This is a genomic window from Vibrio caribbeanicus ATCC BAA-2122 (genome assembly GCF_000165125.1).
Lineage (GTDB): Bacteria > Pseudomonadota > Gammaproteobacteria > Enterobacterales > Vibrionaceae > Vibrio > Vibrio caribbeanicus.
The window spans coordinates 1-56,484 of the sequence record NZ_AEIU01000054.1 but is presented as its reverse complement, the minus strand read 5'-3'; the positions used below and the strand labels follow the sequence as shown (position 1 = coordinate 56,484).

55 protein-coding genes are annotated in these 56,484 nt (G+C 44.4%); 15 read left to right on the top strand and 40 right to left on the bottom strand.

The window, feature by feature from the left end:
• Positions 1 to 160: 160 nt before the first annotated feature.
• The 3 genes from hemG to RH40_RS05275 are packed head-to-tail and all read right to left on the bottom strand — an operon-like array spanning position 161 to position 2,822.
• Complete coding sequence (gene hemG / locus RH40_RS05285; protein ID WP_009600354.1) at positions 161 to 691, bottom strand: menaquinone-dependent protoporphyrinogen IX dehydrogenase; 531 nt, start codon at positions 689 to 691, stop codon at positions 161 to 163.
• Between the two features lie 10 nt (positions 692 to 701).
• Positions 702 to 2,159, bottom strand: coding sequence for a TrkH family potassium uptake protein (locus tag RH40_RS05280; RefSeq protein ID WP_009600353.1), 1,458 nt, complete (start codon positions 2,157 to 2,159; stop codon positions 702 to 704).
• 42 nt (positions 2,160 to 2,201) lie between these two features.
• Positions 2,202 to 2,822 (bottom strand): YigZ family protein, encoded by a 621-nt coding sequence (locus RH40_RS05275; RefSeq protein ID WP_009600352.1) that lies wholly within the window; start codon positions 2,820 to 2,822, stop codon positions 2,202 to 2,204.
• 92 nt (positions 2,823 to 2,914) lie between these two features.
• Here RH40_RS05275 and RH40_RS20790 point away from each other — a divergent pair, with 92 nt between their 5' ends.
• From RH40_RS20790 to fadA, 3 genes are read left to right on the top strand one after another with little or no spacing between them, the layout of a single operon-like run.
• Positions 2,915 to 3,052, top strand: a complete 138-nt coding sequence (locus RH40_RS20790; RefSeq protein WP_158091819.1) for a hypothetical protein — start codon at positions 2,915 to 2,917, stop codon at positions 3,050 to 3,052.
• A gap of 37 nt (positions 3,053 to 3,089) precedes the next feature.
• Entirely contained in the window at positions 3,090 to 5,261 is a 2,172-nt protein-coding gene (gene fadB / locus RH40_RS05270) for a fatty acid oxidation complex subunit alpha FadB (RefSeq protein WP_009600351.1), read from the top strand.
• A 12-nt stretch (positions 5,262 to 5,273) separates the two neighbouring features.
• Positions 5,274 to 6,449, top strand: coding sequence for an acetyl-CoA C-acyltransferase FadA (gene fadA, locus RH40_RS05265; protein ID WP_009600350.1), 1,176 nt, complete (start codon positions 5,274 to 5,276; stop codon positions 6,447 to 6,449).
• Between the two features lie 41 nt (positions 6,450 to 6,490).
• Here fadA and punR read toward each other — a convergent pair whose 3' ends face one another.
• Positions 6,491 to 7,390 carry a DNA-binding transcriptional activator PunR gene (punR, locus tag RH40_RS05260; protein ID WP_009600349.1) on the bottom strand — a complete coding sequence of 300 codons (900 nt, stop codon included), beginning with the start codon at positions 7,388 to 7,390 and terminating at the stop codon, positions 6,491 to 6,493.
• A 153-nt stretch (positions 7,391 to 7,543) separates the two neighbouring features.
• Here punR and punC point away from each other — a divergent pair, with 153 nt between their 5' ends.
• Complete coding sequence (gene punC, locus RH40_RS05255; RefSeq protein WP_009600348.1) at positions 7,544 to 8,710, top strand: purine nucleoside transporter PunC; 1,167 nt, start codon at positions 7,544 to 7,546, stop codon at positions 8,708 to 8,710.
• A 19-nt stretch (positions 8,711 to 8,729) separates the two neighbouring features.
• Here punC and RH40_RS05250 read toward each other — a convergent pair whose 3' ends face one another.
• On the bottom strand, positions 8,730 to 9,506 hold the full coding sequence (locus RH40_RS05250) for a transporter substrate-binding domain-containing protein (protein ID WP_009600347.1): 777 nt from the start codon (positions 9,504 to 9,506) through the stop codon (positions 8,730 to 8,732).
• A gap of 118 nt (positions 9,507 to 9,624) precedes the next feature.
• Here RH40_RS05250 and RH40_RS05245 point away from each other — a divergent pair, with 118 nt between their 5' ends.
• Complete coding sequence (locus tag RH40_RS05245; RefSeq protein ID WP_009600346.1) at positions 9,625 to 10,365, top strand: amino acid ABC transporter permease; 741 nt, start codon at positions 9,625 to 9,627, stop codon at positions 10,363 to 10,365.
• Between the two features lie 43 nt (positions 10,366 to 10,408).
• Here the strand turns inward: RH40_RS05245 and glmU are convergent, their stop codons facing one another.
• The 17 genes from glmU to RH40_RS05160 form a co-directional block, all read right to left on the bottom strand.
• Positions 10,409 to 11,770, bottom strand: a complete 1,362-nt coding sequence (glmU, locus tag RH40_RS05240; RefSeq protein ID WP_009600345.1) for a bifunctional UDP-N-acetylglucosamine diphosphorylase/glucosamine-1-phosphate N-acetyltransferase GlmU — start codon at positions 11,768 to 11,770, stop codon at positions 10,409 to 10,411.
• Between the two features lie 141 nt (positions 11,771 to 11,911).
• Complete coding sequence (locus tag RH40_RS05235; RefSeq protein WP_009600344.1) at positions 11,912 to 12,334, bottom strand: F0F1 ATP synthase subunit epsilon; 423 nt, start codon at positions 12,332 to 12,334, stop codon at positions 11,912 to 11,914.
• An 18-nt stretch (positions 12,335 to 12,352) separates the two neighbouring features.
• The gene (gene atpD / locus RH40_RS05230; RefSeq protein WP_009600343.1) at positions 12,353 to 13,756 is read right to left on the bottom strand and encodes a F0F1 ATP synthase subunit beta; all 1,404 of its coding nucleotides are present in this window, start codon (positions 13,754 to 13,756) and stop codon (positions 12,353 to 12,355) included.
• A 35-nt stretch (positions 13,757 to 13,791) separates the two neighbouring features.
• The gene (atpG, locus tag RH40_RS05225) at positions 13,792 to 14,658 is read right to left on the bottom strand and encodes a F0F1 ATP synthase subunit gamma (protein WP_009600341.1); all 867 of its coding nucleotides are present in this window, start codon (positions 14,656 to 14,658) and stop codon (positions 13,792 to 13,794) included.
• 43 nt (positions 14,659 to 14,701) lie between these two features.
• On the bottom strand, positions 14,702 to 16,243 hold the full coding sequence (gene atpA, locus RH40_RS05220; protein WP_009600340.1) for a F0F1 ATP synthase subunit alpha: 1,542 nt from the start codon (positions 16,241 to 16,243) through the stop codon (positions 14,702 to 14,704).
• A gap of 13 nt (positions 16,244 to 16,256) precedes the next feature.
• Positions 16,257 to 16,790 carry a F0F1 ATP synthase subunit delta gene (gene atpH, locus RH40_RS05215; protein WP_009600338.1) on the bottom strand — a complete coding sequence of 178 codons (534 nt, stop codon included), beginning with the start codon at positions 16,788 to 16,790 and terminating at the stop codon, positions 16,257 to 16,259.
• Between the two features lie 14 nt (positions 16,791 to 16,804).
• On the bottom strand, positions 16,805 to 17,275 hold the full coding sequence (gene atpF, locus RH40_RS05210; RefSeq protein WP_009600337.1) for a F0F1 ATP synthase subunit B: 471 nt from the start codon (positions 17,273 to 17,275) through the stop codon (positions 16,805 to 16,807).
• Positions 17,276 to 17,348: 73 nt separating this feature from the next.
• Positions 17,349 to 17,603: a F0F1 ATP synthase subunit C gene (atpE, locus tag RH40_RS05205; RefSeq protein ID WP_006957448.1), complete on the bottom strand. Its 255-nt coding sequence runs from the start codon at positions 17,601 to 17,603 to the stop codon at positions 17,349 to 17,351.
• Positions 17,604 to 17,662: 59 nt separating this feature from the next.
• Positions 17,663 to 18,475: a F0F1 ATP synthase subunit A gene (gene atpB, locus RH40_RS05200; protein ID WP_009600332.1), complete on the bottom strand. Its 813-nt coding sequence runs from the start codon at positions 18,473 to 18,475 to the stop codon at positions 17,663 to 17,665.
• A gap of 8 nt (positions 18,476 to 18,483) precedes the next feature.
• Positions 18,484 to 18,873: a F0F1 ATP synthase subunit I gene (locus RH40_RS05195; protein WP_009600330.1), complete on the bottom strand. Its 390-nt coding sequence runs from the start codon at positions 18,871 to 18,873 to the stop codon at positions 18,484 to 18,486.
• A gap of 187 nt (positions 18,874 to 19,060) precedes the next feature.
• Positions 19,061 to 19,942: a ParB/RepB/Spo0J family partition protein gene (locus RH40_RS05190; RefSeq protein ID WP_009600328.1), complete on the bottom strand. Its 882-nt coding sequence runs from the start codon at positions 19,940 to 19,942 to the stop codon at positions 19,061 to 19,063.
• Between the two features lie 27 nt (positions 19,943 to 19,969).
• Positions 19,970 to 20,743, bottom strand: a complete 774-nt coding sequence (locus RH40_RS05185) for a ParA family protein (protein WP_009600326.1) — start codon at positions 20,741 to 20,743, stop codon at positions 19,970 to 19,972.
• Between the two features lie 14 nt (positions 20,744 to 20,757).
• On the bottom strand, positions 20,758 to 21,390 hold the full coding sequence (gene rsmG, locus RH40_RS05180; protein ID WP_009600324.1) for a 16S rRNA (guanine(527)-N(7))-methyltransferase RsmG: 633 nt from the start codon (positions 21,388 to 21,390) through the stop codon (positions 20,758 to 20,760).
• Entirely contained in the window at positions 21,387 to 23,285 is a 1,899-nt protein-coding gene (gene mnmG, locus RH40_RS05175; protein WP_009600323.1) for a tRNA uridine-5-carboxymethylaminomethyl(34) synthesis enzyme MnmG, read from the bottom strand. The genes rsmG and mnmG overlap by 4 nt, the downstream gene beginning before the upstream one ends.
• A gap of 477 nt (positions 23,286 to 23,762) precedes the next feature.
• Positions 23,763 to 24,197: an FMN-binding protein MioC gene (mioC, locus tag RH40_RS05170; protein ID WP_009600322.1), complete on the bottom strand. Its 435-nt coding sequence runs from the start codon at positions 24,195 to 24,197 to the stop codon at positions 23,763 to 23,765.
• Positions 24,198 to 24,588: 391 nt separating this feature from the next.
• Positions 24,589 to 24,816 (bottom strand): helix-turn-helix domain-containing protein, encoded by a 228-nt coding sequence (locus RH40_RS05165; RefSeq protein ID WP_009600320.1) that lies wholly within the window; start codon positions 24,814 to 24,816, stop codon positions 24,589 to 24,591.
• A 1-nt stretch (position 24,817) separates the two neighbouring features.
• Positions 24,818 to 25,351, bottom strand: a complete 534-nt coding sequence (locus RH40_RS05160; protein ID WP_009600319.1) for a DUF2975 domain-containing protein — start codon at positions 25,349 to 25,351, stop codon at positions 24,818 to 24,820.
• 184 nt (positions 25,352 to 25,535) lie between these two features.
• Between RH40_RS05160 and RH40_RS05155 the strand changes: the two genes are divergently transcribed.
• Complete coding sequence (locus RH40_RS05155) at positions 25,536 to 25,943, top strand: hypothetical protein (protein WP_009600318.1); 408 nt, start codon at positions 25,536 to 25,538, stop codon at positions 25,941 to 25,943.
• A 166-nt stretch (positions 25,944 to 26,109) separates the two neighbouring features.
• Positions 26,110 to 28,413 carry a galactose oxidase early set domain-containing protein gene (locus RH40_RS05150; protein WP_009600317.1) on the top strand — a complete coding sequence of 768 codons (2,304 nt, stop codon included), beginning with the start codon at positions 26,110 to 26,112 and terminating at the stop codon, positions 28,411 to 28,413.
• A gap of 169 nt (positions 28,414 to 28,582) precedes the next feature.
• Here the strand turns inward: RH40_RS05150 and mnmE are convergent, their stop codons facing one another.
• From mnmE to RH40_RS05115, 8 genes are all read right to left on the bottom strand, one after another.
• Positions 28,583 to 29,944 (bottom strand): tRNA uridine-5-carboxymethylaminomethyl(34) synthesis GTPase MnmE, encoded by a 1,362-nt coding sequence (mnmE, locus tag RH40_RS05145; protein WP_009600316.1) that lies wholly within the window; start codon positions 29,942 to 29,944, stop codon positions 28,583 to 28,585.
• 112 nt (positions 29,945 to 30,056) lie between these two features.
• Positions 30,057 to 31,712, bottom strand: coding sequence for a membrane protein insertase YidC (yidC, locus tag RH40_RS05140; protein WP_009600315.1), 1,656 nt, complete (start codon positions 31,710 to 31,712; stop codon positions 30,057 to 30,059).
• Between the two features lie 2 nt (positions 31,713 to 31,714).
• A complete protein-coding gene (gene yidD / locus RH40_RS20260; protein WP_009600314.1) occupies positions 31,715 to 31,972 on the bottom strand; it encodes a membrane protein insertion efficiency factor YidD in 258 nt (85 codons plus the stop codon).
• Positions 31,939 to 32,262, bottom strand: coding sequence for a ribonuclease P protein component (gene rnpA, locus RH40_RS05135; protein WP_050790428.1), 324 nt, complete (start codon positions 32,260 to 32,262; stop codon positions 31,939 to 31,941). The genes yidD and rnpA overlap by 34 nt, the downstream gene beginning before the upstream one ends.
• A 46-nt stretch (positions 32,263 to 32,308) precedes the next feature.
• Positions 32,309 to 32,443 carry a 50S ribosomal protein L34 gene (gene rpmH, locus RH40_RS05130; protein WP_009600312.1) on the bottom strand — a complete coding sequence of 45 codons (135 nt, stop codon included), beginning with the start codon at positions 32,441 to 32,443 and terminating at the stop codon, positions 32,309 to 32,311.
• 229 nt (positions 32,444 to 32,672) lie between these two features.
• Positions 32,673 to 33,410, bottom strand: a complete 738-nt coding sequence (locus RH40_RS05125; RefSeq protein WP_009600311.1) for an amino acid ABC transporter ATP-binding protein — start codon at positions 33,408 to 33,410, stop codon at positions 32,673 to 32,675.
• Positions 33,407 to 34,078 carry an amino acid ABC transporter permease gene (locus tag RH40_RS05120; RefSeq protein WP_009600310.1) on the bottom strand — a complete coding sequence of 224 codons (672 nt, stop codon included), beginning with the start codon at positions 34,076 to 34,078 and terminating at the stop codon, positions 33,407 to 33,409. The genes RH40_RS05125 and RH40_RS05120 overlap by 4 nt, the downstream gene beginning before the upstream one ends.
• Before the next feature lie 70 nt (positions 34,079 to 34,148).
• A complete protein-coding gene (locus RH40_RS05115; protein WP_009600309.1) occupies positions 34,149 to 34,895 on the bottom strand; it encodes an amino acid ABC transporter substrate-binding protein in 747 nt (248 codons plus the stop codon).
• A gap of 371 nt (positions 34,896 to 35,266) precedes the next feature.
• On the opposite strand from RH40_RS05115, the gene dnaA reads away from it, so the two are divergent.
• The 5 genes from dnaA (at position 35,267) to RH40_RS05090 (ending at position 42,127) form a co-directional block, all read left to right on the top strand.
• Entirely contained in the window at positions 35,267 to 36,673 is a 1,407-nt protein-coding gene (gene dnaA, locus RH40_RS05110; RefSeq protein WP_009600308.1) for a chromosomal replication initiator protein DnaA, read from the top strand.
• A 71-nt stretch (positions 36,674 to 36,744) separates the two neighbouring features.
• Positions 36,745 to 37,845, top strand: coding sequence for a DNA polymerase III subunit beta (gene dnaN, locus RH40_RS05105; RefSeq protein WP_009600307.1), 1,101 nt, complete (start codon positions 36,745 to 36,747; stop codon positions 37,843 to 37,845).
• Between the two features lies 1 nt (position 37,846).
• On the top strand, positions 37,847 to 38,929 hold the full coding sequence (gene recF, locus RH40_RS05100) for a DNA replication/repair protein RecF (RefSeq protein WP_009600306.1): 1,083 nt from the start codon (positions 37,847 to 37,849) through the stop codon (positions 38,927 to 38,929).
• A gap of 13 nt (positions 38,930 to 38,942) precedes the next feature.
• Positions 38,943 to 41,360 (top strand): DNA topoisomerase (ATP-hydrolyzing) subunit B, encoded by a 2,418-nt coding sequence (gene gyrB / locus RH40_RS05095; protein ID WP_009600305.1) that lies wholly within the window; start codon positions 38,943 to 38,945, stop codon positions 41,358 to 41,360.
• A gap of 332 nt (positions 41,361 to 41,692) precedes the next feature.
• Positions 41,693 to 42,127: an Hsp20 family protein gene (locus RH40_RS05090; RefSeq protein ID WP_009600304.1), complete on the top strand. Its 435-nt coding sequence runs from the start codon at positions 41,693 to 41,695 to the stop codon at positions 42,125 to 42,127.
• Between the two features lie 40 nt (positions 42,128 to 42,167).
• Here RH40_RS05090 and RH40_RS05085 read toward each other — a convergent pair whose 3' ends face one another.
• The 3 genes from RH40_RS05085 to glyQ form a co-directional block, all read right to left on the bottom strand.
• On the bottom strand, positions 42,168 to 43,415 hold the full coding sequence (locus tag RH40_RS05085) for a valine--pyruvate transaminase (RefSeq protein WP_009600303.1): 1,248 nt from the start codon (positions 43,413 to 43,415) through the stop codon (positions 42,168 to 42,170).
• Positions 43,416 to 43,605: 190 nt separating this feature from the next.
• Positions 43,606 to 45,666 (bottom strand): glycine--tRNA ligase subunit beta, encoded by a 2,061-nt coding sequence (gene glyS / locus RH40_RS05080; RefSeq protein ID WP_009600302.1) that lies wholly within the window; start codon positions 45,664 to 45,666, stop codon positions 43,606 to 43,608.
• 12 nt (positions 45,667 to 45,678) lie between these two features.
• On the bottom strand, positions 45,679 to 46,596 hold the full coding sequence (glyQ, locus tag RH40_RS05075) for a glycine--tRNA ligase subunit alpha (RefSeq protein ID WP_009600301.1): 918 nt from the start codon (positions 46,594 to 46,596) through the stop codon (positions 45,679 to 45,681).
• 302 nt (positions 46,597 to 46,898) lie between these two features.
• Between glyQ and RH40_RS05070 the strand changes: the two genes are divergently transcribed.
• Positions 46,899 to 47,180: a hypothetical protein gene (locus RH40_RS05070; RefSeq protein ID WP_009600300.1), complete on the top strand. Its 282-nt coding sequence runs from the start codon at positions 46,899 to 46,901 to the stop codon at positions 47,178 to 47,180.
• Here RH40_RS05070 and tusA read toward each other — a convergent pair whose 3' ends face one another.
• A complete protein-coding gene (gene tusA / locus RH40_RS05065; RefSeq protein ID WP_009600299.1) occupies positions 47,181 to 47,426 on the bottom strand; it encodes a sulfurtransferase TusA in 246 nt (81 codons plus the stop codon). It lies immediately after the preceding gene.
• Positions 47,427 to 47,559: 133 nt separating this feature from the next.
• Here tusA and RH40_RS05060 point away from each other — a divergent pair, with 133 nt between their 5' ends.
• Together RH40_RS05060 and RH40_RS05055 are read left to right on the top strand one after the other, a co-directional pair.
• A complete protein-coding gene (locus tag RH40_RS05060) occupies positions 47,560 to 47,742 on the top strand; it encodes a hypothetical protein (protein WP_009600298.1) in 183 nt (60 codons plus the stop codon).
• A gap of 145 nt (positions 47,743 to 47,887) precedes the next feature.
• Entirely contained in the window at positions 47,888 to 48,829 is a 942-nt protein-coding gene (locus tag RH40_RS05055) for a LysR family transcriptional regulator (RefSeq protein WP_039954273.1), read from the top strand.
• A gap of 29 nt (positions 48,830 to 48,858) precedes the next feature.
• On the opposite strand, the gene acuI is transcribed toward RH40_RS05055, so the two are convergent.
• The 6 genes from acuI to ilvG form a co-directional block, all read right to left on the bottom strand.
• Positions 48,859 to 49,839: an acrylyl-CoA reductase (NADPH) gene (acuI, locus tag RH40_RS05050; protein ID WP_009600296.1), complete on the bottom strand. Its 981-nt coding sequence runs from the start codon at positions 49,837 to 49,839 to the stop codon at positions 48,859 to 48,861.
• 196 nt (positions 49,840 to 50,035) lie between these two features.
• Positions 50,036 to 51,568 carry a threonine ammonia-lyase, biosynthetic gene (gene ilvA / locus RH40_RS05045; protein ID WP_009600295.1) on the bottom strand — a complete coding sequence of 511 codons (1,533 nt, stop codon included), beginning with the start codon at positions 51,566 to 51,568 and terminating at the stop codon, positions 50,036 to 50,038.
• A gap of 3 nt (positions 51,569 to 51,571) precedes the next feature.
• The gene (gene ilvD, locus RH40_RS05040; RefSeq protein WP_009600294.1) at positions 51,572 to 53,413 is read right to left on the bottom strand and encodes a dihydroxy-acid dehydratase; all 1,842 of its coding nucleotides are present in this window, start codon (positions 53,411 to 53,413) and stop codon (positions 51,572 to 51,574) included.
• 45 nt (positions 53,414 to 53,458) lie between these two features.
• On the bottom strand, positions 53,459 to 54,397 hold the full coding sequence (gene ilvE / locus RH40_RS05035) for a branched-chain-amino-acid transaminase (RefSeq protein WP_009600293.1): 939 nt from the start codon (positions 54,395 to 54,397) through the stop codon (positions 53,459 to 53,461).
• Between the two features lie 11 nt (positions 54,398 to 54,408).
• Positions 54,409 to 54,693: an acetolactate synthase 2 small subunit gene (gene ilvM / locus RH40_RS05030; RefSeq protein ID WP_009600292.1), complete on the bottom strand. Its 285-nt coding sequence runs from the start codon at positions 54,691 to 54,693 to the stop codon at positions 54,409 to 54,411.
• Between the two features lies 1 nt (position 54,694).
• The gene (gene ilvG, locus RH40_RS05025; RefSeq protein ID WP_009600291.1) at positions 54,695 to 56,341 is read right to left on the bottom strand and encodes an acetolactate synthase 2 catalytic subunit; all 1,647 of its coding nucleotides are present in this window, start codon (positions 56,339 to 56,341) and stop codon (positions 54,695 to 54,697) included.
• Between the last annotated feature and the right edge of the window lie 143 nt (positions 56,342 to 56,484).

Sequence of the window (56,484 nt, the reverse complement as noted above, 5' to 3'; positions counted from 1 at the left end):
GGTGCTTATGGAAGAGAAACACTCTTCGAAGCCTTGCCGTGTCAGCGAGGGGGCATTATAGAGATCGCGTTCACATTGGCAAGCTCTTTTTGGTATTTTTTTTGATTTTTAAGCTAAGCGAGCAAAAAAACATCAAAAGGGGCTAAAAACCATCTTTTTGTTACTCTTTTACCCGAAATTGAAGCGCGAAGTCTGTTACTTTTTTCCAGTTTGTGTATTCAACTTCTTTGCTTGTATCCGTTTCTCCACCAGTCATAGTCATAATCAGCTTTATCATAAAGCGATCGAACCAATTGTACCTGGGATAATACAAAGCGCCGGCAAACACACCGATTAATTCTGGCTTCCACGCTGATTGAATAAGAAAGCGCTGAACATAAGCATTTCCCTCTGGAGTATCTTTTCCTTGATCTTCTTTTCTTGCCGTGAGGTTAACGCAAAAAAATGCAGCTCGGCTATTTTCAAGCTCCAAGAGGTTTGTTTCAATGAACTGGTAGAGCTTTTTATTCAATCTTCCGTAACGAACTGAAGCACCGATCAAAACTTGTTCATACTGCGAAAAATCAACCCTATCTACAGTATGCAGATCGAACATTTCACATTCATCTTCCGGTAGAACTTTACTAATGTGATTAAAAATTTTTTTTGTTTGTCCTTCCCTAGAAGAGTACAGGAACAATATCTTTGCCATTTTAACCTCGTTAACTGCGCCAAAATGTTGGGGTTAATAATATCAGTAAGGTGAAAATTTCTAAGCGCCCGAAAAGCATGGATACAATAAGGACCCACTTTGCGGTATCGTTAATATCTGAAAAATGCACAGCAACATCACCTAAACCTGGTCCTAAATTATTTAAGGTTGCTGCAACAGCAGAGAATGAACTTAGCTCATCAATTCCCGTTGCCATAAGTGCCAACATACATACGACAAAAACTAAAGCGTAAGCAGAAAAAAAGCCCCAAACAGCATCTACAACTCGATGAGAGAGCGAACTCCCCCCCACTTTAACTATGTATACGGCCCTGGGGTGAACCAAACGCTTCAGTTCACGAGCTCCTTGTAGAGTAAGGAGTAAAATCCTGATGACTTTCATGCCTCCGCCCGTTGAACCAGCGCATCCACCAATAAAAGACGAAAACAGCAATAAAACAGGTAAGAACAATGGCCAATCAGCAAAACCCGTTGTAGTAAATCCAGCGGTGGTTGAAATAGACACGGTCTGGAACAACGCCTCATCAAAAGCAGAGTACAATGAATCATAAGTATGATGATTAAGCAGCACTAAGAAACAGATTAAAAACAGCACCAATTGTATAAATATAAAGGCTCTAAATTCCGGATCGCGCCAGTAATATTTGGGATGCACTCCCCCGGAAGCAAACGCTGCAAAGTGCAACGAATAATTACACGCAGAGATAAGAAGAAAAATCACTGTGATCAGGTTAATAGCGTAACTATCAAAATAACCTATGCTGGCATCATGAGTGGAAAAGCCACCAATCGCGATGGTCGAAAAACTGTGACTGATCGCATCAAATGGACTCATTCCAGCTAGCCAAAAAGCGGAAGCACAAGTGACCGTCAAACTGAGATAGATGTACCAAAGCGCCTTGGCTGTTTCTGCAATACGTGGTGTCATTTTAGAATCTTTAACTGGTCCCGGGATTTCTGCTCGATATAACTGCATGCCCCCAATGCCAAGTACAGGAAGAATGGCCACAGCTAGGACAATGATCCCCATTCCACCAAACCATTGTAGTATTTGCCGATAGAATAAAATCGCTTTGGGCATTTCATCTAACCCAACAATAACGGTCGCTCCAGTGGTCGTCAGGGCCGAAAATGATTCAAAAAAAGCATCGGTAATGGATACGTTGGGGTTATCTGCAATCAAAAATGGAATAGCCCCCGCACTACCCAATACAGTCCAAAACAAAACGACAATCAAAAAGCCGTCTCTAGACTTGAGTTCCTGCTTGCAACGACGATTTGGCCACCAACAGGCCGCACCACAAGCCAGTAAAACAAAAAACGTAGTAACGAAGGGTACCCCGGCACCATCTCTGTATATTAAAGCGACTAGCGCCGGCGCTAGCATCGCGAGACTAAATAATGCCAATAATAAGCCGACAATGCGGATGATCGATCGAAATTGCATGAGATAAATGAGCTGTGAAGCTTTGCTTCCTAATTATGGTTATTAATTGTCCAAGTGATTAATTTTCACTTTGGCGCCACTTTTATTTACAATAATCTGAGAGAAGCTTTCTACATAACGTTGCTCAATTTCCACAACCATTGAAACCCTCTCTTGGTAGTAAGTACTCACCTCAACACCTGAAAACTGCGACAATGATACCTGTACAACGGGAACCATAGCGTAATCGAGTTCAAGTGAAAGACGCGTCACTATCTTTTTTTCAAGCGTTAAAACCCCTTTAAGCGCCTGTTGAACACCACCACCATAAGCTTTCACTAGCCCACCCGTTCCAAGCCTAATTCCGCCATAGTAACGCGTCACAACAGCAGTAACCTCACCAATGCCAGAGCCCGATAACTGAGCCAATATAGGTTTTCCTGCTGTTCCTGATGGCTCTCCATCATCACTAAAACCAAATAGCATCGAGTCGCCAGGCCTGCCTGCCACAAATCCCCAGCAATGATGACGTGCACTTGGGTGTTCCCCTTTCACTCGCGATACAAAAGCTTTCGCCTGCTCTACACCATCAGTATGAGCAAGTTGTGTGATGAACAGACTTTTTTTTATCTCTTCTTCAAATGTATGTACTCTTGCTGGAATTAAGTATGGGAGGTTATTCATAACACACACTTTTTGCTAAACAGTCAACCAGTGTAGCATGAAGGTCAATTCAACGTCGCCCCAGATCTGTCCGAGCGCACAATGTTAAACACATGTTTAAAAAATGTATTGAATTTAACCACCAGCAAGTACAAACTAGAGCAACTGGTCAAACCAGAATTACAACTTACTTCCTTTTAGAGCGACTATTAGCAACGATAGACCATATGTCCGATTTTGGTCGCCGCTAAACACACAATCCAAGATTGTATGTCATGGAGATAGACAATGATTTACCAAGCCGAAACCCTACAGGTAAAGGAAATTCAAACTGGTATTGCTGAGCTGAGTTTCTGCTCACCCAACGCCGTTAATAAACTGGATCTAGCGACCCTAGAGTCTCTCGATAAAGCACTCGATGCATTGCTAGCCTCCCCATCCCTAAAAGGGCTGTTACTCACGTCAGACAAAGATGCTTTTATCGTTGGCGCAGATATTACCGAGTTTTTAGGCTTGTTTGCCAAACCCGAAGCACAATTGGACGAATGGCTAAAGTTTGCCAACAGTATTTTCAACAAACTGGAAGATCTTCCGGTTCCTACAGTATCTGTTCTGAAAGGACACACTTTAGGAGGTGGCTGCGAGTGCGTTCTGGCCACGGATTTTAGAATTGGCGATAAAACAACCAGCATTGGACTACCAGAGACCAAACTCGGCATTATGCCTGGTTTCGGTGGTTGTGTACGCTTACCCAGACTTGTCGGTGCTGATACTGCCATGGAAATCATCACCCAGGGTAAAGCATGTCGAGCAGAAGAGGCTTTGAACATTGGCTTAATCGATGCGATTGTCGATAATGATTCTCTCTACGAATCGGCAATAAAAACCCTTAATCAAGCCATAAACGAAAAAATTGACTGGCGATCTCGAAGAGCGCAAAAAACGTCACCATTAACCCTAAGTAAACTCGAAGCTATGATGAGCTTTACCATGGCAAAAGGTTTAGTCGCCCAAAAAGCAGGTCCGCATTATCCCGCCCCAATGACTGCCGTGTTAACCATCGAAGGCGGCGCCAAGCTTTCAAGAGATGAAGCACTGAACATCGAGCGCAATCATTTCATTAAGCTGGCAAAATCTGAAGAGGCGAAAGCACTGGTGGGCCTATTCCTTAATGACCAGTACATCAAAGGTATCGCCAAAAAGGCAGCAAAAGCAGCCAACAAAGACACCAAACGCGCAGCGGTACTCGGTGCTGGTATTATGGGGGGTGGTATTGCTTATCAATCAGCGCTTAAAGGCGTTCCTGTATTAATGAAGGATATTGCACAAGCGTCATTAGACCTTGGTATGAATGAAGCCTCAAAGCTTCTTAATAAACGCCTGTCACGAGGTCGAATTGATGGCTTTAAAATGGCAGGCATTCTTGCTTCCATTACACCAAGCCTCCACTATGCAGGAATAGAGGATACAGACGTCATCGTCGAAGCCGTCGTTGAAAATCCAAAAGTCAAAGCAGCCGTACTGAGCGAAGTTGAGCAACAAGTCAGTCAGGATACGGTCATCACCTCGAATACGTCAACCATACCAATTAACCATCTGGCAAAATCACTATCAAGGCCAGAAAATTTCTGTGGCATGCATTTTTTCAACCCAGTCCATCGAATGCCACTGGTTGAAATTATCCGTGGCGAACAAACTTCCCAAGAAACCATCAACCGTGTTGTGGCCTATGCCGCCAAAATGGGTAAGTCACCTATTGTCGTCAATGACTGCCCGGGGTTCTTTGTTAATCGTGTTCTCTTCCCTTACTTTGGCGGTTTTAGCATGCTATTACGTGATGGTGCTGACTTTACACAAATCGATAAAGTGATGGAACGCAAGTTTGGTTGGCCTATGGGCCCTGCTTACCTATTAGATGTAGTAGGTATTGATACTGCCCACCACGCCCAAGAAGTTATGGCGCAAGGCTTCCCTGAGAGGATGGGTAAACAAGATAAAGACGCAATTGATGCTTTATTTAGTGCCAATAAATATGGCCAAAAAAATGGCAGCGGTTTTTACAGCTATAGCGTCGATAAAAAAGGAAGACCCAAGAAAACCTTCAACGACGATGTGTTACCTTTACTTGCTGACGTATGCTCACAGGCAAAAGAGTTCGATGAGCAGAGTATTATACAGCGCACTATGATTCCAATGATCAATGAAGTCGTTCTTTGTCTTGAAGAAGGCATCATAGCGTCACCTCAAGAAGCAGATATGGCACTTATCTACGGCCTTGGCTTCCCTCCATTTAGGGGAGGTGTCTTCCGTTACTTGGATAGTATTGGGATTGCAGAATATGTGGCAATGGCCCAGCAATATAAGGAATTAGGCGCCATGTACCATGTTCCACAAATGTTGATTGATATGGCTGAAAGCGGTAAGACGTTTTATGGCGATCAGCAACTAGGTTCTATTTAAGGAGACTCACCAATGACTACCAATAATAGAAATGTTGTCGTTGTAGATTGTTTACGCACCCCTATGGGACGCTCGAAAGGTGGAGCTTTTCGCCATACACGAGCTGAAGATCTATCGGCACATTTGATGAAGGGACTACTCGCCAGAAACCCGCAAGTCAACCCAAATGAAATCGAAGATATTTATTGGGGCTGTGTGCAACAAACTCTCGAACAAGGTTTCAATGTTGCTCGTAATGCGGCACTGCTAGCGGGTTTACCTATAGAAATTGGCGCTGTCACAGTAAACCGCCTATGTGGCTCATCCATGCAAGCTCTACATGACGCCACTCGAGCCATCATGACAGGAGATGCTGAAATTTGCTTGATTGGTGGCGTCGAACACATGGGACACGTACCCATGACTCATGGAGTAGACTTTCATCCAGGTATGGCTAAAAATGTCGCCAAAGCCGCTGGTATGATGGGACTGACAGCCGAAATGCTGGGCAAATTACATGGTATTAGCAGAGAGCAACAAGATGAATTTGCTGCCCGCTCACACGCAAGGGCTCATGCAGCAACAGTAGAAGGTCGCTTTAAAAACGAGATTTTGCCAACAGAGGGACACGACTCAGACGGAACCTTGTTTACCCTAGAACACGATGAAGTAATTAGACCTGAAACCAATGTTGATGGCCTTTCTCAATTACGTCCAGTTTTTGACCCAGCTAATGGCACAGTCACTGCTGGTACATCCTCCGCACTATCAGACGGAGCCTCTGCCATGCTTATCATGAGCGAAGAAAAAGCCAAAGAGTTAGGTCTTAACATTCGCGCTAGGATCAGAGGTATGGCTATTGCAGGCTGCGATCCTTCGATCATGGGCTACGGTCCTGTCCCTGCCTCACAAAAAGCACTTAAACGCGCTGGACTGAACATAGAGGATATGGGTGTCATTGAGCTTAATGAAGCATTTGCTGCCCAATCTTTACCTTGTGCCAAAGACTTAGGTCTGCTTGAGGTGATGGACGAAAAAGTCAACCTTAATGGTGGCGCGATTGCGCTCGGACACCCTTTAGGCTGCTCGGGCTCACGTATTTCAACTACGCTGATCAACCTGATGGAAGCGAAAGATGCTAAATATGGATTAGCTACTATGTGTATCGGATTAGGTCAAGGAATTGCGACAGTCTTTGAAAGACCTTAATTCTTCCTCATCTATCAAAAAGCCAGCACTTGCTGGCTTTTTTAGGCTAGCCAATCTCGATGTAACTTCTGTGTATCCCCCAAATTATCGACCATCCACTCTATCAGTTTGCTATTGGACGTTCTTCTCCACACTAAACAGCATCGGCTGACTGGCTGAATCTCTGGTAAGTGCCTCTCTATTAATCCCCCCGAGTGCAGTAAATCCGCCACCATATGTCTTGGAGCGTAACCCACCCCCATTCCATTTTGTAGACATTCCAGTGCCGTATACCAATTGGGCAATAACAGACGCCGCTGGCTCAAGAAGTAACCTGAGTGCCTTTTCGGTAATTCAGTCGATGTATCATCAAGGCAAATAGCGGGAAACTGACAGACAAAGCTTTCACTGAGCTCACTCTGTAAAGCGCAGGGATGAGATGGAGACATAACGAAAGCCCAGTCGAGCAATCCCATATCACGTACCTCAAAATGACCACCGATCGGTATTGCAGACGTTGCGCCGATAACAATATCAGCGCGCTCTTGAGCGATAGCCTCCCATGAACCATTAAAAACTTCCATATTGACCTGAAGTTCCGCGAAGTCAAAAGTTTGATAAAAGCTCTCTATCAATGGCTTAAGGCTATCCAATCTCACCACATTATCCAGAGTCAGACGCAATGTTGTTTGCCAGCCCTGCGCCGCACGGCGAGTCTGAGCTTTAACCTCTTCCATCTGCCTGAGTAAACCTCGAGCCTCGGTAACAAAAATTTCACCAGCAGGCGTCAATTCCACTCTTCTTGGCAAGCGCCGAAATAAAACCACATCTAGCTCTTGCTCTATTTGACGAACACTATAGCTGATGGCTGATGGGACCTTATGAAGTAACGCCGCGGCTGCAGTAAAGCTACCCAGTCGTGCCACCGTATCAATAACCTCTAGAGAAGATTTTGAATACACCCAAAGACCTTTCAAATTTTTTGATTGATAACTACAAATTATACCGTTTTATTTATTACAAATCGAAAAATAGAATCAACACCAAGTAAAACCGGACTTAATCACTCTAAATATCGGTATTCCTTTACTAAAAAATTTAATGGATTATTCCCTATGTCAAAACTAAAACTCTTCTATCTGATCGCTTTATCTATGCTGGGCTTTGTTGCTACTGATATGTATTTGCCCGCATTTAAAGCCATGGAGAATGATTTTGTAACAGGTCCTGAGCCAATAGCGCTCTCATTAACCGTATTTCTGGTTGGTATGGCTGTTGGGCAGCTATTGTGGGGGCTGGCATCCGATCGCTTTGGGCTGCGCAATACCCTCGCAGTTGGACTATTCATTTTCGCCCTAGCATCATTGGGTCTGGTATGGAGTGGTCAGATCTGGCAACTGCTTGTGCTGAGATTTATTCAAGCTGTGGGAGTATGTGCTCCAGCAGTTATTTGGCAAGCGATGGTGATTAAGCGTCACTCATCTAATAGTCAGAGACTGTTTGCCACCATAATGCCACTGGTTGCCCTTTCACCTGCGCTAGCGCCTCAAGTGGGAGTGCTTCTTTTGGATTCGTTCGGCTGGCAGAGTATCTTCGTATTATTGACATTGATTGGTGTCATTTTATTACTCGCAACGTTGCAGCTTGATAAAGATAACGTAACGGTGCAGTCCAGCAACATATCTGCAGATATCAAATCCCTCATATCGTCAAAAGTCTATATGGGGAATGTGACTATGTTCGCTATGGCCTCTGCTGCCTTCTTTGCTTATTTGACAGGTATGCCAGAGATCATGGCTCAGCTAGGTTATAACGCAAAAGACATTGGTCTGAGCTTTATTCCTCAAACGATCGCATTTATGGTTGGAGGTATGGCAGGTAAGCATGCTGTGAGCCGATTTGGTGACAACAAAGTCCTCTGTGCACTGGTATTATTATTTAGTGTCTCTGCGATCTCCACTTTTATTACATGCCAAGTTTCCTTAGCTTCTATATGGCCGATACTGCTGCCTTTCTGTTTGCTAGCTGTTGCCAACGGAGCACTGTATCCTATCGTTGTGAATCGAGCGTTAGCAACTGCAAAACATTGCCCTGCCACAGGAGCTGGCTTACAAAATAGCTTGCAAATCTGTGTCAGCAGTATTTCTAGCGCTCTAGTTGCAGCCTATGCAAGTCAAGCCCAAACGATAACGGGTATCGCCATTTTAATTTGCCTATTGGGTTTGTGGATGGGTTATATAATGTCGAAAAAAGCAAGCACACCTCTATCAGAGCATGTTTAAGCCCCCAAAAGGGGCTTTTTTACAGACCTTTAATTCCCCATTTGATTGCCGTCTGTTTAAAGAAGCCCTGAGTCTTTTTCAACTCAATCCAATGGTTAACATAGTTAATCCATACTTGGTCATCTTGTGGCATCAACATCGCAATCGGTGTAGGCTTGCGTAGTTTTTGTACAGGAACCACAGCTAACTGTTTAAACTTAGCCACCAAAGTTGCTGCCTCAACATTGGACGTGACGGATACATCAGCTCTACGCGCCAGAAGTTCCTGAAAATCTCGTGCAGGAGCTTCAATGACAATATGCTGAGCCGATGGGAAAAAGCTTTTAACCATCTTTTCTTGAACGGTTCCTAGAGTCGCTGCAACTCTAACTTCTGGTTTATCAAAGTCACTCCAATCAGAAAAATTAGTAAGATCTTTCTTCTGTACTACGGGTACAAACGCGAGATAAAAGTATGCTTGACTATATCCAGCCACTTTCGCTCGCGACATGTTGAGTGACGCACTCCCCGAAATATCGTACTTATCAGCAGTAATACCGTTGACTAACGTCTTCCAGTCAGTCGCAACATACTCAACCTTAACCCCTAGGTCTTTAGCAAGCTCAGTAGTCACATCAATATCAAAACCTTTATAGCGATTTGTCGTGGGATCTTTCACCGACATTGGGTTCCAATCCCCGGTTGTTCCGACTCGCAAAACACCATTGTCTAAAATAGACTGTAGTCGACTCTGTGCGTGAGCTACCTGCATAATAGAAATTAAGCATAAGCCCAAAACAAATAATGATTTTCTCATTTTTATTCCTTTTATTATCATAGAGTGAGATATTGAGCTCTAATCATCAACAAGACCAATAACCTCGACATTAACATAGCAATATTTGACTTTTATTTAGTCATTTTGGAGAGTAAATGTGAACTACAAACATCTATGGCTTCTTTCTTTACTTTTCCTAACCGGTTGCAGCAACTATGAATGGGGCTGGTATGTTTTAGATCCTCGCCAAGAGCAAGGATTAGCGAACATGCTCTTTTTGCTCAAAGGCTTCAGCGATACAATTAAAATTTCACTTATTAGCATGCTATTCGCTATGCTGATCGGTCTACTAGTCGCCTTTCCAGCACTATCATCATCAGGCTTGATACGAGGAGTTAATCGAACCTATGTTGAGATCATCCGCTCCGTCCCAGTGCTTGTGCTGCTATTGTGGGTTTACTATGGGCTGCCCACGTTATTTGACGTTTCACTGAACCATTTTTGGGCTGGTGTGATTGCACTGAGTATTGCCGAAAGCGCGTTTATGGCCGAAGTGTTTCGAGGTGGTATTCAGGCTATACGCCGCGGTCAACATGAAGCTGCTCACTCTCTTGGTCTGGGCTATTGGCAAACTATGCGCCTCGTTATTTTACCTCAAGCCCTACGCCAAATCCTTCCACCATTAGGAAATCAGTTCGTTTACATATTAAAAATGAGCTCATTAGTGAGTGTCATAGGGCTAAGCGATCTAACAAGAAGAGCTAACGAATTGGTGGTCAATGAATATCTTCCATTAGAGATTTACACCTTTCTCGTCATCGAATATTTGGTGCTTATTTTGCTGGTATCACAAGCTGTTCGCTGGGTTGAAAAGCGAGTTGCTATTCCTAGTCATTAACTAAAAAGGCCACTTTAAGTGGCCTTTGCTGATAAAGCGCGTGTTATTTCTTTTTCACGGGTCGTTGCCAATTCGCAATCTTTCGTTCTTTGGCACGGGTAATCACAAGTTCACCCTCAGAGACATCATTGGTTAAGGTCGTTCCTGCACCTATCGTTGCACCGTTCGCTACAGTAACAGGCGCAACTAGCTGTGCATCAGAACCGACAAACACATCGTCTCCTATCACAGTTTTAAATTTGTTAGCACCATCGTAGTTACACGTTATAACACCAGCACCTACGTTAGTACGTTGGCCAACTTCAGCATCACCGAGGTAAGTTAAATGATTAGCTTTTGAGCCTTCACCAATACGGGTATTTTTTACTTCAACAAAATTGCCAACATGAGCATCATTCTTTAGTTCAGTGCCTGGGCGTAACCTTGTGAAGGGCCCTACGGTGCATTTCTCACCAAGGGTGGCTCCTTCAATAATGCTGTATGGCCGAATTAAGGTATTGTCATCTATCTCACAATCCTTTAATACACACCCTGCTCCCACCTTGACATTGTCACCGAGTGTCACACTTCCCTCAATCACCACATTTACGTCAATCTCACAATCGATACCACATTGCAATGTTCCTCGTAGATCAAAACGTGCTGGGTCAATAAGCATTACTCCTTGTTGAAGTAACGTAGCGGCTTGAGTTTGCTGAAACTCACGCTCCAACCTAGCCAGTTGAACTCGATCGTTCACGCCTTCAACTTCGATGGGGTTTTCAGGATGAACAGCCTCAATATTGCGGCCTTCATGGTGGGCAGCTGCAATAACATCTGTTAGGTAATACTCACCTTGGGCATTATCATTATCAAGCGCAGCCAACCAACGTTTAAGATCGTTTCCATTTGCAACCATCACGCCTGTATTGATTTCACAAATCGATTTTTGTTCTTGAGATGCGTCTTTTTGCTCAACAATCGCGACCACAGAGCCATTATGACGAACAATGCGTCCGTACCCTGAAGGATCGTCCAAAATCACAGTTAAAAGAGCAATTCCATTTTCTGGCTGAGCGTTTAAAAGACGATCTAAGGTTACTTGGCTTATTAGAGGAACATCCCCATATAAAATCAGCACCTTGTCACTATCATTGAAATGAGTAGCCGCTTGATTGACCGCATGGCCAGTACCTAATTGCTCAGCTTGAACCACCCAGTTCACAGACTCTTGTGCAAGCTCAGCTTTCATTTGCTCGCCACCATGCCCATAAACTAAGTGAATGCTATCAGCACCAATATCATAGCAAGTATCAATGACATGCTTAACCATAGGTTTCCCAGCAAGAGTGTGTAAAACCTTAGGCTTTTGGGAATGCATACGGGTACCTTTTCCCGCAGCAAGAATTACCGCACTAAATGTCATTAAAATACCTATTTAAATCCGAATAAAAATCGTCGATATTCTAGACATAAATAGACCAAAAGTTAATGCTAATTCTCTATTTTATCCCTCTAATAACGCAAAAAGGCGACCCTAAGGCCGCCTTTTGAGCACAACATCGAATTAACGACGATGCTTTGTTAGCTCAATCACTCGTAGCTGAGCAATGGCTTTAGCCAGTTCACTGGCCGCTTGAGCAAAGTCCATATCGCCATGCTGATTTTGGATCTTCTCCTCAGCACGACGTTTCGCTTCCTCTGCCTTGGCTGCGTCAAGCTCTTCAGCACGGATAGCAGTATCAGCCAGCACAGTTGCTGAACCGGGCTGAACCTCTACCATACCACCAGAAATGTAAACAATTTCTTCGTGGCCGTGCTGCTTAACAATACGCACCATACCAGGCTTAATAGCGGTCAGCAGCGGTGTGTGACCATGGAAAATACCAAGTTCACCCTCGCTACCGGTCACCTGAAACGTTTCTACTAGACCAGAAAAGATTCTCTTTTCTGCACTAACAACGTCTAGGTGAAAGGTTATTGCTGCCATATCGCCTCCTAGTTAGCCTTATAGCTTCTTCGCATTCTCAATAGCATCGTCAATTGCACCGCAGTACATGAACGCTTGCTCAGGAACGTCGTCATAGTCGCCAGCTAACAAGCCTTTAAAGCCACGCAGTGTTTCTTTTAGAGGTACATAAACACCTGGGTCACCAGTAAATACCTCTGCTACGTGGTAAGGCTGAGTCAAGAAACGCTCAATCTTACGTGCTCGAGATACGACTTGCTTATCTTCTTCAGAAAGCTCATCCATACCCAAGATAGCAATGATGTCTTTCAGCTCTTTATAACGCTGAAGCGTTTGCTGCACACCACGTGCAATATCGTAATGCTCTTGACCAACAACCAAAGGATCTAACTGACGAGAAGTAGAATCCAGAGGGTCAATCGCAGGGTAAAGACCCATGGCTGCGATATTACGGTTCAGTACAACCGTTGCATCTAAGTGAGCAAATGTGGTTGCTGGTGATGGGTCAGTCAAGTCATCTGCGGGAACGTAAACCGCCTGAACAGAGGTGATAGAACCTTGCTTAGTTGACGTAATTCGCTCCTGTAGAACACCCATTTCTTCAGCTAGAGTAGGCTGATAACCTACCGCTGAAGGCATACGACCAAGCAACGCTGAAACCTCTGTACCAGCCAACGTGTAGCGGTAGATGTTATCAACGAACAGAAGTACGTCACGACCTTCGTCACGGAAACGCTCAGCCATCGTTAGTCCTGTAAGTGCTACGCGAAGACGGTTTCCTGGTGGCTCATTCATCTGGCCATAAACCATCGCTACTTTTGATTCTTCAGGGTTTTCAACGTTTACAACGCCCGCTTCCTGCATCTCAAAGTAGAAGTCATTACCTTCACGAGTACGCTCACCAACACCAGCAAATACCGATAGACCTGAGTGCTGTAATGCAATGTTGTTGATAAGTTCCATCATGTTAACGGTCTTACCTACACCTGCACCACCGAATAGACCAATTTTACCACCTTTAGCGAATGGACAAACTAGGTCGATTACTTTAACACCCGTTTCTAAAAGTGCTGTTTCATTTGACTGCTCTTCATAGCTTGGTGCTTCACGGTGAATAGAGTAAGACTCCTCCGCACCGATTTCACCACGCTCATCAATCGCGTCACCCAAGACGTTCATGATACGCCCTAGCGTCTTAGTACCAACTGGCACTGAAATTGGAGCGCCTGTATTTACAACTTCTACTCCACGACGTAAACCATCAGAGCTTCCCATTACGATACAACGAACTACGCCACCGCCTAGCTGTTGCTGAACCTCAAGAACAAGACGTTCTTTTGCTTCAGTTACGTTAAGAGCATCGTACACACTTGGCACTGAACTCTGTGGGAACTCTACGTCGACTACCGCACCAATGATCTGTACGATCTTACCTGTAGCCATCGTTAATCCTCTAAACTATTTCGTTTAACCTATGCTTAAACCGCAGCTGCACCACCAACAATCTCAGAGAGCTCTTGTGTAATTGCTGCTTGACGCGCTTTGTTATACACAAGTTCTAAATCTTCGATTAAGTTAGTTGCATTATCTGTTGCAGCCTTCATTGCAATCATTCGGGCAGCTTGCTCACAAGCTAAGTTTTCTACCACACCCTGATAAACCTGAGATTCCACATAACGCACAAGAAGTGTGTCAAGCAGAGGCTTAGGCTCTGGTTCATAGATGTAGTCCCATGAATGCTGACGCTGCATCTCTTCGCTGTCTGATTTAGGCAAAGGAAGCAATTGATCGATCGTTGGCTCTTGAACCATGGTGTTTACAAATTTATTAAACACTACATACAAACGGTCCAATTCACCTTCATCATACTTTCTCAACATAACGCTCACAGAGCCAATCAAGTCTTCCAGACTTGGGCTATCGCCCAAACCAGACACTTGAGCGGCTACTGTTGCGCCACTGTTGTTAAAAAATGCTGTCGCTTTCGCGCCGACAACGGCAAGCTCAACTTCAGCACCTTTCTCTTTCCAAGCCTTCATATCTAGGATGGCTTTCTTGAACACATTGATGTTCAGACCACCACATAAGCCTCGGTCGGTAGAAACTATGATGTAACCAACTCGTTTCGCTTCACGCTCCTCTAAGTACGGATGACGGTACTCTAGATTCGCGTTCGCTACGTGACCGATCACTTTACGCATGGTTTCAGCGTATGGACGAGAAGCTTGCATTGCGTCCTGCGAGCGACGCATTTTTGAAGCTGCTACCATTTCCATCGCTTTCGTAATTTTCTGCGTGCTTTTAACACTACCGATTTTATTACGTATCTCTTTTGCGCCGGCCATCGTTACTCTCCATTAGTTGGTGGCAATTCTTGCCACCGACCTATTACCAAGTTTGGGTTGCCACAAAGTCATCAGCTAGCTTCTTGAGCTGAGCTTCAACTTCATTGTTATATGCACCCGTCTTGTCGATCTCAGCTGCAAAATCAGCATATTGACTACGAGCATACGATAGTAGAGCCGCTTCAAAATCTAGCAGTTTGTTGAGCGCAACATCCGCCAAGTAACCACGCTCAGCCGCAAAGATAACCAAAGCTTGATCAAAAACAGACATTGGAGCGTACTGTTTCTGTTTCATTAGCTCTGTCACTTTTTGACCATGGTCTAGCTGCTTCTTGGTTGCTTCATCAAGATCTGATGAGAACTGAGCAAACGCAGCAAGTTCACGGTATTGAGCAAGCGCGGTACGGATACCACCAGACAGCTTCTTAATGATTTTCGTCTGAGCAGAACCACCTACACGAGAAACTGAGATACCTGGGTCAACAGCAGGACGAACACCCGCATTGAACAGTTCAGTTTGAAGGAAGATCTGGCCATCAGTAATCGAGATTACGTTGGTCGGAACGAACGCTGAAACATCACCAGCTTGGGTCTCAATGATAGGTAATGCAGTCAAAGAACCCGTTTTACCTTTCACTTCACCATTAGTGAATTTCTCTACGTAGTCTTCGCTCACTCGAGCTGCACGCTCAAGAAGACGAGAGTGGAGGTAGAATACATCACCTGGGAATGCTTCACGGCCTGGTGGACGCTTAAGAAGTAGAGAGATCTGACGGTAAGCTACAGCCTGCTTAGATAAGTCATCATAAACAATCAGTGCATCTTCGCCGCGATCGCGGAAGTATTCACCCATCGCACAACCTGCGTATGGCGCTAAATATTGTAGCGCTGCAGATTCAGAAGCTGAAGCCACGACGACAATAGTATTTGCCAATGCGCCATGCTCTTCCAACTTGCGAACTACGTTGGCAATAGTCGATGCTTTTTGACCAATCGCAACATAGATAGAGAAAATACCTGAATCTTTTTGGTTAATAATTGCATCGATCGCCATTGCTGTTTTACCAGTCTGACGGTCACCAATCACAAGCTCACGCTGACCACGACCGATTGGGATCATTGAGTCAACGGATTTATAACCAGTTTGTACAGGCTGATCAACCGATTTACGATCGATTACGCCTGGTGCAATTACTTCAACAGGCGAGGTCATTTTTGCAGCAATAGGACCTTTGCCATCGATAGGCTCACCAAGCGTGTTAACCACACGACCCAGCATTTCAGGACCAACTGGTACTTCAAGGATACGACCTGTACCTGTAACTTTCATGCCTTCCTTAAGGTCAGCATATGGGCCCATTACCACGGCACCAACCGAGTCACGCTCAAGGTTAAGTGCTAGTGCATAACGGCTACCCGGTAATTCAATCATTTCACCTTGCATCACGTCTGCTAGACCGTGGATGCGGATGATACCATCGCTTACCGATACGATAGTACCTTCATTACGAGCTTCACTAACCACATCAAATGACTCGATGCGTTGTTTGATCAGATCGCTAATTTCAGTGGAATTAAGTTGCATGCTCCAATCCCCATTAAGACTGCAGTGCATCGCTCAGGCGGTTCAAACGACCACGTGCTGAGTTATCGATGACTAAGTCTCCGGCTCGAATTATAACCCCACCAAGTAGGGTCTCATCTACGCTGCAATTCAGCTTTACTTTGCGTTCTAGACGCTGCTCAAGTTTTCCGCCGATATTTGCCAGTTGCTCTTGCGAAAGTTCGCCTGCGGAAATCACATCCACATCGACTTCTTTCTCATGCTCTTTTTTAAGGGCAAAGAACTGCTCACAAACATCAGGAAGGGCCACCAAGCGGCCATTCTCAGCCATTACCTTAATCAGGTTCTGACCATAAGAATCAACTTGATCGCCACAAACAGCCACAAAGACTTCGACTAATTTCTCAGCAGAAACAGAGCCTGTTAAGAGCTCTTTCATTTGTGTGTTTTTGGCAACTTCAGCAGCAAAAGACAACATTTGACCCCATTGGTCGAGTTGGCTTTTTTCTACTGCAAAGTCAAAAGCTGCTTTAGCATAGGGGCGTGCGATTGTAGTCAAATCAGACATGTGCGCCCCCAGACTTAAAGTTTTGCAGTAATGTTGTCGAGAATATCTTTCTGAGCGTCTTTATCAATTGAACGCTCTAAGATTTTCTCAGCACCAGCTACAGCCAGAGTTGCAACTTGTTTACGCAGTTCATCGCGTGCACGGTTGCGCTCAGCTTCAATCTCAGCTTCAGCTTGTGTAAGAATGTTCTGACGTTCTGTCTGAGCTTCTTCACGTGCCTCATCTATGATTTGTGCCTTACGTTTATTCGCTTGATCGATGATCTCAGTTGCTGTGCGCTTCGCTTCTTTCAACTGATCAGAAGCGTTGGCTTGTGCTAGATCTAAGTCTTTTGCTGCTCGCTCAGCGGCTTGAAGACCATCAGCAATTTTCTTCTGACGTTCTTCAATTGCTTGCATAATTGGCGGCCACACGTATTTCATGCAGAACCACACAAAAAGTGCGAACGATATTGCTTGACCTAGCAGAGTTGCGTTCATATCCACAACAGCTACCCCTTCTATTTGGACTGTATGTTAATCAAAGACAAACTTCAGTTTGTCCACAATTTAAAAGAGATTAACCTAGTTGACCAACGAATGGGTTCGCGAATGTGAACAGAAGCGCGATTACGATACCGATCATTGGAACCGCGTCAAGTAGACCGGCAATGATAAACATCTTAACTTGTAGCATAGGAGCCATTTCTGGTTGACGTGCAGCACCTTCAAGGAATTTACCACCTAGAAGTGCGAAACCAATCGCTGTACCAAGAGAAGCAAGACCGACGATAAGACCTACGGCGATTGCAGAAAAGCTCAGTAAAGTTTCCATTACTATCTCCAATTTATAGTTGTTGGCTAGTTAGTGCCCAAATAAAAAAGCTTAAAAAATTAATGATCACTCTCTTCGTGTGCCATAGATAGATAGACAATTGTCAACATCATAAACACGAAGGCTTGAATCGTAATAACCAAGATATGGAAGATTGCCCAAGGTAGGGAACCCATCCATTGCAAGTACCATGGTAGCATTGCTGCACAAAGAATGAATACAACCTCACCTGCAAACATATTACCAAATAAACGCATACCAAGTGATAGTGGCTTCGCAAGCAACGAAACAACCTCAATCAGTAGGTTAAATGGAATCATGATTGGGTGATTAAATGGGTGTAACGCCAATTCTTTTGCAAACCCACCCAGACCTTTCACTTTAATGCTGTAGTAAATCATTAGAGCAAAAACGCCTAGAGCCATAGCCATGGTGATATTTACATCGGCCGAAGGTACAACCTTAAGATAAGGAATACCAAGCCATTCTTGTGCTGAGTATGGTAAGAAATCGACCGGAACTAAGTCCATCAAGTTCATTAAAAATACCCAACAAAAGATAGTCAGTGCAAGAGGTGCAATCAGTGGGTTGCGTCCATGAAACGTGTCTTTGACGTTTTCCGCGACAAATTCAACGATTATTTCCACAAAACACTGAAGCTTACCTGGTACACCTGCTGTTGTTTTCTTTGCTACCTTGTAAAAGATCCCGAGGAAAATTAAACCAGTAAACCAAGAAAAAAACAGGCTATCGATATGTACTGTCCAGAACGTAGCGCCACCCTGATGCAAACCCAACTCATAAGTGGAAAGGTTTGTTAAGTGGTGTGCAATGTATCCGGACGACGTTAGCGCTTCACCTGGCGCAGCCATAACTCATCCTATTTTTTGTTGTTAATGAATAGCACTGGCGCAAAGATATTAATACCCAGAGCCAGCAAATAGGTTAGCTTAAGGGGAACAAGTTCCACCTGCATATACACGTAGGCAACGGTAAACAAAGCTACCGTGATGAGGATTTTAAGCGCTTCACCTGTATAGAAAGAGACCGTAATCTTCTTAGCAGAACGTGCTCCACTATACATAAAAGCACACAACGCAAACACGGCATTGGCTACCACAAAAATACCACCACCGACGAGCGCTGAAAGCCCCCAATCAACATTCACAGCAAGTGCCATGATTGCCGCCAAAAATGTAACTGCGCCAAACTGGATCATCAACAATTGCTTTGCAAGCATTCGTCCTGGTCTAGCTAACGCAGCTACCATGTATTCGTACCTCTAGTAAAATCCACAGCTTTTCTACCTCAGGGCTGGGAAATTGGCGAAAATTATACGGTGAGCCCAACTGAATGCAATTAAAACACCGTAAAAAGTTACAATTTTGTTTACAAACCGACAACTTCCGCACAAAAATTCGTTTTTTACATAAATTGTTCGAGATTGATTATCTCATCTAGGCCTCTAGCTTGGCAACTAGTTGCTCGAATTTGTGAGGTTCATCAAGACTAATCGTAATTTTTGACTTGCCATTGTCCGAACGAACAATCGCAACCTTAGCTCCAAGCATTGAGCTCAATTTCTCCGAGATTTCTTGCGCTTCAGCGTCATTAGTCTCATTTTTTGTCTCAGATTGAGGCTGAAGGCATTTTTTGACAAGCTGCTCGGTTTGACGAACCGTCATACGCTTCTTAGCAACCAGCTCTGCGATATCGACCTGCTGCTCTCCTTCAAGGGCAAGCAAGGCTCTCGCATGTCCCATATCAATCATTTTTTCCGAAAGCAGGTATTTAACGTCCATTTCAAGCTGGTTCAGCCGCAACAGATTGGTCACCGTTGCTCTTGACTTACCAATGACCTCAGCGACTTGTTGATGTGTCAACTCAAATTCTTCCTGCAAACGCTCAAGGGCGAGCGCCTCTTCGATCACATTGAGATCTTCTCGTTGGATATTTTCGATCAATGCCATCGCGATCGCAGCACGATCTTCAACATTTTTTATGACACAAGGTACCTGTTTTAGGCCTGCTTTTCGCGCCGCTCTCCAACGCCGTTCCCCGGCGATGATTTCAAATTTATCGTTCTCAACCTGACGAACCACGATTGGCTGGATAATGCCCTGTGATTCAATTGAGGCCGCCAGTTCTTCTAGAGCCTCAGGTTCCATATCTTTCCTTGGCTGATACATGCCAGGTTTGAGGCTATTAATGTTGACGTCGGTCAATTGACCGTCGGATGACAATTCTTGGCTGTGTAGCGCACTTTGCTGCTTTTCACGCGCCAATGAACTGGTTGAAAGTAGAGCATCTAGCCCTTTACCCAAACCACGTTTAGACATAACACGGAATTCCTTAGGTTACCTGTTTTATGCGGGAAGCTCTTCACGACGTAACATTTCACCAGCCAATGCTAAATAAGCCTTGGCACCTGCCGAGTATTTATCGTAATACATAGCGGGCTTTCCATGACTTGGAGCTTCAGCAAGACGTACATTACGTGGAATCACAGTGCGATAGACTTTGTTACCAAAGTGCTTTTTCAGCTGGTCCGACACTTCATTAGAGAGGCGATTTCTTGGATCATACATGGTTCTTAAAAGCCCCTCGATCTTAAGGTTCTCATTTACCACAGCAGCAAGTTTACTGATGGTGTCCATTAATGCGGTTAACCCCTCTAACGCAAAATACTCACATTGCATAGGCACAAGTACTGAATCAGCCGCAGCCATCGCATTGATGGTCAGTAGGTTAAGCGAGGGTGGGCAGTCAATGAAAACAAAATCGTAATAATTACGAACATCAGACAGAGCTTGCTTGAGCCGAACTTCTCGAGCAAAGACTTCCATAAGTTTGATTTCTGCCGCAGTCACATCACCATTAGCAGCAATCAAATCATAATTACCCGATGTCTTGCGGCAAACTACCTCATCAAATGGCACATCTTCAACCAAGAGATCGTAAGCGGTTGCATCAATCTGGTACTTGTCGACACCGCTCGCCATGGTAGCATTGCCTTGCGGATCTAAATCTATCACCAAAACCTTACGCTTAGTGGCCGCCATCGAGGCTGCTAAGTTAATGCATGTTGTTGTTTTTCCAACCCCACCTTTCTGGTTGGCGATTGCTACGATTTTTCCCACAATGAACCTCGCTATTATCCCCTTCGCGATAAGACTACTAGATGCCGTTCACCTTCCAATTCAGGAACATGTAAAGATTTGATACTAGTCACAGAACACCAACTCGGTAATTGTTCCACCTCATCGTCAGGTCTTTGTCCTTTTAACGCAATAAATCGACCAATGCCGTCTTTTGGTAAATGCTGACACCACTCTACCATATCTGTCATTGAAGCAAACGCTCTGCTGAGTACGCCATCAAATTTATCATTTGTTTGGTACTCTTCAACTCGACTTTGAACAGGCGTCACATTTTTTATATCAAGCTCGTGGATAACTTGCTTAATAAAGCGAACTCGTTTGCCTAAGCTGTCTAGCAGTACAAACTCCTTATTCGGTTGCATAATGGCAAGAGGAATACCAGGTAAACCAGGGCCGGTACCGACATCAATAAATCGATCGCCTTCAAGATATTCACTTACAACAATACTGTCCATTATGTGCTTGATAACCATTTCACTCGGTTTCCTTACCGACGTTAAGTTGTAGGCCTTGTTCCATTTATCAAGCAGACTTACATAACCAAGTAACTTTTCTTTCTGAATCGTTGAAACCTCAAGGTTCGTTTGATCGATGAGATCGTCAAGCAATTGAGATAGGGTGCTCATACGACTTCCTCACCTTTTTTCAGCATTCCTTGTTTTTTCAGATGCACCAACAAAATAGAGATAGCAGCTGGTGTAACGCCGGAAATACGAGAAGCAATCCCCAACGACTCAGGCTTTGATTCGTTTAGCTTAGAGACAACTTCATTGGAAAGTCCTTTTACAAGCTGATAATCAAAATCTAGCGGTAACTTGGTGTGTTCATGACGCAGTGATTTCTCAATCTCATCTTGTTGGCGCTTAATATAGCCTTCATATTTGACCTGAATTTCAACTTGCTCTGCAGCTTGTTGGTCTTCTAATGCTGGTGAAAATGCTGCTAGTTTTGTTAACTGAAGATAATTTAATTCCGGTCTGCGCAGTAAATCCTCTCCGCTAGCCTCTCGAACCATAGGAGACTTAAGATACTGATTTAAATCAGCAATACCCTCTGATTTAGGGTTCATCCAAATATTTTTTAAACGTTGGCGCTCTAACTCAATATTTTCAATTTTTTGATTAAAGCGTTGCCAACGCTCATCATCGACCAGGCCTAATTCTCTTGCCTGTTCAGTTAGACGGATATCAGCGTTGTCCTCACGCAGCAGCAATCGATACTCGGCTCTTGAGGTGAACATTCTATATGGCTCTTTGGTACCCATTGTCGACAAATCATCAATTAAAACACCCATATAGGCTTGATCTCGTCTTGGATTCCATCCTTCTTTGCCTTGACTGTATAAACTTGCGTTGAGTCCAGCCATTAGACCCTGTGCAGCGGCCTCTTCATACCCTGTCGTTCCATTAATTTGTCCGGCAAAAAATAAGCCTTGAATAAATTTAGTCTCGTAAGTTTGCTTGAGATCTCGAGGATCAAAGAAATCATACTCGATCGCGTAGCCTGGACGGACAATATGTGCATTTTCAAATCCCTTCATGGAACGAACGATGTCGACTTGGACATCAAAAGGAAGACTCGTTGAAATACCATTTGGGTACAACTCGTGTGTATCGAGACCTTCCGGTTCAATAAATATTTGATGGCTACTTTTATCGGCGAAACGCATGACTTTGTCCTCGATCGAAGGACAATAACGTGGACCAATTCCCTCAATAACGCCTGCGTACATCGGACTTCTGTCGAGGTTGTTGCGAATAACGTCGTGTGTCGCTTCATTGGTATGAGTAATAAAGCATGGTATTTGCCTAGGATGCTGAGCACGATGGCCTAAAAATGAAAAGACCGGTGCAGGATCGTCACCATGCTGAACTTCGAGTCCAGAAAAGTCGACACTCCGAGCATCAATACGCGGCGGAGTTCCTGTTTTTAATCGATCAACTCGAAAAGGTAACTCTCGTAAACGATCAGCGAGAGCAATGGATGGGGGATCACCTGCTCGACCACCGGATGAACTCTCCATACCAATGTGAATCTTACCACCAAGGAAGGTTCCAACAGTGAGCACCACCGATTGAGCAAAAAATTTCAACCCCATTTGAGTAATAACACCAATGACACGATCTTGCTCAACAATAAGATCATCTACAGACTGTTGGAATAAGGTTAAATTGGCCGCATTCTCTAATGCATGGCGAATATAGGCCTTATACAAAGCTCGATCTGCTTGGGCTCGCGTTGCGCGTACTGCAGGCCCTTTCGATGCGTTCAGTGTTCGAAATTGTATACCTGAATGATCGATGGCTTTAGCCATTATCCCCCCCATAGCATCGACTTCTTTGACCAGATGACCTTTGCCTATACCACCTATCGCAGGGTTACAGGACATTTGGCCCAATGTATCAATATTGTGTGTCAGCAATAAGGTTTTCTGCCCTGTACGGGCAGAGGCAAGTGCGGCTTCCGTTCCAGCATGGCCACCGCCAACTACGATGACATCAAATTTTTCGTGATAAAGCATCAACCGACCTCAAAATACCATGGGAGATTTGAACAGATAAAAAGATCACTATTCTACCTGCTTTCAGCGTCAGTTGAAATCATTTTGCTCTTTTTCATGTTCGTCGTCAGATCTAATGAATTTTATGATCTTTATATATGATCTTTTATTAGATCTACTATTAGGATCCCCCTTTTCTGTGGATAACAAAGAAATGATCAACAAGATCATGGATCTTTAATAGATCATATCATGTGATCTTGTCTTGATCAGATCGAGGATTAGCTGGGATCAAAATAGCTAGTTATACACAGGCGAATGAGAGTTAAAAAGTTATTATCTGGATAACTATAGCTTAATCACCGGATACTTCTTGACTTATACACAGGCAAAAATTGATTTTTTGTAATTATTTTCAATAAATAAAGGAGGGAGTTATACACATTTGATTTGGAAAAGATAAAAGCGTGGCCGGATATGGGCCACGTTTGGCAGAGTTTAGAAGAGGTGAATATGATCTTTTAGCCAGATCTCTGCTGCTTCTTCAGGAACATCATGATCGAGAACATCGATTTTCAGGCAGTCTGTTATGGCGGTAGCGCCTATGTCTTCCAACAGGTGGAAAGCATGTTGGCCTGCAGCACAGAACGTATCGTAGCTCGAGTCACCTATGGCAATCGTAGCGAATTTTACTCGTGCCATATTGGGAGGAGTATTTTGTAAGTCATTAATAAAAGGCTGTATATTATCAGGGTATTCACCAGCACCATGTGTTGAGGTAATGATCAACCATGTACCAGATGCCTCTATCTCAGATAGTTCAGGCTGATTATGAATTTTTGTCTCGAAGCCTTTTTCAATAAGTAGATCGCTCAGGTGATCACCGACATATTCAGCGCCCCCTAATGTACTGCCTGTGATAATTTGAATCATAGTTCTGTCCTTTCTAATCGTACTTGACAGTGATAGTAACAGGGTTGATCACTCTGAGCTATGTTAGGGCTTAGATCGATGAGCGTAGAATAAGAATTTCCCTTTTTAATAAAGGTATAAACAAATTTACACATTGTTGTTTTATTGTAATACCGTATTCAATCGTTTTATTCTTCAGATAAGTATAGTCTCGCCCTAAAATAAGCTTAACGTTTCTAAGAACAAGGTTTTTGCTGATTGAAGCGGAGTATCGATTAGTATTCGCCACTTACTTGGAGAGCCTCAGCAACCCAGTTTTATGTTGCTGAAGCTCACTTATCATCAAATTTGAATCTAGTGCCAGCTTTATGAGGGTTAAGACACTTTTTGCTTTTGATAAGCTACCCATTGCTTAATGTGGAAATTCTGATTCCTTATCCGGCACGTATTCTAAAAGGTCTCCAGGCTGGCAATTTAAATGAGTACATATCGCTTCAAGTGTTGATAGTTTGACTGCTTTCGCGTGTCCGTTTTTTAGTACGGATAAATTTTGCTCTGTAATACCAATAAGTTTGGCAAGCTCATTTGAGCGCATTTTCCGTTTTGCCAACATGACATCCAAATTAATAATAATCGCCATATTAAATTGTCAACTTACTCTCTTCTTGTAGATGAACAGCTTTTTCCATCACAACGGCAATGACTTGCACAATAAAACCAATGATCATCGCAGTAATGGCGCTATCATCAATAGTAAACGACATGTTCCAATTTTCGCCATTGAAGGATAAAGCTAAACTAAGAAGTATATCGCTCATAATTTCAATAAATGGTGTAGCAATCAATAAATAGCTTATTTTTTTGAAACACAATGCATTTTGAAATTCAAAGATAATGCCTTCCTTGTACAAACGAAATAGTACTATGAGCTGCCAGAGTATTGCCACCGTAACTAGTGTCGAAATTATACTTGGAAAGTAACCGATCACAGAACGGGCGGTAGAAAGAGGAAGTGTAACTTCAATAGGAAAACTGGCGCTAAACCAAGGGGGATTAAAATTATACATTGTAGTGCTGAACCAGAACACGGTATCGAGAGAAATGATTAAGACGATAGAAAACCAAAATAAACCGACAAGATTACGACTAAAATGACTGATGGATTGTTGCTTCATTTAAACCTCTTTGCTAGATATTCTCTGCATGATATTAATCAGTCAATTAAAATAAGACAATATATATTTATCGTTTTACAATAATTACTTGTTGTTTTTAGGTGTTAAATGATTGATTTTTATTTTTAGATCATTAGCATGGGCGACCTTTGATTGATAAAGATGATTAATGGTAATGTTTATAATGAATAAGCATATTTTCTTGTCCTTTACGTTAGCTTTGACAGCAGAAACTAGTTCGGCCAATACGTTTTTGGATGACCTAAAGACCGGATACAGCAGTTTGGATGCAGGCTCATCACACAACGATTTTTACATCGATACTACCAAACCCAAATCGAATATTTCTATCCTAGATGAGAATCCATCGGAGTACTCTCTCTATGACATTGAACAGAGACACGAGTTACGCGCTTTTACTGGTGATAAGTGCAAACAGCAAAGTCTTGGTCAATGGGACATTGAGCTAGAATCGAAAGAAAATCAGCATGTAACATGTTATATCGGCCACTTCCCAGAGAGTGGCATCAAGACGTACATGCAGTCGAATGATGATGATTATAACGTTGGTTTCTCTTGGGAGTTTGAGTAAACCTTATCGGATACGTTTCTTAAATTTGATACTTTTATAAGATATATCGGCGATGCTCTTATTTACTATTTAGATTAATTAATGCCCTGCTACATTATTGTTGACGAAATTGTTAAAAACTATCTATTAAAAATATTTTACTTTTTCATTTAATAAAGTTAACGATATGAAAGAAGCAGTTATGGGTAAAAATAAATCGCTGAAATTAGCTATCATCATTACAGCACTTGCTGTGCCGTTACCAAGTTACGCAGTCAATATCTCGCCTTTTTTTGATTGGCTCTTAAACCTCGCCAACCCAAATCAAGATGATACTAACCCAGAATACGTTGATGGATGTTTCAATACATCCTGTGTGGATTCTCCATCAACTACAGGAAAATGGGGAGAGGTTTTTTCTATCCCCATTATCCCCATTCATATGTCTCTGGGGCCTGATGGTCGAGTATTAATGTACGGGTCTGGAAAAGATGGTAGTCAAGGAACGATGGAATACGTGGTATGGGATCGCCAGCCATCAGGTCATCACTTTACAGCACTGCCAAATACGATGCCGACAGATACCTTTTGCGCAGGTCAATCAAGACTCGCTAGTTCCGGCGACCTGATCATGATCGGGGGAGATAATGGAACAGGTGAAAATTTCGGTAACGCAAACACAACATTATTTTCTGCCAATAACTTAATTAAAAATGTCAATTATTCAATGGTTTACCCAAGGTGGTACCCTACGGTAACAACGCTTCCGGGCGATGAATATCTAGTCCAAGGAGGAAGTACTAATGGGGTGCTTGGTACGGGTGTAATCGTGCCAGAAATTTACAACCCGAGAATAGGCTATCGCTCCCTGATTAATGCCAGGAGTGAATTCGCCTATGGCGATGACTTTAATAGGTGGTGGTATCCGAGAACTTGGGTTCTGCCGAACCGAAAAATATTCACCATTTCAGGTCCAGCGATGTATTACACGGATGTAAAAAACTTCGGCCAAACTGTGCCAGCAGGTGAGTTGAGCACAGAGAACATTGGCGCAACTTCAACAGCAGTGATGTACCGTCCTGGTAAAATCCTTCAGGTTGGTGGGGGCGATAAAGCGAATCATGTCGGTGACTCTGTCATTGCTTCGAACGCGGCAAGTATTATCGATGTCAAAGGGGATTGGCCTTCTGTAAGGCAAATTTCTCCGATGAAAAACCGTCGACACTGGGCTAATTCTACGTTGTTACCAGATGGCAATGTTTTGGTCACTGGCGGCTCAGAAGCAAATGGAGCCGTGGGTGAAGTTCTTAGTCATCCAGTCGGTTATGAAGCGGAATTATGGGACGCAAGAACTGAACAATGGGCAACCATGACTTCTGAAAAACATCTTCGTCACTATCACTCTTCGGCGCTACTACTTCCTGATGGTTCGGTTCTTTCCGCTGGGACAGGTGCCCCTGGGCCGAAGAATAATTTAAACGGCCAGATTTTTTACCCTCCGTACTTATTTGATGGTGATAGCTGGGCGAAACGTCCGGTCGCGAACATCTTGGACAAAACACTCGCTTACGGTCAGAAGCTCACGATCAACGTGGATGACAGTAGTGCGATTAAGTCTATCACTATGGTGAAAAATGGTGTTGTCACACATTCATTCAACAATGAACAGCGTTTTCGCCACCTACCAATTACTCTAAAAAGTACCAAGTCGGTGACGGTAAAAATTCCATCGTCTCCATATCAGTTAACGCCAGGCCATTACATGCTCTTTGCCATTAATGAAAAGGGAACACCTTCAATAGGAACCATCGTTCATCTTCCCCCTAAATCAAAAAATCTAGGCTGGACGGAGCAAAAGCCGTTGGTAACAAATGGAAATTTTGAGAATGCAGGCATTATCGACGTCACTGATGTCTCCCCTGCGGTTCAGGCATTAGGAGCTGTCATCGGTGAGGGGGCTGCACGAGGTGCTATTCAATGGCAAGCCAATTTGGTTGGACTTTCTCTTAACAATAAAGACCAAATTGAGGTCGGATTTGGAGAGTATATGTCTGGAAAACGTTTCGGAGATTGGTACGTTCAAAACAATGGAGTTGAAGTGCAAGCATCCTCACATCAGCACATGGGGCAGGTACAAAATGGAAAGCAATTTCTGGACTTAAATGCTGATGGGAAAATATGGCAAGACATAAAAGGACTTATTGCCGGTCAAAGATACAAAATTAGCTTTGATTATGCTGTGCATGAAGCCTCCAAAGTGTGTCACCAATGGTTTTGGGGGTGGTGCTGGAATCAAGCTTCAGCGAAAATAGAGATCGGTTCTTTGAAACATCCTTGGACGGCGATTAATCGAGGAAAAGAGAGTTGGAAGAGTTATTCAAAAGAGTTCGTCGCATCAAGCCAAGTTGAGCGGTTGTCAATAACCGCCACTCAAGGATCAAAGACCGGAGGCATGTTAGTCGATAATGTTTTTATCACCCCTGTGTATTAGAAAGTATTAATTAAAACCAAAGGCACTTTGATTTGAAATCGCCCAAAGTTATACCCGGTCATTTGGCGTAATCCGCCAATCTACCGGTTATCATCGCTTTAGAACTGAGTGCATAATGAAAGCAAGCCTTTGTACTTGGCTCCACTTTTTACATCCGTGGAGCCAGTGCTTATTTACCAATACAGAAAGATGAAAAGATTCTACCCAGTAGATCATCGGAGCTAAATTCTCCGGTGATCTCGCTCAGGTGTTGCTGAGTGATACGCAGTTCTTCTGCTAAAATCTCTCCAGCCATATAGCTTTCGAGTTGTTGTTGGCCGATTTGTAAATGTTCGGCGGCTCGGTCTAAGGCTTCTAGGTGACGGCGGCGAGCCATGAAGCCACCCTCATTGCTACCAGAGAATCCCATACATTGTTTTAGATGAAGACGCAGAGATTCAACACCTTCTCCGGTTTTTGCCGATAGACGAATTAAGGTGGGATCGTTCACATGACAGATCCCAAGTGGCTCATCAGTTTGATCGGCTTTGTTGCGAATCACGGTGATCCCAATATTGTCTGGTAAACGATCAATGAAATCTGGCCAAATTTGTTTGGGGTCAGTTTCCTGGGTTGTGGTTCCATCAACCATGAATAAAACACGATCGGCTTGCGAGATTTCTTCCCAAGCACGCTCAATTCCAATTTTTTCGACTTCATCACTGGCATCACGTAGGCCGGCAGTATCAATAATGTGTAATGGCATACCATCGATATGAATGTGTTCTCTCAATACATCCCGGGTTGTGCCAGCGATATCGGTGACAATTGCCGATTCTTTACCTGATAGTGCATTGAGCAAACTCGATTTTCCGGCATTTGGCCGTCCAGCAATCACGACCTTCATCCCCTCGCGCATAATCGCACCTTGATTGGCTTCTTGGCGCACTGCAGCGAGATTATCTATGATACTTTGTAAGTCACCAGCCACTTTTCCATCGGCGAGAAAGTCGATTTCTTCTTCTGGGAAATCGATAGCCGCTTCGACATAGATCCTCAGATGAATTAACGATTCAACTAAGGTGTGAATACGGCCAGAAAAGGCTCCTTGTAATGACATCAAGGCTGATTTAGCGGCTTCTTCAGAACTGGCATCAATCAGGTCGGCAATAGCTTCTGCTTGTGCAAGGTCGAGCTTATCGTTAAGAAACGCGCGCTCAGAAAACTCTCCGGGCCTTGCGGTGCGAAGGCCTGGTATGGTGAGAATACGTTTAATCAGCATATCCATTACCACTGGACCACCGTGCCCTTGTAGTTCAAGAACGTCCTCCCCAGTAAAGGAGTGAGGATTGGGGAAGTATAATGCAATACCTTGGTCTATCTCAGTACCGTCTTGGGCTTTAAACGCTAAATATTCGGCATAACGTGGACGCAAATCCTTGCCGGTTATTTCTGACGCCACCTGTGTGGCTAAAGGTCCAGAGACTCGGATGATGCCAACGCCACCTCGACCAGGGGCGGTTGCTTGAGCGACTATGGTATCGGTTGTCATAAATTAGGCCTATTCTTGATGTTACTGTAGCTAGGAAGTTATGTGCTGAATTGTAATCAGGTCGATGAAAAAAGGCGACCCTTTGGTCGCCTTTTAATCGTAGAAATATTGCTTAGGCGGATTTGCTGTGCAGCCCTTTCTTCTCAAGTGATTTATAAATCAGCGTTTGCTGAATAAGCGTCACTATATTCGATACCAGCCAGTACAAAACAAGGCCAGATGGGAAGAAGATGAAGAAGAACGTAAACATTACTGGCATAAAGGTCATGATCTTCTGCTGCATTGGGTCCGTGACTGTTGTCGGGCTCATCTTCTGAATCATAAACATCGAAGCGCCCATCAATAGCGGTAAAATAAAGTATGGGTCTTTTGCCGACAAATCAGTAATCCAGCCAAAGAATGGAGAGTGGCGCAACTCGACCGACTCCATCAAGGCCCAGTAAAGGGCAATGAAAATCGGCATTTGCAGGAGTAACGGCAGACAACCACCAAGTGGATTCACTTTCTCTTTTTTGTAGAGCTCCATCATCTCTTGACTCATGCGCTGACGATCATCGCCAATACGCTCGCGCATGGCTTGCAGTTTTGGCTGCAACATACGCATTTTTGCCATTGAGGTATATTGTGCTTTCGTTAGTGGGTACATGGCTCCACGAACAATAAACGTCAAACAGATGATAGCGAAACCCCAGTTGCCGACAAAGTTATGAATGTAGGACAACAAAGAGTGTAAAGGTTTAGCGATAAACCACAGCCAGCCATAATCGACCACCAAATCTAAGTTATCGGCAACCTCAGCCATCTGATCTTGAAGTTTTGGACCGACCCACAGTGTGGCTAAAAATTGAGCTTTATCACCGTCTGCAATGGTTTTGTTTGGCATACGAATACCAATATCACCGACTGTATTATCTTGCGCAGGGTCAAAGGTGTTATCGTTGCTAACGACACGAGTGTAAATTTTAGTGTCGGGTTCATTTCTTGGTATCCAAGCGGTAGCAAAGTAGTGCTGGATCATGGCTACCCAACCTTTGCCATCAGGCAAGGTGATTGAGAGGCTTTTATCCTGCATGTCATCAAAACTGTACTTCTTATAGCGAGTGTCTTGATCTGAGTAGGCACCACCACGATAGGTTGGCATAGTAATGCTACCACCATCGTCAAGAAGAGTTTGACGAAGGTGTGCGTACGCCCCTATGGTAGCGTTGCTGCCAGAGTGGTTGACTACATCATATTTCACATCGATAGCATAACTGCCACGTTTGAAGATGAAGGTCTTGGTATATTCCAAGCCATTCGCCTTGTAGGTCATTGGGACGCTAAGTTCATCCTGACCGTCAGCAAGTACAAAACTGTCGCCATTAACTAGATACGCTGGACGCTGAGTCTTTAAATCGACACCCTGAGGACCAATAAGGCCGCTTTGCGCAATAAAAATATGGCTGGGTTTATCTTTGAGTAAAACGAACGGATCAGGTTTGTCCATTTGTTCTGCATATTGGTTGAGATCGGCATGAACCACATCACCCCCAACGGTATCAATCGATAGGGTTAAGACATCGGTTTTAACACTGATTGTCTTGGCAGAACTCGTTTGTACTGGAGCTGCATCTAGCTCGTCAGCAGAGTTTTGTACTGGAAGAGCACTGCTTGATTGAACCTGTTCAATCGGTTGCGAAGGTTTGTCCTGAAACTGTTGCCATTTAGTGAACAACAGAAAAGAAACCATTGCGAGCCCGATTAACAGGATGTTACGTTGAGAATCCATCGTTATTTATCTCTGTCTTGTATTGAAACTGGGGGTACAGGGTCATAGCCACCTTTATTACAGGGGTGGCATTTTAATAAACGTTTGCTTGTTAACCAACATCCTTTGATAAAACCGTGCAGCTTAAACGCTTCAATCGCGTATTCAGAGCAAGTTGGTGTAAAACGGCAACGCGGCCCAATCAGTGGACTGATGAGTCCTCGATAAAGACGGACTAACCCAATAGCTAACCACGTGAGGGGCGAGAAAGGCGATGCCATAGCTTATCAAACAACTTAAATATTTCCTCATTCGTTAAATCTTGCGCACTTTTCTTAGCAATAACAACAAAATCTTTATTAGGTAATTGATGTTGTTTATTGCGAAAACTTTCACGAGCAAGACGTTTAAAGCGATTGCGGGCTGGCGACGTTTTTATCTGCTTTTTCGGCACCGCTAGGCCTAATCTTGGATGAGAAAGTGAATTATTGCGAGCAATGATGGTGAAATGAGGTGAGCCAGCTCGATGAGCTTGCTGAAAGACATTTTGATAATGCTCGGGAGTTAACAAGCGTAACTCCCGATTGAACGCGTACGTATTCAAAATAAACTAGCGATTATTTTGATAGGCGCGCACGGCCTTTAGCACGACGTGCATTAATTACTTTACGACCGTTCTTAGTTGCCATGCGTGCACGGAAACCGTGAGAACGCTTGCGCTTTAGAACTGAAGGTTGAAAAGTGCGTTTCATGATAATTACCTTTACTGATCAGTAGTTTTAGGTCAATGTTAACCCGGCGTGGGTCGTTAATGTCTTCTTTGCATTCAAAGTAGACTAACCGACGCCTCTCAACAAAGAGGCGGAATTGTAATCACTGTCACACAAAGTGTCAATCTTTGTGCAAAGACACAATTCCGACCGAGCGATTATACGTAGTGTGAGTAAAATCTCAAGGATCCTTCGCCTTTAGTTTCGATCTTTACTCAACACCCACTTGGCGCAGGAACTTCTTGAGTCGATGATCTTGCGGGTTGTGAAAAATTTCTTGTGGAGAACCTTGTTCAACAATGTTTCCTTCGGCCATGAAAATAACCCGATCGGCGACTTCTTTGGCAAATTGCATCTCGTGAGTCACAACGAGCATGGTCTGTTGCTTACTTGCGAGCTCTTTCATTAGTGTGAGCACTTCTCCGACCCATTCAGGGTCAAGGGCCGACGTTGGTTCGTCAAACAACAACAGTTCAGGCTCTAGAGCCATTGCACGCCCGATACCTACTCGTTGTTGTTGTCCTCCCGATAAGCTTGCGGGGTAGTGATGTGCTTTATCACCGAGGCCAATGTCATTGAGAATACGTTGGGCATGTTCCAATGCTTGAGTTTTTTTCCAGCCGCGTACGGTGATCAGTCCTTCTGCAATATTTTGTTGTGCTGTCATGTGAGCGAATAAGGCATAGTTTTGAAAGACAAAACCTGTTTTTCGACGTAAAGCGAGTACGTCGGCTTGATTGGCGTTTTGACTATCTACGATGACATCATCAATTTTGATTGATCCCTTATCGGCCGTTTCTAAGAAATTAACGCAGCGCAACAAGGTCGATTTTCCGGTTCCACTGGATCCGATAATAACAATGATTTCACCTTGTTTTATCTCGATATCAATGCCTTTTAAAACAGCACTGTCGGCAAAAGATTTGTGAATGTTGGCCAATTTAATCATCTGGTGTACGCCTTATTTAAACGGTACTCTGCCCAGTTTTGTATTTGTGTCAGCAAAACAACGACTCCCCAATAGATCAGGGCAACGGCAAGAAATGCTTCAAAAAAACGGAAACTTGAAGAGGCTTCCATTTGTGCCTTAGCCATGATTTCAGCAACGCCTAGGGTAAAAGCTAATGACGTTGATTTGATCATATCGATGAAGTAATTCATCAAAGAGGGTAAAGCGACACGTGTTGCTTGAGGCAAGATGACTCGTTTCATTGCCTGAAGTTTGGTCATTCCGATTGATAGGCTGGCTTCCATTTGACTGCGATCAATACCGATAATGGCGGCACGAATACTTTCTGCCATGTAAGCGGCGAAATGTAAAGTAAGGCCTATCACAGCTGCGCTAAAGGCATTCAGCCCGACTAAAAACGGGAAAATTTGCGGTAAGCCGTAATACAGTAAAAACAACTGGACAAGCAGTGGTGTACCTCGAAAGAAACTGATGTATAGCTGGCAGAAAGGGCTCAATAATGGCACAGAAAAGACGCGAATATTCGCGATTAATAGCGCCAATATTAACGCGAAAACCACTCCCCAAGTTGCCATGGCCATCGTGGTACCCAAATACTTAAACAGTATTGGCAGTAGGCCCAACATATATTGAAAATCAAAGCCCATGATTCGCCCTTATTTTGTAATGGAAAAACCCACCGTCGTATGTCGGTGGGTTGTTTATCTGCGAGAAAGTCTACTCTGTGATATTGGCGTTAAACCACTTGCGTGAAATCTTTTCAAGAGTACCGTCAGCGCGCATAGCTTTTAGGGCTTGGTTGACTTCATTTCGTAGCTTCTGCCCTTGCTCATTATCAACGAATGGCCAAGCATTCTCTATGGTCTCAAAAGGTTGTCCTGCCAGTTCAAGAGGTAATCCGGTTTTTTTGATTAAAGCCAGTGCTGAAAGGCGATCCATAATGAAAGCATCCGATCTTCCCAGTGCCACATCATGTTCTATACCTGTGTCATAGGTCTTGATGTTGATCTTGCCTTCTTTGTCGTAGCTGCGCAGCAATTGTTCAAAATTGGATCCAAGGTTAACGGCAACACTTTTGCCCGCAAGGTCAGCAACACCTTTAATGTCTTTGTTACCTTTACGAACGGTAATTTGTGCACCATCGATAACATAAGGATCGGCGAACAAATATTTGGCTTGACGTGCTTCAGTAATGGTAATTTGGTTTGAAATCGTATCGATCCGGCCTGTTTCGAGTAAACCGAATAAACCAGAGAAGTTTGCTGTTACGTATTCCACTCTGTAGTCGTTACGTTTGGCGATTTCATCCCATAAATCCACTTCAAAACCCTGTAGTTTGTCTTGCTCTACAAAGGTGAAAGGGAAATAGCGTCCCGACATACCGACTTTGACATCAGTGGTTGCGTGTGCCAAAGAGGCAGCAAGTGATAGTGCTACGGTTAGCACCTTCATCCAGTTTTTCATATTACAACTCCAAATAATAGTGGTGATGAATATTACTGTGTCTTTGCTTAATTAGATAAATAACAAAGAGCAATATTGTATAGATTTGAGTCATAAGCTGATTGAGACGTTTTTCACTCGATATCAAGATCATGATCAATAACAATTCACAGAGTTATCACCAGATGAGAGATCAAGCATAAAATGTACGATTGTGGATCAATGTGTGAGTAAAAATGGGGCAGAATGTGAGGATCCGGTAATTTATCGCCAAAAGATTGTGAATAACTTAGATCTTATTCACTGGATCGTCGATCATTTACTGGCGATCTTGTTTATCAACAGGTAAAATCGACCTTCTTTTCAGATCAAATATTTCGAGTGGGGGCACTGTGTCATCTTCGCTATGGTTGCAATGTTTGCAACAGCTTCAAGAAGAGCTACCAGCAACTGAATTCAGTATGTGGGTTCGTCCGTTACAAGCTGAACTTAATGACAGTACTCTCACCCTATTCGCACCGAATCGTTTTGTTTTAGATTGGGTCAGAGATAAGTACCTCAATAGTATTAACCGATTGCTGCAAGAATATTGTGGCAATGATATTCCCAGCTTGCGTTTTGAAGTGGGAAGCCGTCCCGTCGCGGTTGCAAAAACAGCACCCAAACGCACACCAGCAGACGTGGCTGCAGAATCTTCCGCTCCTGCTCAATTGCAGGCACGTAAATCTGTTCACAAAACTTGGGAAAATGATCCTGAAACACTTGTCGATATTAATCATCGCTCCAATGTTAACCCCAAGCATATGTTCAACAATTTCGTTGAGGGTAAATCAAACCAACTTGGCTTAGCTGCGGCAAAACAGGTATCTGACAACCCAGGCTCGGCTTATAACCCACTATTTCTTTATGGTGGGACAGGTTTAGGTAAAACACACTTACTGCATGCAGTAGGGAATGCGATTGTCGACAATAAGCCCAATGCAAAAGTGGTTTATATGCACTCAGAGCGCTTTGTACAAGATATGGTGAAAGCCCTACAGAACAATGCCATTGAGGAATTTAAACGTTATTACCGCAGTGTTGATGCTTTGCTTATCGATGATATTCAATTTTTTGCTAATAAAGAGCGTTCGCAAGAGGAGTTCTTCCATACCTTTAATGCTTTACTGGAGGGTAATCAGCAGATCATTTTGACTTCTGACCGTTACCCAAAAGAAATCAGTGGAGTCGAAGATAGATTGAAGTCTCGTTTTGGCTGGGGTCTGACAGTTGCTATCGAACCGCCTGAATTGGAAACCCGAGTCGCTATTTTGATGAAAAAGGCTGAGGATCATCAAATACATTTAGCTGATGAAGTGGCGTTTTTTATCGCTAAGCGACTGCGCTCCAACGTTCGTGAGCTTGAAGGTGCACTTAATCGTGTTATTGCGAATGCCAATTTTACCGGACGTCCGATTACGATTGATTTCGTCAGAGAGGCGTTGCGTGATTTATTGGCACTGCAGGAAAAGTTGGTCACGATAGACAACATTCAGAAAACAGTCGCAGAGTACTACAAGATTAAAGTCGCTGACCTGCTGTCAAAGCGACGTTCTCGCTCTGTTGCTCGTCCGCGCCAGTTGGCGATGGCATTAGCAAAAGAATTGACTAACCATAGCCTGCCTGAAATTGGTGATGCTTTTGGTGGACGAGACCACACAACCGTGTTGCATGCCTGTAGAAAAATAGAGCAGCTTCGCGAAGAAAGTCATGATATAAAAGAAGACTACTCTAATTTGATACGTACTCTGTCTTCTTGATATAGAATATCAACCCGTTTGGCCGTCGGCTTATGGCCAAACCATTTTACCCATATTGATAAGAGCACTCTATGAAATTTTCCATTCAACGTAGCCATTTACTGAAGCCACTGCAGCAAGTTTCAGGAGCGCTTGGTGGTCGACCGACTTTACCCATTCTTGGGAATTTATTGCTTAAAGTTGCTGATGGGATGTTACTCATTACTGCGACTGATTTAGAAGTGGAGTTGATCAGTCGCGTCAATTTGGAAGGGGAGTTTGAAGCTGGGACCATCACTGTACCATCAAGAAAATTCCTAGATATTTGTCGTGGTCTACCGGATGAGGCTGTGATTACCTTCGTACTTGAAGGGGATCGTGTCCAAATTCGCTCTGGTCGAAGTCGTTTTTCTCTCTCAACGCTTCCTGCACATGACTTTCCAAACATCGAAGATTGGCAAAGTGAAGTGGAAGTTTCGCTGACTCAGGCTGAACTGCGTACTTTGGTTGAAAAAACGCAATTTTCTATGGCCAATCAAGATGTCCGTTATTATCTCAATGGCATGCTATTTGAACTTGATGGGACAACGCTTAGTAGTGTTGCAACAGATGGACACCGTATGGCGATGGCACAAGTCAATTTAGAGGGAGAATTCGCACAGCAACAAATTATTGTACCACGTAAAGGTGTATTAGAGCTGGTGAAGTTGTTGGATGCTCCCGAGCAAAAGGTGGTGCTGCAAGTTGGTAGTTCGAATGTTAGGGCAGAGGTTAATAATTATGTGTTTACCTCAAAATTAGTCGATGGTCGTTTCCCAGATTATCGACGAGTTATGTCTCTGACTCCATCAAAAACCCTGCTTGCTGATTGCGATCAACTTAAACACGCTTTTTCTCGTGCCGCGATTTTATCCAATGAAAAGTTTCGTGGTGTGAGGGTGAATTTGACTGACTCAGAAATGAGAATAACAGCAAATAATCCAGAACAAGAGGAAGCAGAGGAGATTCTTGACGTGAATTACCAAGGAGAAGCAATCGAAATAGGCTTCAATGTTGGTTACGTATTGGATGTGCTTAATACCTTAAAATGTAATGAAGTGAGGGTATCGATGACTGATGCAACATCAAGCACTCTGATTGAAAACGCGCAAGATAACAGTGCGGTCTACGTGGTATCACCGATACGTTTATAAAATGCCTCTTTCTCGTCTTATTATTCAACAGTTTAGAAATATTAAAGCCTGTGATATAGAACTATCAGCAGGCTTTAACTTTCTTATCGGTGTCAATGGGAGCGGTAAAACCAGTGTTTTGGAAGCCATTTACTTGCTTGGTCATGGCCGCTCATTCAAGAGCAGTCTCACAGGACGCGTGATTCAAAATGGGTGCGACGAATTATTTGTACATGGTCGTTTTTTGAACTCGGATCAATTTGAGTTACCTATTGGCATTAATAAGCAGCGTGATGGCTCAACAGAGGTTAAAATAGGTGGTCAATCAGGGCAAAAGCTTGCTCAGTTGGCACAAGTGTTACCGTTACAGTTAATTCATCCAGAAGGTTTTGATTTGTTGACTGAGGGACCTAAGCACCGAAGAGCATTTATCGACTGGGGGGTCTTTCACACCGAGTCTGCATTTTATGATGCTTGGGGGCGATTTAAGCGCCTAAATAAACAAAGAAATGCTCTGCTGAAAACGGCCCGACATTATCACGAACTCAGTTATTGGGACAATGAAATGGCGGTATTGGCTGAAAATATCAGCCAGTGGAGAGAAGCTTATGTTGAACAGATGAAGAAAAAGGCGCAACAGATTTGTGGTGCCTTCTTACCCGAATTTGATATTCAACTAAGTTATTATCGTGGATGGGAGAAAGAAACGCCCTACCAAGAGATACTAAAGAACAATTTTGAACGTGATCAATCGCTAGGTTATACATTTAGTGGCCCTAATAAAGCGGATTTACGCATTAAGGTCAATGGTACACCGGTTGAAGATGTGCTTTCACGAGGGCAGTTAAAGCTCATGGTATGCGCATTGCGCGTTGCGCAAGGGCAGCACCTAACAGATGTTACAGGCAAGCAATGCATTTATTTGATTGATGACTTTGCTTCAGAATTAGATAGTCAACGTCGTAAGCGTCTTGCGGATTGCTTAAAAGAGACGGGGGCACAAGTTTTTGTCAGCTCTATCACTGACCAACAAATCGCCGATATGCGCGATGAAAATGGTAAGATGTTTCGTGTCGAACATGGCACAATAGAGCAAAATATATAGTGGAAGATAACTCATGTCTGAAAATTACGATTCATCGAGTATTAAGGTACTAAAAGGTCTGGATGCGGTTCGCAAGCGTCCTGGTATGTACATTGGCGACACAGACGATGGCACTGGTCTGCACCACATGGTTTTTGAGGTGGTGGATAACTCAATTGATGAAGCGTTGGCAGGTCATTGTAAAGATATTATTGTCACTATTCATGAAGATAACTCAGTGTCAGTGCGAGATGACGGTCGTGGTATTCCTACAGAAATGCACCCTGAAGAGAACGTTTCTGCTGCAGAAGTCATCATGACAGTACTTCACGCTGGTGGTAAGTTTGATGATAATTCCTACAAAGTTTCTGGTGGACTTCATGGCGTGGGTGTCTCGGTGGTTAATGCTTTGTCAGAGAAAGTGGTGTTAACGATTCATCGTGGTGGAAATATTCACTCTCAAACTTACCATCATGGTGAACCACAAGCACCGCTTGCTGTTTTGGGTGATACGCAAAATACCGGGACAGAAATACGCTTTTGGCCGAGCGCAGAAACTTTTTCAAATACGGAGTTTCACTACGATATTCTTGCTAAGCGATTACGTGAACTTTCTTTTCTTAACTCTGGTGTATCGATTAAGCTCATCGATGAGCGCGAAGATGATAAGAGCGATCACTTCATGTTTGAAGGAGGCATTCAAGCCTTCGTTGACCACCTAAATACCAATAAAACGCCAATAATTGACAAGATCTTCCATTTTGATTTTGAGCGTGAAGATGGCATTTCGGTAGAAGTCGCCATGCAATGGAATGATGGTTTCCAAGAGAACATTTATTGCTTTACCAATAATATTCCTCAGCGTGATGGTGGTACTCACCTCGCTGGTTTTCGTGCCGCATTGACTCGTACCTTGAATTCTTTCATGGACAAAGAAGGCTTTTCTAAAAAAGCGAAGACAGCGACGTCAGGCGATGATGCGAGAGAAGGATTGACCGCGGTTGTTTCCGTCAAAGTGCCTGATCCTAAGTTTTCTAGCCAAACCAAAGATAAATTAGTTTCTTCTGAGGTTAAATCGGCGGTTGAGTCAGCGATGGGTGAGAAATTAGCCGAGTTCTTAGTTGAAAACCCAAGCGAAGCCAAAATGGTGTGCAGCAAAATTATCGATGCTGCTCGCGCTCGTGAAGCGGCGCGTAAAGCGCGCGAGATGACTCGTCGCAAAGGAGCACTGGATTTGGCGGGCTTGCCTGGCAAACTTGCGGATTGCCAAGAGAAAGACCCTGCACTCTCTGAACTGTACATAGTGGAGGGAGATTCTGCGGGTGGTTCTGCTAAGCAGGGGCGTAACCGTAAGAACCAAGCCATTCTTCCTTTGAAAGGAAAAATCCTCAACGTTGAGAAAGCGCGCTTTGATAAAATGTTGTCTTCTCAGGAGGTCGCTACCCTGATCACGGCGTTAGGATGTGGTATTGGTCGTGATGAATATAACCCTGATAAGCTGCGTTACCATAATATCATTATTATGACCGATGCTGACGTTGATGGTTCTCACATCCGAACTCTGCTGTTGACGTTTTTCTATCGTCAAATGCCAGAGCTTATTGAACGTGGTTATGTCTATATTGCTCAACCACCTCTATACAAGGTGAAAAAGGGCAAACAGGAGCGTTACATCAAAGATGAAGACGCCATGAATGACTATCAGTTCTCTCTTGCCCTTGAGAATGCGACATTGCACGTCAATGCCCAAGCCCCAGCGATGTCAGGTGAAGCGCTAGAGAAACTGGTTAAGCAATATAACGCAGGGATTAAGCTGGTTGATCGAATGAGTCGCCGCTACCCTCGTGCATTGATGCATGAACTTATCTACTCACCGCGACTCACTGCTAACCAGTGTCACAGCGAGGATGACGTTCAAACTTGGACCAAACAATTAGTTGAGCAGCTAAATGCCAAAGAGGTTGGTGCGAGCCAGTATAGTTTTGAAGTTGAACAGCATGTAGAGCTTGGCTTAAACCTTCCGAAAATTATTGTACGCACGCATGGTGTTACCCATGAATACGCGTTAAGTATCGATTTGTTTAATTCCAAAGAGTACGCCAAACTTGCTGATCTGTCTGAGGCATTAAATGGATTGATCGAAGAAGATGCCTACATTAAACGAGGAGAGCGAACTCAACCGGTTGCAAGCTTTGTTGAAGCTCTTGAGTGGCTGATGAAGGAATCTCGTCGTGGTTTGAGCCTACAGCGTTATAAAGGTCTAGGCGAAATGAACCCTGACCAATTATGGGAAACAACAATGGATCCTGAAACTCGTCGTATGATGCAAGTAACCATTGAAGATGCGGTAGGTGCTGATCAACTCTTTACTACCTTGATGGGTGATCAAGTTGAACCACGAAGAAACTTTATTGAAGAAAATGCACTGAAAGTGGCCAATCTTGACGTTTAGCCACTGAATGTTTAAAAATACCGCCTTGTTTGGCGGTATTTTTATATTTAAAACAAAAGCTTATGATGTTTTTGCTAAATAATGACTGTCTACCCTTGAAATCGCCCCCTCGCGTACTCATATCTATTTATGAAAGGAAGACGAGCTTGCTCAAATGAGAAGTTTGGCTCTTTTCAAACGCGAAGTAGCTGTCGCCCTGACGGGGATAAGGTGTTCGCTTCACACGATTGTTGAGTTTACGTCTTTGTTAAGAGTAAACCCACATCACTAGCTAACAATGGCTTGGCCATTGACTCACGCTGGTACTATTGCTTAATTAAGAGGATAGCATTATGAGAACTGTAGATTTCACTCCTTTATACCGTAACGCCATTGGTTTTGATCGTCTTTTCAATATGATGGAAGCGAATACATCAAAAAATACCTCAGGCGGATACCCTCCATACAACATCGAACAGCAAGATGAAAATCACTATCGCATCACAATGGCGGTGGCAGGTTTTTCTGAAGACCAACTTGATTTGACGCAGAAAGAAAATACCTTGATCGTCAAAGGTGAGCGTCAGTCTGAAGATGAGAAACAATACGTTTATCAAGGTATTGCAGAACGTGACTTTGAACGTAAGTTTCAGCTGGCAGACTATGTGAAAGTTGTCGGTGCGAGTATGGAAAACGGTCTTTTGCACATCGACTTAGAGCGCGAAATTCCAGAAGCTATGCAGCCAAGAAAAATTGCTATCAATGGTAAGCAATTAATCGAAGGCTAACTGCGGGTAAAGAGTGAAGAGCGCCCAAGGCGCTCTTTTTTTAGCTTTGATAAGCTTTGGCCACTTCTTCTGCGATGACGTCTATACCACTTTTCATTAAATCGTCGCTTTGGACATAGTTCATTCTCAAGCATTGGCTCTTATGCGGCCAATTGTCTTTTTGACCAACAAAAAAATACTCGCCGGGTACTATTAATACGCCACGCGCTTTTAGGCGTCGGTAAAGTTCCATTGTTGTGATGGGAAGTTCATCAAACCATAACCAAAGGAACATGGCTCCTTCCGGTTTGTGGATGCGAAAACGAGTATCCGTAATGGCTTCTTGGAGTAACTCAACAGCACGAGCTGATTTTTGTTGGTAGAAAGGTTTAATGACATCACCACTAAGTTTCAGCAAATCATCGTTTTCTATCATGTGGTGACCCAATGCAGGGCCAAGACTCCCAGGCGCTAGGCTTATAATCCCGTTCATATTAGCCATGGCTTGTGTGATGGTTTCATTGGCGATAACGATGCCACAGCGCAGCCCAGGAAGCCCGAGCTTTGATAAGCTCATACACAGAATAGTATTCTCATTCCAAAAAGGTTTTACATCTTCAAAGATAATGTTGGGGAAGGGCAAACCATAGGCATTATCTAAGATCAGTGGAATATTGTTATCGCGCGCTAACTGATCTAGCTTACGAATTTCTTCATCGGTTAATACATTGCCCGTCGGGTTAGTTGGCCTTGAGGCACAGATAGCAGCAATAGAATCATCGATTGTTAATGTTTCGAAATCAACGTGATACTTAAATAATCGGTTTTCGAGTAGTGTGATTTCAGGTCGGTAGGAAACAAAGATATCCTCATTGATACCCGCGTCACCATAGCCGATGTATTCAGGAGCCAGTGGTAGTAGAATTTTTTTGTGCGAATGGTCTGCTTGCTCTCCAGCGAGGAGATTAAATAAGTAAAAGAAACCACTTTGACTGCCGTTGGTTAAACTAATGTTTTTTTCGCTAATGTTCCAACCGTAGGTGTCTTTGAGCAGCTTAGCGAGCGCTTTAACGAAGGCGTCTTTTCCTTGAGGGCCATCATAATTTGCCATTGCATTAATAAGTTGGCCATTTTGCAGCAATTCTTCACTGGCTTGTTGAAAGTAGTCGAGCATGGCGGGGATGGCGGCGGGGTTTCCACCTCCAAGCATAATCGCTCCCGGGGTTTGTAGTCCCTCGTTTAAATCGTCCATCAACTGAGTGATACCAGAATACTGATTAAATTTTTCACCAAACTTAGAGAACTGCATGTCTTTTCACACCTAATCCATTGTTATCGAGTCTTTTGTAATAAGTAACCAGAATGATTCTGGTCAATAAGGCAATGTTTGAACATACCGTAATGTTGATACGAGGCAAAGGATAAAATGTCGGCATTTGGAACTAAAAAGCCCAACTGGATTAAGTTGGGCTTTTTTATTTACGTGATGAGATCCATCGCTACTTTTGCAATAAGGAGATATCTGCAATTTGCAGGAACAGATTACGCAGCTGATTGAGTAGTGTTAGGCGGTTTTTCTTGAGGGCTTCATCGTCAGCCATCACCATGACGTTATCGAAGAACTTATCTACGGGCTCACGCAGCTCGGCAAGTTGCGTCAACTGCTGTTGGTAGCCACCGTTTTTCAACTCTATTGAAACCGCTGGAGTGGCAAGAGCTTGGTAAAGCGCTTGTTCAGGTTCTTCGGTTAGAAGGGTTTCATCTACACGCTCTGGTAAGTCACCTTCAAATTTCGCCAGTATGTTGCTGACACGTTTGTTCGCCGCAGCCAGTGGCTCTGCCGCGTCAAGAGTGCGGAAGTGCGAAACGGCTTTGACGCGTTGGTCAAAATCAGCCGGCTTGGTTGGACGCCTTGCCAATACAGCTTGAATAACATCAATGCTGAAGCCTTGATCTTGGTACCAAGCTCTAAAGCGTCCAAGCATGAAGTCAATCACTTCATGTTCAACTGACTCATTGGTTAATCGAGAGCCAAAGAGTGACTTGGCTTTCGCTATTAAGTCAACCAAGTCAAGGTCGTAACCGTATTCAACGATAATACGTAGTAAGCCCAAAGAGGCTCGACGTAGTGCAAATGGGTCAGAGCCTTTTGGTGCTTGCCCAATACCAAAAATACCCACGATGGTATCCAGTTTGTCTGCTAGGGCTACCGCTGTTGACACCCCATCTGATGGCAGTGTATCACCTGCAAAGCGTGGCATGTACTGCTCGTTTAGTGCCAGAGCGACTTCTTCGGCTTCACCATCGTGACGGGCATAATGCATCCCCATCACACCTTGAGTGTCGGTAAACTCAAACACCATAGAAGTCATCAGGTCACACTTGGCTAATAGGCCAGCACGCTCTGATTTCTCGACATCAGCACCAATTTTGTTGGCAATGTAACCCGCTAATTCGGTAATACGATCGGTTTTATCTTTGATGGTCCCGAGTTGTTTTTGGAAAATAGCGGAATCGAGCTCAGGCAGACGGTCTATTAGAGGGCGCTTGCGGTCTGTGTTGAAAAAGAACTCGGCATCGGCAAGGCGAGGGCGAACCACTTTTTCGTTGCCTTCGATAACTTGACGAGGGTCTTTGGATTCAATGTTTGAGACAAAGATAAAATTCGGTAGCAGTTTCTTGTCTTCTGTGTAAACAGGGAAATACTTCTGATCCCCCTTCATGGTGTAGACAAGGGCCTCTGATGGCACTTTGAGGAATTCTTCCTCAAATTTAGCTGTTAATACTACCGGCCACTCGACGAGGGAAGTGACCTCTTCGACGAGTTCATCTTCCAAATCGGCGAGACCACCAATGGCTGAGGCTGCCTTTTGTGCGTCCGCAAGGATAAGCGCTTTTCGCGCTTCGTAATCCGCCATAACTTTACCGCGTGTCTCAAGGATCTCAGGGTATTGTTCGGCTGACTCGATAGTAAATTCTTGCTCGCCCATAAATCGATGGCCGCGCAGGGTGCGAGAAGATTGAACACCGAGGATTTCTCCTTCAATGAGTTCGCTGCCCAGTAAGATGGTCAGTGTTTTGACTGGACGAATAAATTGTGTGGTCTTATCGCCCCAGCGCATTGGCTTAGCGATCGGCAGTTTGGCCAGTGCCTTTGCCGCAAGTTCAACAACGATAGCTGTGGTTGATTGACCTTTAACTTCTTGTTTGAAAAGCAGCCACTCACCTTTGTCTGTGACCATGCGTTCTGCTTGCTCAACAGCGATACCACAGCCTCGAGCCCACCCTTGAGCGGCTTTGGTTGGGTTCCCTTCTGCATCGAAGGCAGCAGACACTGCTGGACCGCGCTTTTCAACCACTTTATCCGCCTGACTCTCTGCAAGTTCAGTCACTTTCAATGCCAAGCGGCGAGGCGCTGCAAACCACTTGATGCCTTGGTGATCAAGCTCTGCTTCTTTAAGCTCGGTGGTAAAATTGCTGGCAAAGGCTTCGGCAAGTGTACGCAATTGGGTTGGCGGCAGCTCTTCAGTGCCCAGCTCAATTAAAAATTCTTTTGTCATTATCTTCTGCCCTTACGCCTGTTGTTTTTTACACATTGGGAAACCTAGCGCTTCGCGTGATGCGTAATATGCTTCTGCGACCGATTTGGTTAGGTTGCGGATCCTTAGGATATAACGTTGACGCTCAGTCACTGAGATGGCTTTGCGGGCATCGAGCAAGTTAAAAGCGTGGCCCGCTTTTAATATCCGCTCGTACGCTGGAAGTGGCAGTGGCTTGTCAAGCGCAAGCAACTCTTGACATTCTTTTTCACATTGCTCAAATAAGCCAAATAGAAAGTCGACATCTGCGTGTTCAAAGTTGTAGGTGGATTGTTCCACCTCATTTTGATGAAAAATATCACCATAGGTCACCTGACTTCCATCGGGTGCGATATTCCATACTAGATCGTATATAGAGTCGACCTCTTGAATATACATAGCCAGACGCTCAATACCATAGGTGATTTCACCCGTGACAGGCTTACATTCTAGGCCTCCTACTTGCTGGAAGTAGGTAAATTGAGAGATTTCCATACCATTGAGCCAGACTTCCCAACCAAGTCCCCAAGCTCCCAGTGTTGGGTTTTCCCAGTTGTCCTCTACAAAACGAATATCATGAACAAGCGGGTCAACGCCTAAGACTTCGAGAGAGCCAAGGTAAAGCTCTTGAATATTGTCTGGGGATGGCTTAAGCGCCACCTGAAATTGGTAATAATGCTGAAGTCGATTAGGGTTTTCACCGTAACGGCCATCAGTTGGGCGTCGTGATGGTTGAACATAAGCCGTAGACATGGGCTCTGGCCCAAGCGCACGCAAACAGGTCATGGGATGAGAGGTACCAGCTCCTACTTCCATATCGAGTGGCTGTACAATAGAGCAGCCGTTTTGTGCCCAATAATCCTGCAGCGCGAGGATCATTTCCTGGAAGGTTTTGATATCGTATTTTTGCATAAGTCAGGTTCGCGCGATTCTCATATTACTGATCAAGTCGTCTTATTTGCCAAAAGTACAAGCCCTAGCAATGGCGAGTTGAAGTAATGACGGTTGAATAAAATAACACTCAAGTATACCCAGATATTGTCCGTACGAGTAGGGGTAATTTTGATTAATTCATAAGCATTTTATGAATTCTATGGCCATATTATTTCGTGAGTGAGGTAGGTTTTGCTTTAACAATTGCCGTTATGTCAAGTTATCGCATTATCATCATGAGTGTACGACACTTTTTGGTGTCGATTGCATAGGGGGTGTTCATGCTCTCACGATATAAAGAAATAAGTCCAAATCATCAATTTTACCTGTTTACTCTCGGTCTAGTGTTATGCCTGTTGGCGATGGTATTGACAGATATGTGGCTGCCCATCGTGGCGGGAACCTATATTATGACAGGCCTCGTCGTCGAGGCATGGGTGCGCTTGGTACATATTCTTCCTTTGCAGGACGATATGGCGCGAATACAGCAAGAACTGACGAGATTGAATGAGCAATTGGATAAGTTGCAAGAGGTTGAACAGTCTTCAGCCCCTCACTCTTAGTCAAACTATCCCTTTTTTTATCAGAAATTGATACGGGATTTGCTCTGTTTGTGCTTGTAGCAATTCGTGATCCATAAAGCGACAAAAACTGGGTATATCGCGTGTAGTCGATGGATCATCTGCGGTGACCAGAAGTGTCTCACCTTGCTGCATGTTTCTTATTGTCTTCCTGACCATCATTACTGGCTCTGGACAGCGTAATCCTTGCGTCTCCAGTGTCATGTTTGCTTGCTTGAAATCGAACATCGTGGTCATTTCTTTTGTTTACTGATTCAGCCTAGATGATACTAGTGAAGAAAAAATATTCAATAACCTCTTGGCAAAGCGATCATTTTGTTTTAACTTATTTAACATCTTGGTAACAAAGTGGGATTTGTAGATGCTAACAGTGCTGGATCGGATCACTATCTACTCTGTGCTGTGTTTTATCTCGTTCGCTGCATTGGTGTTGCGTTCATCGAATGAAGCGACATCGTTTTTGCCGCTGCTCGGCGTTGTGGCGACTTTGTTTGGTATTTGGCTCGAGGTGTTCCGCGATACATCTCAAGAGCAAAGTGATTAAGTAGTCTCCTGCTTTAGGGTGGCAACCTTTACCTTATTCCGACACTATCCCCAGTTTTCTTGGGCTTCCCCGCTGAAAGGCGGGATTTTTTTTGCCTAAAAGTTACAATAGTGACTGCGTTTGTATGAAATTAAGTGAGTTGATTTTGGAACTGGAAGATATTTACCGTCGCGATCTTAATCTCTTTATTGCTTTGCGAGTGCTGATTGAAGAAGGCAGTGTCAGTCGCGCCGCTCAACGTTTGAGCCTTAGTCAATCAGCCATGAGTCGAGTGCTGGGACGTTTAAGAATCATGTTAGAGGACCCTTTGTTTACCCGACATGGCCAGCAGTTAATTGCTACTGAAAAGGCGTTGGCGATCGATAAAAATTTAAGTGAGCCATTGGATGCCCTAAGACATATTCTTTCACCGCAAGAGTTTGAACCACAGTATTGTGAGCAAACCTTTCATATTGCGATGACAGATTATGCCATGCAAACTGTGTTGCCGTTTATTTTAAAAAGGCTTTATCAAGCGGCACCTAAATTATCGTTAAATCTCATTCCGCTTCAGCACACAAGGCTTTTTGAACAATTAACCTACGAAAGTGTCGATTTGGCTATTTGTCGGCCAACTCAATCTATTCAAGGGTTATCCAATGTCAGACTTGGTAAGGTAGGGGTGCTGTGTTTGGTGACGAAAAACCATCCGTTGGCGGACAAAGTCATTGAACTTTCAGACTATCTTACGATGCCAAATGCTTTGATTGCCATCAGTGATGGGGTTAAGGCATTAATCGATCAATCGTTGCAATCCCATCCGGCACGAAAAACAGTGTTGAGAGCTTATCACTTAGAGGCGGCACTCGCGATCGCTGATATGATGCCGTTAATTATGACGGTACCGGCGGATTTGGCGTATATGATGGCTAAGCGCTATCAGTTGAAGGTCAAGCCGTTACCTTTTGAGTTTGCTCCTTTTGACTACTCAATGATTTGGCATCCAAGGTGCGAATATTCCAAGGCACATGAGTGGCTGCGATCTTTGGTGATTGAAGAGTGTCGTGAGCTGATTGGTCAAAGGCCGCCAAACTTTATTGAAAATTAGTGCCAATAGACATTGGCACTAATTTATCATCACAGTTTTACCACAACACGACCCGTGGTTTTACCTTGAGTAATGGCATGAGCATAATCGATCGCTTGATCAAGGGAGATTTCGCTGCAAGCTTGTTGGAAGAAGCGATTAGGTAGGATTTCAACCAGCTTTTCCCATGTCGCTTGGCGCTTCTCTGCTGGACACATAACGGAGTCTATTCCTTGCAATCGAACGTTACGTAAGATGAAGGGCATCACAGTGGTGGGCAGATCAAACCCTCCCGCTAAGCCACAAGCTGCGACGGCACTATTGTAGTCCATTTGCGCGAGGACTTTGGCAAGCACGCTGCTGCCGACGGTATCTATTGCACCAGCCCAGCATTGTTTCTCCAATGGTCTGGGCGGCTGCTCAAACTCTGAGCGGTCGATAATTCTGCCGGCCCCCAGTCTTTCTAGCAGTGGGCCATTTTGTTCTGAACGCCCTGTCACTGCCGCCACAGAATAACCGAGTTGGGATAAAAGCGTTACGGCGACGGAGCCGACACCACCACTTGCGCCAGTCACCAGTATTTCGCCTTTTGATGGGGTAACATCCGCCTCGATAAGAGCTTGCACACACAGCATAGCGGTGAATCCAGCTGTGCCTATCATCATGGCTTTTTTACTGGTTAAGCCCTCGGGCTGGTGAACCAGCCAATCACCTTTTACTCTGGCTTGCTGAGCCATTCCACCCCAGTGTTTTTCACCTACCCCCCAGCCAGTGAGAATGACATTATCCCCTTGCTGGTAGTTAGGGTTATCAGAATGAGCTACTTTACCAGCCATATCGATACCGGGAACCATAGGAAATTGCTGAACGACTTTTCCCTTACCTGTAATCGCGAGGCCATCTTTGTAATTGAGTGATGAGTATTCAACATCAATTAACACTTCACCTTCAGGAAGCTGGCTTTGGTCAATGTTTTCAATAGAAGCAAGGGTACGCTTTTCTTCTTGGTTTAGAATCAGGGCATTAAACATGTGCTCTCTCCAAAATCACGGGCGGCCAAAAACAGCTAAGAGTGTAGACGTATTTTTGCTATGACAAAAATGAAACTTAATCATGGTGGCTATGCAGGCAAAGCATAAACAGTTTAGCTGCAATACCTTGTTAATCGTATTTAGAGTGATGGTGAAATGAAATAAAGGGGCAGAAGATACCGCCCCTTTGTCCATATTACGAGGAAAGAAAAAATTTGTAAGATGGGTTGTCAGTTTCATCCTTACATTGATAGCCAAGCTCTCGCAAATGCGTCGAGAAGCGAGCAAGATCGGATTCGTCGAGTTCAAAGCCGCACAGCACTCGACCATAGTCAGCGCCATGGTTGCGGTAGTTAAACAAGCTGATATTCCAGTGCGTGCCAAGTGTACTGAGAAAATTAAGTAGTGCACCTGGATATTCTGGAAACTCAAAACTGTACAGGCGCTCTTTAAGTTGTTTCGATGGTCGGCCGCCAATCATATAGCGAATGTGTAACTTAGCCATTTCATCATCGGACAGATCAACCACGGGGTATCCTCCATCACGCAGGTCGTGAATAATATGGTCAAGCTCTTCTTGGCCACCTTGCAAACGAACGCCGACAAAAATATTGGCTAATGCATCATCGTTATAGCGGTAGTTGAATTCTGTCACCGCTCGCCCACCAATCAGGTTACAAAACTCAAAGAAAGCTCCTTGACGCTCAGGAATAGTCACCGCTAATAAGCCTTCTCGTTTTTCACCTAGCTCGCAGCGTTCCGATACATACCGCAGACCGTGGAAATTGGTGTTTGCACCAGATAGGACGGTACCAAGTTGATTGTCTTTTAACTGGTGTTTCTCAGCGTATTTTTTCAGCCCAGCAAGTGCTAACGCACCAGAAGGCTCGGCAATCGCACGAGTATCTTCGAAGATATCTTTAACGGCTGCGCAGATCTCATCACTTGATACACAAATATGTCCATCGAGATATTGTTGGCACAATCTAAAGGTTTCGTCACCGATACGTTTTACTGCAACACCATCAGCAAACAAACTGACTTGGTCAAGTGCAACGGGCTCACCAGCATCGAGCGCTGCTTTTAAACATGCGGAGTCTTCAGGTTCAACGGCAATGACCTTAATTTCAGGCATTAATTGTTTGACCAATACCGCCACACCAGCCGCTAGACCGCCGCCTCCAGCAGGGACAAAGATATAATCCAAGTGGCTGTTTTGCTGTAGCATTTCCATGCCAATCGTCCCTTGCCCAGCGATCACGAGAGGGTGATCAAAAGGGGGAACAAAGGTATAGCCATGTTGCGCTGATAGCCGTTCTGCTTCTGCCTTGGCTTCATCAAAATTGCTACCATGCAATATCACGTTACCACCAAACCCTCTTACCGCTTGTACCTTTATATCAGGAGTGGTTTGTGGCATAACGATGGTGGTTTTTATATCTAATTTACTGCCGGAAAGCGCTAATCCTTGTGCGTGATTACCCGCAGATGCGGTAATCACTCCAGCCGATTTTTGTGACTCTGATAAACTGGCCACCATATTGTAGGCACCGCGCAACTTAAACGAATGCACAGGTTGGCGATCTTCGCGTTTTATTTGGACATGATTGCCGATTCGCTGGGTTAGCCGGGGCATAGGTTGCAGAGGGGTGACCGCCGCAACCTCATACACTGGAGCTTTGAGTATCTGGCGCAGATAATCAGCGCCAGTTTGTAATGTACGACTCATAAGCTAGTCCTCTAGCTTAGTCTTATCTCGCACCGCGCCTTTATCGGCACTGGTTGCCATACTTGCATACGCTTTCAATGCAAACGAGACTTCCCGCTGTCGATTAGCAGGCTTCCAGCCTTTATCGTCTTGTTCTTGACGGCGCTGCGAGAGTTCTTGTTCAGAAACTTGCAATGAGATACTGCGGTTAGGAATGTCAATGGCAATGGTATCTCCAGGTCTTACAAGGCCAATTGTGCCTCCATCTGCTGCCTCAGGAGAGGCATGGCCAATTGACAGGCCCGATGTTCCACCCGAGAAACGTCCATCGGTGAGTAGTGCACATTCTTTTCCAAGTCCCATTGATTTCAGGTAAGTGGTGGGATAGAGCATTTCTTGCATACCAGGCCCGCCTTTGGGGCCTTCATAGCGGATCACTACTACATCACCTGCTTTGACTTTTCCTCCCAATATTCCTTCAACTGCGTCTTCTTGACTTTCAAATACGACGGCAGGTCCAGTAAAGGTTAAAATACTTTCGTCCACACCTGCTGTCTTAACGATACAGCCATCCAAGGCAATGTTACCTTTTAAAACGGCAAGACCACCTTCTTGACTAAAAGCATTGTCTTTGGTGCGTATACAGCCGTGCTCTCTGTCATCGTCTAGTCGATCCCAGCGGCAATCTTGTGAGAAAGCTTGGGTGGTACGTATGCCTGCAGGACCAGCACGGAAAAACTGCAAAACATCCGCATCGTCAGTTTGCATAATATCGTATTGAGCGAGCTGCTCTTTCATCGATAGTCCAAGTACAGTACGGGTATCATTGTGCAGCAAACCTGCCCGGTCTAGCTCACCTAAGATAGCCATAACGCCGCCTGCGCGATGGACATCTTCCATGTGATACTTTTCCGTCGAGGGGGCGACTTTACACAGGTGCGGCACTCGGCGGGATAGGCGATCGATATCGGCCATATCGAATTTTACCTCTCCTTCTTGAGCGGCAGCGAGTAAATGTAAAATCGTATTGGTTGATCCTCCCATCGCAATATCAAGTGCCATGGCATTTTCGAATGCATCGAATGTTGCGATGTTGCGTGGCAGAGCGGATTCATCGTCTTGCTCATAGTAACGACGAGTCAAGTCAACAATACGTCGACCTGCATTGAGAAACAGAGCCTCTCGGTCGGCGTGAGTGGCTAACATTGAACCATTACCGGGTTGCGATAACCCCAGAGCTTCGGTGAGGCAGTTCATTGAATTGGCGGTAAACATACCTGAGCAGGAGCCGCAAGTTGGACAAGCAGAGCGCTCGATCTGTTCGCTTTGTTCATCTGACACACTCGGATCAGCGCCTTGAATCATGGCGTCGACCAAATCGAGTTTGATGATTTGATCAGAAAGCTTGGTTTTACCCGCCTCCATTGGACCACCCGAAACAAAAATAGCCGGTATGTTGAGGCGCATCGAAGCCATTAACATTCCTGGAGTAATTTTATCACAGTTGGAGATGCACACCATGGCATCAGCACAGTGTGCATTGACCATATACTCGACGGAATCGGCGATAAGCTCACGAGAGGGAAGGGAATACAGCATGCCCCCGTGCCCCATTGCAATACCATCGTCCACGGCAATTGTGTTGAATTCTTTAGCGATGCCCCCTGCTTTCTCAATTTCTCGAGCGACAAGCTGGCCCATATCTTTGAGGTGTACATGCCCAGGAACGAACTGGGTAAAGGAATTTACGACGGCAATGATAGGTTTACCAAAGTCTTCATCTTTGACACCAGTGGCGCGCCATAAAGCGCGCGCACCTGCCATGTTTCGGCCGTGAGTTGTGGTTGCTGAACGGTATTTAGGCATCTTACTACTTCCTATTATTTTATTTTTACCGATAGTTATTTTTTATTAGGCTTGGTCTGGATAAACGTAGTCCAGCCAGCCCCATTTATCTTCAGTGGTGCCGTTGAAAAGGCCAAAGTAGGCAGCTTGCAGCTCTTTGGTTATCTGGCCACGTTTGCCACTGCCTATTTCAATTTTATCTATAGTTGCAACAGGAACGACCTCTGCTGCAGTACCTGTCATAAAGACCTCATCAGCTAAGTACAGGGCTTCACGAGCAATATTGGCTTCACGTACTTCATAGCCTCTGTCTCGCGCTAATGTCATCAAGGTGTCACGAGTAATACCTGGAAGAATAGCACTGGTCGCTGGTGGGGTGGTGAGCACACCATCTTTGATGACAAAGATATTTTCTCCAGCACCTTCTGATAAGTAACCATCAACACTTAATGCGATACCTTCATCGTAACCATGTCGTCGGGCTTCTCCACCAACGAGCAGAGACGACAAATAGTTTCCTCCTGCTTTGGCAGCAGTTGGGATGGTATTTGGGGCGGCACGATTCCAACTGGATATCATGGCGTCCACACCTTTCTCCAGTGCTTCATCGCCCAGATACGCTCCCCATGGGAAAGCAGCGATGATAAGATCCATTTCAGTACCGACAGGTGGGCAAACGCCAAGACCAACATTACCAACAAAGCCGAGTGGGCGAATGTAAGCGCTGTCGAGTTTATTTTGGCGCAGGGTTTCGCGGGTTGCTTCCATTATTTCTTCGACGCTGAATGGGATCGGGAAACGGTAGATTTTGGCAGAATCCTTAAGCCGTTTGGCATGCTCTTTATGGCGGAATACGATTGGACCTTTTGGTGTGTTATAGCAGCGCACACCCTCAAAGACGGAGGTGCCATAATGCATCGCATGGGTCAGTACATGTACGTTTGCTTCTGCCCAAGGTACCATCTTGCCGTTAAACCAAATGAAATCCGCTGTTTTTGTTGCCATTATTGTTTTCCTTATGCACAAATCTTTTGTTGAAGGTTATTGTTCGGTAATTCGTCAGTAGCGATTTCAGTGACATTAACACTTTTTACATCCCATAACTTCTCAATTTGGTTGGTTAAAAAGGAGATGGGCCTGTCGCTGTCGACGATGATCTCTACACTAGCAATTTTACTCTCATGATTCTGTGTTCCAGCAACTTGTTTGACAATAAAGCCCCGATGGCGAACCACGCGAAGAACACGCTCTAGTAAGACGGGTTTATCATCAGCTTTGATATCGATAAGGTATCTTTTCATATTAGGTGTTCTCCAACATATCGGTATTTGAGGCACCTGGTGGAACAAGGGGCCAGACGTTTTCTTCTTCATCGATAACTACGTGAAGTAAATAAGAGGTCTTACTTGCGAGCATTTCTTGTAATGCCGGTACAACTTCGCTTTTTCTTGAGATCACTTTACCAGGAATATCAAAGGCTTTGGCTAAGGTGACAAAATCTGGATTATCATCAAGGATAGTTTGACTGTGGCGACCATCAAAGAACAAAGATTGCCATTGGCGAACCATGCCCAAACGTTGGTTATCCAGCAGGACCACTTTTACCGGAATTTGGCGGCGTTTTAGAGTACCAAGTTCCTGAATATTCATCATAAATGAGCCATCCCCTGTGATGAGGATTGACTGGTCATCAGGACGAGCCACGGCCGCCCCCATTGCTGCAGGTAAACCGAAGCCCATAGTGCCAAGACCTGCTGAGGTTATGAAGTTCTGTGGATCTCTAGGCTGAATGTGCTGTGCTGCCCACATCTGGTGTTGGCCAACGTCGGTAGATACCATGGCACTATCGGGCATCATATCAGACAATTGTTTGAGTAAGCCCGGTGCATAGATGAGATCGCCTGGATGGTCATAGCGCCATTTGAAACCGCTACGTAAGCTTTCACAGTGCTTGAGCCACGGCGTGATGTCTTTCGATAGCTCTAATTGAGCAAGCGCTGGTTGAATAGTACTGCGTAATGGGGCATTGGCTTTACGTAATTTGTGTATCTCAGCTGCATCGATATCGATGTGAATTACTTTCGCATTGGGTGCAAATGAGTCCAGTTTGCCAGTGACTCTATCGTCAAATCGAGCACCTACGGCAATGAGTAAGTCGCATTCTTGAACAACCAAGTTGGCCGCTTTTGTGCCGTGCATACCGAGCATACCTAAATAATGCGGGTCGTGGCGTTCAATCGTCCCTAAACCTTTGAGAGTGCTTACTGAAGGCATAGGGTTGAGGCGTAGAAATTCTCTTACCGCTTGTGTGGCATTGCCCAACTGAACACCGCCTCCAACGTAGAACACGGGGCGAGAGCTGCTGTTGATCAAGTCTTGTGCGGCCAAAAAGGCTTGCTCATCGGCGGTGGGCTGAGCAGGTTGTGGCAAAGAGGGTAAAGTGCCAACGGGGGCATTTGCCAATTGAACATCTTTAGCGATATCAACAATAACAGGGCCTGGTCGTCCACTTTGAGCGACAATAAATGCTTCGGCTAAGGTGGGGGCCAACTCGTTAATATCCGTGACAAGATAACTGTGTTTGGTACAGGACAGTGACATACCAATCACGTCCATTTCTTGAAATGCGTCGGTACCGATATGTGAGCTGGCGACTTGACCTGTTATCGCGATCATAGGAATCGAGTCCATAAAGGCATCAGCAAGGCCAGTGACTAAGTTTGTCGCTCCCGGTCCAGAGGTTGCCATACAGACGGCAACTTTTTGCTCTGCACGTGCCATGCCGATGGCGGCCATTGCAGCGCCTTGCTCATGTCGGCACAGGATGTGCTCAACACCTCCGTCATAAAGCGCATCGTAGATGGGCATGATTGCCCCCCCTGGATAGCCAAAAACGGTGGTTATTCCCTGCTGTTTTAGGGCTTCTACGACTAGTTCAGCTCCTGTCATTGCGCTCTCCCGACGTATTTTTTATGTAATCTTGTGTTGTCTTGCACATCGTGTGCACTCCCATTCTTCCTGTTGCCTGTGCGTCTAAATTGTTAAGCGATAAATTACAAAAAACCCCGGCTTTCTAGTGCGGGGTTTTTGGT

Coding starts and splice junctions, on each gene's coding strand:
- punC (WP_009600348.1), top strand. CDS start 7,544: ATGTCAAAACTAAAACTCTTCTATCTGATCGCTTTATCTATGCTGGGC.
- tusA (WP_009600299.1), bottom strand. CDS start 47,426: ATGTTCGATTTCAAGCAAGCAAACATGACACTGGAGACGCAAGGATTA.
- atpD (WP_009600343.1), bottom strand. CDS start 13,756: ATGGCTACAGGTAAGATCGTACAGATCATTGGTGCGGTAGTCGACGTA.
- RH40_RS05070 (WP_009600300.1), top strand. CDS start 46,899: ATGCTCTCACGATATAAAGAAATAAGTCCAAATCATCAATTTTACCTG.
- RH40_RS05190 (WP_009600328.1), bottom strand. CDS start 19,942: ATGTCTAAACGTGGTTTGGGTAAAGGGCTAGATGCTCTACTTTCAACC.
- RH40_RS05120 (WP_009600310.1), bottom strand. CDS start 34,078: ATGGGCTTTGATTTTCAATATATGTTGGGCCTACTGCCAATACTGTTT.
- RH40_RS05165 (WP_009600320.1), bottom strand. CDS start 24,816: ATGGCGATTATTATTAATTTGGATGTCATGTTGGCAAAACGGAAAATG.
- RH40_RS05155 (WP_009600318.1), top strand. CDS start 25,536: ATGAATAAGCATATTTTCTTGTCCTTTACGTTAGCTTTGACAGCAGAA.
- atpH (WP_009600338.1), bottom strand. CDS start 16,790: ATGTCTGATTTGACTACAATCGCACGCCCCTATGCTAAAGCAGCTTTT.
- RH40_RS05150 (WP_009600317.1), top strand. CDS start 26,110: ATGAAAGAAGCAGTTATGGGTAAAAATAAATCGCTGAAATTAGCTATC.
- yidD (WP_009600314.1), bottom strand. CDS start 31,972: ATGGCATCGCCTTTCTCGCCCCTCACGTGGTTAGCTATTGGGTTAGTC.
- RH40_RS05195 (WP_009600330.1), bottom strand. CDS start 18,873: ATGGTAGCTGCGTTAGCTAGACCAGGACGAATGCTTGCAAAGCAATTG.
- mioC (WP_009600322.1), bottom strand. CDS start 24,197: ATGATTCAAATTATCACAGGCAGTACATTAGGGGGCGCTGAATATGTC.
- RH40_RS05085 (WP_009600303.1), bottom strand. CDS start 43,415: ATGCAGTTCTCTAAGTTTGGTGAAAAATTTAATCAGTATTCTGGTATC.
- ilvG (WP_009600291.1), bottom strand. CDS start 56,341: ATGACAGGAGCTGAACTAGTCGTAGAAGCCCTAAAACAGCAGGGAATA.
- mnmE (WP_009600316.1), bottom strand. CDS start 29,944: ATGACAACCGATACCATAGTCGCTCAAGCAACCGCCCCTGGTCGAGGT.
- RH40_RS05235 (WP_009600344.1), bottom strand. CDS start 12,334: ATGGCAGCAATAACCTTTCACCTAGACGTTGTTAGTGCAGAAAAGAGA.
- fadA (WP_009600350.1), top strand. CDS start 5,274: ATGACTACCAATAATAGAAATGTTGTCGTTGTAGATTGTTTACGCACC.
- RH40_RS05060 (WP_009600298.1), top strand. CDS start 47,560: ATGCTAACAGTGCTGGATCGGATCACTATCTACTCTGTGCTGTGTTTT.
- mnmG (WP_009600323.1), bottom strand. CDS start 23,285: ATGCTTTATCACGAAAAATTTGATGTCATCGTAGTTGGCGGTGGCCAT.
- RH40_RS05115 (WP_009600309.1), bottom strand. CDS start 34,895: ATGAAAAACTGGATGAAGGTGCTAACCGTAGCACTATCACTTGCTGCC.
- fadB (WP_009600351.1), top strand. CDS start 3,090: ATGATTTACCAAGCCGAAACCCTACAGGTAAAGGAAATTCAAACTGGT.
- RH40_RS05090 (WP_009600304.1), top strand. CDS start 41,693: ATGAGAACTGTAGATTTCACTCCTTTATACCGTAACGCCATTGGTTTT.
- RH40_RS05250 (WP_009600347.1), bottom strand. CDS start 9,506: ATGAGAAAATCATTATTTGTTTTGGGCTTATGCTTAATTTCTATTATG.
- glyQ (WP_009600301.1), bottom strand. CDS start 46,596: ATGCAAAAATACGATATCAAAACCTTCCAGGAAATGATCCTCGCGCTG.
- RH40_RS20790 (WP_158091819.1), top strand. CDS start 2,915: ATGTTTAAAAAATGTATTGAATTTAACCACCAGCAAGTACAAACTAGA.
- glyS (WP_009600302.1), bottom strand. CDS start 45,666: ATGACAAAAGAATTTTTAATTGAGCTGGGCACTGAAGAGCTGCCGCCA.
- rpmH (WP_009600312.1), bottom strand. CDS start 32,443: ATGAAACGCACTTTTCAACCTTCAGTTCTAAAGCGCAAGCGTTCTCAC.
- atpG (WP_009600341.1), bottom strand. CDS start 14,658: ATGGCCGGCGCAAAAGAGATACGTAATAAAATCGGTAGTGTTAAAAGC.
- ilvD (WP_009600294.1), bottom strand. CDS start 53,413: ATGCCTAAATACCGTTCAGCAACCACAACTCACGGCCGAAACATGGCA.
- recF (WP_009600306.1), top strand. CDS start 37,847: ATGCCTCTTTCTCGTCTTATTATTCAACAGTTTAGAAATATTAAAGCC.
- hemG (WP_009600354.1), bottom strand. CDS start 691: ATGGCAAAGATATTGTTCCTGTACTCTTCTAGGGAAGGACAAACAAAA.
- glmU (WP_009600345.1), bottom strand. CDS start 11,770: ATGACATTTAGTGCGGTAATTCTTGCTGCGGGAAAAGGTACCCGTATG.
- rsmG (WP_009600324.1), bottom strand. CDS start 21,390: ATGAGCACCCTATCTCAATTGCTTGACGATCTCATCGATCAAACGAAC.
- acuI (WP_009600296.1), bottom strand. CDS start 49,839: ATGTTTAATGCCCTGATTCTAAACCAAGAAGAAAAGCGTACCCTTGCT.
- RH40_RS05125 (WP_009600311.1), bottom strand. CDS start 33,410: ATGATTAAATTGGCCAACATTCACAAATCTTTTGCCGACAGTGCTGTT.
- dnaN (WP_009600307.1), top strand. CDS start 36,745: ATGAAATTTTCCATTCAACGTAGCCATTTACTGAAGCCACTGCAGCAA.
- ilvA (WP_009600295.1), bottom strand. CDS start 51,568: ATGAGTCGTACATTACAAACTGGCGCTGATTATCTGCGCCAGATACTC.
- atpB (WP_009600332.1), bottom strand. CDS start 18,475: ATGGCTGCGCCAGGTGAAGCGCTAACGTCGTCCGGATACATTGCACAC.
- RH40_RS05160 (WP_009600319.1), bottom strand. CDS start 25,351: ATGAAGCAACAATCCATCAGTCATTTTAGTCGTAATCTTGTCGGTTTA.
- ilvM (WP_009600292.1), bottom strand. CDS start 54,693: ATGAAAAGATACCTTATCGATATCAAAGCTGATGATAAACCCGTCTTA.
- RH40_RS05280 (WP_009600353.1), bottom strand. CDS start 2,159: ATGCAATTTCGATCGATCATCCGCATTGTCGGCTTATTATTGGCATTA.
- gyrB (WP_009600305.1), top strand. CDS start 38,943: ATGTCTGAAAATTACGATTCATCGAGTATTAAGGTACTAAAAGGTCTG.
- RH40_RS05275 (WP_009600352.1), bottom strand. CDS start 2,822: ATGAATAACCTCCCATACTTAATTCCAGCAAGAGTACATACATTTGAA.
- yidC (WP_009600315.1), bottom strand. CDS start 31,712: ATGGATTCTCAACGTAACATCCTGTTAATCGGGCTCGCAATGGTTTCT.
- atpE (WP_006957448.1), bottom strand. CDS start 17,603: ATGGAAACTTTACTGAGCTTTTCTGCAATCGCCGTAGGTCTTATCGTC.
- ilvE (WP_009600293.1), bottom strand. CDS start 54,397: ATGGCAACAAAAACAGCGGATTTCATTTGGTTTAACGGCAAGATGGTA.
- atpA (WP_009600340.1), bottom strand. CDS start 16,243: ATGCAACTTAATTCCACTGAAATTAGCGATCTGATCAAACAACGCATC.